We start from the raw sequence: 57,671 nt of genomic DNA on the forward strand, positions 1-57,671 counted from the left end.
ATGTCTTTATGGAATCGTTGTCTTGAAAGGCTTCAGCAAGATTTGCCGACTCAGCAATTTAGTATGTGGATAAGACCTTTGGTAGCGAATGAAGAGGCTGCTGCAGTGACTCTTTTTGCCCCTAATCGATTCGTTTTAGATTGGGTACGTGATAAATACATAGCTCAAATTGAAGCATTATTCGCTGAGTTTTGTGCCAATGATGCAGTACCTCAACTTAGAATAGAGGTAAAATCTGCTGCCAGCGTACAACAAAGTTATTCGCAAAATCCTGCTCCTGCCATTCATCAATCCTCAGCAGTAGAAAACAGCATTAAATCTTTACAAAAGCATCAAGCCGCTCGAAGTAACGTTAACGTCCAGGCAGATAATAGCCCGCCTAACGTTAAAATTGCGGCGTCTCATAAAAGCAATATCAATTTTAATTACAAGTTTGATAACTTCGTAGAAGGTAAATCAAACCAGTTAGCAAGAGCCGCTTCTAAGCAAGTTTCTGATAATCCAGGCAAGGCATACAATCCATTATTTATTTATGGTGGCACCGGTTTAGGTAAAACACATTTATTACACGCCGTCGGTAATGGGATTATCGATAACAAAAAAGACGCAACTGTCGTTTATATGCACTCCGAGCGATTTGTTCAAGATATGGTTAAAGCGTTGCAGAACAACGCGATTGAAGAGTTCAAACGTTATTATCGTTCGGTTGACGCATTACTGATCGATGATATTCAATTCTTTGCTAATAAAGAGCGGTCACAAGAAGAGTTTTTTCATACCTTCAATGCTTTGTTAGAGGGTAATCAGCAAATCATCCTGACTTCTGACCGTTACCCTAAAGAAATTGATGGGGTAGAGGACAGGCTTAAATCTCGGTTCGGGTGGGGACTTACAATTGCTATTGAACCCCCAGAATTGGAAACTCGGGTTGCCATTTTAATGCGTAAGGCGTTAGAGAATAAAATTGTGTTGCCAGATGAGGTGGCTTTCTTTATTGCTAAACGACTTCGATCTAATGTGAGAGAGCTTGAAGGGGCGCTTAACCGAGTCATCGCTAATGCTAATTTTACCGGCCGACCTATCACTATTGATTTTGTTCGTGAAGCGTTACGTGATTTGTTAGCGTTACAAGAAAAACTCGTCACGATAGATAATATTCAAAAAACGGTGGCTGAGTATTACAAAATCAAGATGGCGGATATTTTATCTAAGCGCAGAAGTAGAAGTGTGGCTCGGCCAAGGCAAATGGCCATGGCTTTGTCGAAAGAGTTAACCAACCACAGCTTGCCAGAAATAGGCGATGCTTTTGGCGGTAGGGACCACACAACTGTGTTGCATGCATGTAGGAAAATTGTGCAGCTTAGAGAAGAGAGTCATGATATAAAAGAAGACTATCAAAATTTAATTCGCACCTTATCTTCATAAAAAAAGTTACGAGAATTTAGATGAAATTCAGTATAAGCAGGGAAAATTTTCTACAACCGCTCCAATTAGTTTCTGGCGCTGTAGAACGCAGACACACATTACCTATTCTATCCAATGTATTGATCAAAGTAAGCGATAGTGCTTTGTGGCTAACAGGCACCGATTTGGAAGTTGAACTAATTTCAAATGTGACTTTGACGGGTGATTTTGAAGAAGGTGAAATCACAGTACCGGCCAAGAAACTGTTAGATATCATTCGTGGTTTGACTGAAGGTAGCGAGATTAGTTTTCATGTAGATGGCAACAAAGCTATCCTGCGATGTGGTCGTAGCAAATATAGTTTATCTACTCTCTCTGCGAACGATTATCCGAATCTTGAGGATTGGCAAGGGGAACTTGAATTTGAAATTTCTCAGGCAAACCTTAAGCGCCTGATTGACAGTGTTCATTTCTCAATGGCTCAACAAGATGTGCGTTATTATCTTAATGGGATGTCTTTGGAAACTGAAGACAATGTTATTCGCACAGTTGCCACAGACGGCCACAGGCTGGCTCTATGCCGCTTAAATTACACTGATGCTACATTGCCTAATCGTCAGGTAATTATCCCTCGTAAAGGGGTTATGGAGATTACTAGGCTTATTGAAGACAGCGACAAATCATTAAAGGTACAGGTGGGTTCAAACCATATACGTATTTTTTCTAATGACTTTATTTTTACCAGCAAATTGGTTGATGGACGTTTTCCAGATTATCGCCGAGTTTTACCAAAAGACGGTGACAAGAATATCATTGCTAGTAAGCTTGGCCTTAAAAATGCTTTTTCTCGTGCATCGATCCTTTCAAATGAAAAGTTCAAAGGTGTGCGCTTAAATTTATCATCTGGTGAAGTAAAAATTACTGCTAATAATCCAGAACAAGAAGAAGCCGTAGAGATTGTAGATGTAGATTATCAAGGTGGTGATCTAGAGATAGGGTTCAATGTTGCCTACCTAATTGATGTGCTCAATGCACTGAATGCTGAAGAAGTGAAATTTACCCTTGCGGATTCAAATAGTAGTGCATTAATTGAAGATGGGTCCGATGACTCTGCACTTTACGTTATAATGCCAATGAGGCTGTAGTCCTCTTTTTGTTGAATTTATTATGAAGCTGGACTCAGTCCAGATCCGCAATTTGCGAAATCTGCAGCATGTTACATTCAAACCTAGTCATGGTGTAAATTTCATCTTGGGAATCAATGGTAGTGGTAAGTCTTCAATTTTGGAGGCCATACACTACCTTGGGTTTGGCCGCTCCTTCCGTACCTCGAAACATAAAAATGTCATTCAAAACGAGCAAGAATCTTTTACTGTTTTTTGCGAGTGTCTAGAAGATAGTACGACTCAACGATTAGGCTTATCTCGCAGCATCAACGACACCGTTAGCGTCAGTATTAACGGCATAAAAGGTAATAAGGTTTCGGATTTAGCTAGTCTTTTACCCGTTCAAATATTTACTCCTCAAAGTTCCGATATTTTATTAGGGGCCCCAAAACTCCGGCGGAAATACATAGATTGGTGTTTGTTTCACGTGGAACATAGTTTCCTTACTTGCTCAAATGCTTACTCGAGATTGCTTAAACATAACAATGCACTATGTCGCAAACAACAAGTAGGGTATGCGAATCCGCAAAGAGTATATTGGACGGATTTACTTGCACAATATGGCTCGGAGCTAACAGAGTTTCGAAACGCGATGATGACGCGGCTTATCCCGTTAATTACTTCCAATCTTGCGCAATTTTTACCTGAGTTTTGTGTCGAAATCTCGTATTATAGGGGATGGGAAAAAGGTCTCGAATTAAACGAAGCCTTAACGAAGTCGGCGGACCGTGATTATAAAAATGGTTACATTAGCGTTGGTCCACATAAGGCTGACGTCAGATTTAAAATAAGTGGCAAACCTGCACATGAGGTGTTGTCTCGAGGGCAACTGAGGATGCTTGTAGCCGCTTTACAGTTAGCGACCACACAGTGTTTAATGTCCTACACACAAAAGACCTGTATTTTCTTATTAGATGATGTTGGTGCGGAATTAGACGCAGCAAAACGAGAAGTGTTTATTGATAAACTTCTTGAATCAAATACTCAACTTTTCGTTACGGCGATAGAAGAGCATCAACTAGAATTTATAGATAAATACCAAAATAAAAAAATGTTTCACGTGGAACATGGCCAGGTGAGAGAGGAGAGTTAATCAAATGGCAGAAGAGAATAAGTACGATTCGTCGAGTATTAAAGTATTAAAAGGACTGGATGCCGTACGTAAACGTCCTGGTATGTATATCGGTGATACTGACGATGGTACAGGCTTACATCACATGGTATTTGAGGTTGTAGATAACTCTATTGATGAAGCACTTGCCGGTCACTGTACTAACATCAATGTGAAAATTCATACTGATGGTTCCGTGTCAGTTAAAGATGATGGACGCGGCATACCAACTGAAATTCATGAAGAAGAGGGCGTTTCCGCAGCCGAAGTTATTATGACCGTTCTTCATGCCGGAGGTAAATTTGATGATAACTCCTATAAGGTTTCAGGTGGACTACACGGTGTTGGTGTATCAGTCGTAAACGCACTATCCCGTAAGCTTCAAATAATGATACGCCGCGCTGGTGAAGTACACGAGCAAGAGTATCAACATGGTGTACCTCAAAAGCCTCTAGAAGTTATTGGTGAGTCCGATACTACCGGCACAAGTATAAGATTTTGGCCAAGCGAAGAGACATTTACGGGGATAGAGTTTCACTACGATATTTTGGCTAAACGTCTACGTGAATTATCCTTCCTAAATTCAGGTGTTAGCATCATATTAGAAGATGAACGTGATGGTAAGAAAGATCACTTCATGTATGAAGGTGGTATTCGAGCATTCGTAGAATATTTGAATCAAAACAAAACGCCTGTTCACCAACAAGTATTCCATTTTAATAGCCAACGTGATGATGGTATTTCAGTAGAAGTTGCGCTGCAATGGAATGATTCATTCCAAGAAAATGTATTTTGTTTCACTAATAATATTCCTCAGCGCGATGGTGGGAGTCACTTAGCTGGGTTCCGTGGTGCGCTAACAAGAACACTTAATACCTTCATGGAGAAGGAAGGGCATAACAAGAAGAACAAAACCAGCGCTAGCGGTGATGATGCTAGAGAAGGATTAACTGCGGTCGTTTCAGTTAAAGTACCTGATCCAAAATTCTCGTCACAAACGAAAGATAAACTAGTATCGTCTGAAGTGCGTCCCGCCGTTGAAACGGTGATGGGCGAAAAGCTAAATGAATTCCTATTAGAAAACCCATCTGCGAGCAAAATTATTATCGGTAAGATTATCGATGCAGCACGCGCCAGAGAAGCGGCGCGAAAAGCACGTGATATGACACGCAGAAAAGGTGCGCTGGACCTCGCTGGTTTGCCAGGGAAGTTAGCAGATTGCCAAGAGAAAGACCCATCACTATCTGAATTATATATAGTGGAAGGGGACTCTGCTGGCGGTTCAGCCAAGCAGGGCAGAAACAGAAAGAACCAAGCAATCTTACCTCTTAAAGGTAAAATCCTTAACGTCGAAAAAGCACGTTTTGACAAAATGTTATCGTCTCAAGAAGTGGCAACGCTTATCACTGCATTGGGCTGCGGTATTGGGCGTGACGAATATGACCCAGAGAAGCTGCGCTATCATCGCATTATAATCATGACCGATGCTGATGTTGATGGTTCACATATTCGTACATTGTTATTGACCTTCTTTTATCGTCAAATGCCAGAAATTATTGAACGTGGCTATATTTACATCGCGCAGCCTCCTTTGTATAAAACAAAGAAAGGCAAACAGGAACAGTACCTGAAAGATGATGATTCACTCACTAAATATTTAACAGCTATTGCTTTAGACAATGCTTCAATTCACGTCAACGAAGAAGCACCTGGCTTGAGCGGTGCGTCTTTAGAGAAGCTTGTTAGCCAATATCAAAACGGTATGAAGATGATAAAACGCGTTAGTCGCGTTATGCCTGAGGTGATTCTAACCAGTCTTATTTATAGCAAAATAATTACGTTGCAAGACTTACAAGACGAAGCAAGCTTGGAAGTTGTTGCCAAGAGCTATACTGAAAGCTTAACAAGAAATGAAGTTGATGGTGCTACGTATCGTTACGAAGTTAGACTGAACAACGAGCGTAAGAACTACTATATTGCGTTGATTATTCGTCTACACGGAATCGATACTGAGTATAAAATAGATCAAGAGTTTATTGAATCAATTGAATATACACGTCTTCGCGAATTGAATGAGTCTATTAATGGGCTGATTGAAGAAGGTGGTTATGTTAAGCGAAATGATAAAGTAAAAGCAATTTCATCATTTGCCGAAGGCTTAGACTGGCTGATGGCAGAATCTAAGAAAGGTCAGTATATTCAACGCTACAAAGGATTGGGTGAGATGAACCCCGGCCAGCTTTGGGAAACGACTATGGATCCCGCATCTCGCCGTATGCTTCAAGTGAAAGTGGAAGATGCGATAGCTGCTGACCAACTGTTTACAACGCTTATGGGCGACCACGTAGAGCCAAGAAGAGCGTTCATTGAAGAAAATGCACTAAGAGTAGCGAACCTAGATGTATAGGTTTACTCTTTCATAAAGTGATATATCGATAAAAAGCCCGCTACCACTTGCGGGTTTTTTTATACTCAAAATAATATAGGCTGCAGTGGTTCAATAAAGCGAGGGATAAATCTTATGAAGAAAATTGGCATGTTAGGGGGAATGAGTTGGGAATCAACAGCTCAATATTATGAGTTAATCAATCGAGAATTAAATCGTCGCCTAGGCGGCCTACATAGCGCGAGGATAGTGTTAAATAGCGTAGACTTCAACGACATAGAACTATTACAGACAGCCGCTGAGTGGTGCAATTTGGCCGATATTCTTAGTGCAGACGCGTTGAGTCTGGAACACGCTGGAGCCGACTTTATTATTATTTGTACCAATACCATGCACAAAGTAGAGCCTGAGATTGCTGCTGCGACAAGCCTTCCAATTTTACATATTGCTGATGCTACGGGTCAGGTGCTTAAAACAGATAGGCTTAAGCGAGTGGGTTTATTAGGCACAGCATTCACAATGGAACAAGATTTCTATAAATCACGCTTAGCAACTAAATTTGGCATTGATGTGATTGTTCCTGATGATGACGATAGAGCATTTATTCATAACGTAATTTATGATGAATTATGTAAAGGCGTTATCAATGATAAGTCGAGACAAGGCTATTTAAGAATTATTGATAAACTCTACGCGAAAGGATGCGAAGGTGTTGTTTTGGGATGTACTGAAATACCGATGTTGGTAAATCAGTCGCATACACATGTTGCGCTATATGACACAACTAAAATTCACGCATTAGCAGCAGTCGATTTAGCGCTGACGAAGGAGTAGTTATATCAAGAAGTGTAAAATCATTCGTTAAATGAAAAATATTAAAGGAAGATATAGAGAGCTTGTGGCGTACGTACAATAAATATTTATCTTACAAAAATGATCAAAACGAGTTTATTTCCAACTGGGATCATAGATCTTAAAATGACCGCGGCCATTTTCTTTGACTTTATACATAGTCATATCAGCACAGGCGAGTAACTCTTTAATGTTATTGGCATGTTGTGGAGCGATAACAACACCAATACTGCCACCAATTTCACAACTTATTTCATCAGAAATTTCAATAGGGTGACTTAGACTACTCAGTGTCGATTGGGCTAACGCCCTTATTTCTTCAACATTGACACTGTTTACCACGTAAGCTGCTACAAACTCATCGCCACCCCAGCGGCTACAAAGTTCGTTTTTGCCATTAAAAACCGACTGTAAACGTTTACTCACTTCAATTAAAACCCTGTCGCCGGCGTCATGACCATAGATGTCGTTAACAGGCTTAAATTTGTCTAAATCAATCATAAAAATGACCAAACTTAAATCAAGTAAATTAACGGTTTGCAGTAGATTATCGATTTCAAATTCACCTGCGCGGCGATTCTTAAGGTGAGTTAACGCGTCATGATCAGCTTCAAAACGGGTTTTGAGCTCTTTCTCAGCCCGAGAGGTAACGTCATACATGATGACTTCAATAATAGGTCCATGATTACTAGAATCAATATCGCGCTGTTGAACTCGCTGACTAGTGATCCGTGAAAACAGACAATGAACCCATTTATTCACAGCGCCATTGTGAGACTTACATTTAAGGTCGATTGATAAGTGATTTACCGATTCTTCATTACGCATTCTAATTAGTAAACTTTCTAATTGGTTTGAGTTTTCGAAAAGATCAATGAAAGGGGTACTTTCCGAAGTGTTGGGTTGAATGTGATAGAACGCAGGATTAGCAGCTGTAACTAAGTTGTTGCTGTTAATTAAGCAAATACCAGCACTGGCTTGTTCAAATATAAGTCTAAATTTACTTTCTAACGCCTGAGTTTTTTTACGTAAATCAGTTTCGTTTTCAAGAGTGACTTTCAATTCACCCATTAGATCATTAATACCTTGAACTAATTGTCCAATTTCATCGTTATCGTGATGGATCAACGTACGCATCGTTTGCGTATTTCTCGGGTCAATCTTAAGAAAACTCGCGGTAAGGTTCTGAATAGGTTGGGTAAGTAGTTTATGTACTAAAATAGAAACGAAGAGTGCGACGATAGCTGAATAAAGTAGCAATAGTAAAGCGTCATTGGTGGCTTTTTGTCTTGCAATACTTTGAATGTAATGACGGTTTGGGTGAATTAGCAACTGCCCAATGGATTGCTCTGGAATAAAAGGATGCTGAACGTTGGTGTGAATTAAACCGTCGGTATCGGCTAGGTCACCGAAGCTTACCTTTAGACTAAGGGAATCTGTTAGTTGTGCACCAGCTATCAAGTCATTGATAACTAAGCCTTGCACTATCTCTTGCCCAAGCTCTTCGTCTTGAACATACAAAGCGATAGATGCGGTGCTACGGATAGTGGCCCCTATTTGCTCGATAAGGGCCTCAGCTTTGCTTTGTTCGCTGCTAACAGCGCTAAAATAAAGTAGCACCGATGTAATTAACGACGTACCTATAGCGCCAATAGCGATGGAAAGCGCTACTTTAATATAAATTTTGCCGCTAATATTTATCAATTTACAGAACCACCATTTATTACAATCAATATAAAATGTTGAAAAATAAGGAAAATTCTATCAAAAGGTCAGTCTATAACTTAGATACCATTACGATGGGTTTATCTATATTTGTAAAGTCTATTGAAAACTCATAGCGCCCAGTTTCCTTCGGAACAAACTTAAAATTTTCGTCCGTGGTATTACAATCTGCATTGACTGCTTCACCTAATGAAATATTTTGATCTCGATACTGGCTTTTGTAACCGCAGCTGGAGCCTGGCGTCCAATCCTTATCTGCGAATTTAAAGTCATAGGGCTGGCCATCAGCTATAAGCTCAATAGTGGTAGCATAAGTGCTACCACCTTGTTTTTTAAGTATATATTGCGGATCGGCTTCCCACCAAGTAAACACCCCTCTCAAATACAATTCAGGGAGTTGCTGAACATCTTTGTAGGGTTCTACTGTATAGCTGGCACAACCAGATAGTAGGCAAATCGCCATCAGGCTGTATAGCTGCTTGAGTTTGCTCATAGATGAGTACCTGAAACCATAATTTATCCTACTACCTTACTGTTGTTGATTCAAAATGGAAATATCGGCAACGAGTAAGAACAGCGTTCTCAACTTTGACAATAAGGCGAGGCGATTGTTTCTTACGTTCTCATCTTCTGCCATGACCATTACATTATCGAAAAACGCATCCACTTTGTTGTGTAGTGTGGCTAATTCTGTAAATACCCCTTGGTAATTAGCATCCACAACGAAAGCATTGACTGTTTCTTCTATGTCACTCATTGCGTCAGCTAATGCTGTTTCATGCTCACTTTCAAACAAACTCGAATTGATACTATTGGTATCAGTCACATTGTTCTTAGCGAGAATGTTTGCTACCCGTTTATTCGCGGAAGCAAGTGCTAACCCGGAGTCGAGACTCTTAAAAGCAGATACTGCTTCTATCCGTGCCGCGAAATCAGCAGGTTTAGTAGGGCGGCGAGCCGCTACAGCTTGAATCACATCGATATCAATATGTTGATCTTGGTACCAAGCTCTGAAGCGCCCCAAGATAAAATCAATTACTTGAGACTCTAAGTCTTCAACATGAGTTAACTTAGTGCCGAACGAGTTTATTGATGCTTGCACTAAGGCAGTGAGGTCCAGTGGTAGTTTCATTTCTACGCTAATTCGCAAAACACCAATGGCCGCACGTCTGAGCGCGAAAGGGTCTTTATCGCCTTTAGGGACCTGGCCAATACCAAATATACCTACCAGCGTATCAATTTTATCTGCTATTGCTACTGCACAACTGATGTTCGACGTGGGCAATTGGTCACCAGCGAAGCGAGGCATGTATTGTTCATTCAGTGCCAATGCGACTTTATCGTGCTCGCCATCATGTTTAGCGTAATGCATACCCATCACACCCTGAACATCAGGGAACTCCATGACCATATTGGTCATAAGATCTGTTTTTGATAGTAAACCGGCGCGTGAGGCCTGAGAGACGTCACTACTAAGCATGTTCGCGATGATGCCTGCGAGCTCAGATATGCGTTGTGACTTTTCGTATAAAGTCCCTAACTGTTTCTGAAACAACACTGTCTTCAGGCTTTCTAGACGTGATTCAAGCGTGGTCTTTTTATCGGTATTAAAGAAGAACTCCGCATCAGCCAAACGAGGTCGAATCACTTTCTCGTTGCCACTAATAATCTGCATTGGATCTTTGCTTTCAATGTTTGTCACAAACACGAATCGAGACTTTAGCTGGCCGTTTTGGTCGATAAGCGGGAAGTACTTTTGATCATCCTTCATCGTATAGATAAGGGCTTCTTTTGGAACTTCTAAGAAGGAATCGTCGAAACTCGCGGTCAATGCGACGGGCCATTCAACCAGCGCTGTAACTTCGTCCAGCAGGTCTTCATTCATATCAGCAACAGCATCTTCTTTTTGTGCTGCCGCATTAACTTGGTGACGTATTTTATCTTTACGAGCTGAAAAATCGGCTAATACGTAGTGCGCTTCAAGCTGTGCAAGGTAGTCATCGGCGTGAGATAGACTAAATTGCTTTTCGCCATGAAAGCGATGACCATTAATAACACGGTCTGAATCAATACCTAAAATATTGCCTTCAATAACATCCGCCCCAAAGAGCATAGTAACGGTATGAACAGGGCGAATAAACTGAATGGAACTGCTTCCCCAGCGCATCGCTTTAGGGATTGGCAGTTTTTTAAGGGCTCCATCAATCATGGCTGGCAACAACGAAGAGACTTGCTCGCCTTTTGCTTCGCCTTTGAACAAAAGCCACTCGCCTTTGTCGGTAGTTAACCGTTCCGCTTGCTCGACGGTAATGCCATTAGAACGAGCCCAACCTTGAGCGGCTTTCGTTGCCAGGCCTGATTCATCGAATGCCACTGACACGGCAGGACCTTTCTTTTCGATCAACTTGTCTTCTTGTTGCTCAGCCAGTCCAATGACATTGACAGCTAAGCGGCGAGGGGAGGCAAACCATTTAATCGAGGTATACTTGAGTTCAGCTGTGTCCAGCGCGCCTTGGAAGTTATCAGCGAAGGCCTGAGCCAATTTACCCAGTGCTTTAGGTGGTAATTCTTCGGTACCAATTTCAACCAATAGATTTTCGTAACGCATGAATTAAGCCTCCTTCTTACACATTGGAAATCCAAGCTTTTCTCGTGCTTGATAATAAGCCTCTGCACAGGCTTTTGAGAGCGTACGAACACGCAGTATGTAACGTTGACGCTCTGTTACTGAGATGGCGTGGCGGGCATCTAACAGGTTAAACGCGTGAGATGCTTTCATCACCTGCTCGTATGCAGGTAGAGGTAATCCAGCTTCAATCATCTTCTGACTTTCTTTTTCGCAGTGATCAAACATACCGAACAACGCATCTACGTCAGCATACTCAAAATTATAAGTAGACTGTTCAACTTCGTTTTGATGGAAAACATCACCATAGGTGACTTTGCCCATAGGGCCGTCAGTCCAAACGAGATCATAAATACTGTCTACACCTTGAATGTACATAGCAAGACGCTCTAAACCGTAGGTGATTTCGCCAGTAACAGGCGAACATTCAATCCCTCCAACCTGTTGGAAATAAGTAAATTGAGTGACTTCCATACCATTTAGCCAAACTTCCCAGCCAAGACCCCAAGCACCCAGGGTGGGGGATTCCCAATTATCTTCCACAAAGCGAATATCATGCACTAACGGATCGAAGCCTAGCTCTTTTAATGAGCCCAAATAGAGTTCTTGAATATTACTGGGTGATGGTTTCAACATGACCTGAAATTGGTAGTAATGTTGTAATCTGTTTGGGTTCTCACCATATCGGCCATCTGTGGGTCGACGACATGGTTGAACATAAGCACTGCTAATTGGTTCAGGACCAATAGAGCGTAAAAATGTCATGGGATGGAAAGTACCTGCGCCAACTTCCATATCGAGAGGTTGAATTATTACGCACCCTTGTCTTGCCCAGTAGTCTTGGAGTGATAAGATCAGTCCTTGGAAGGTTTTACTATCAAACTTATTCATTAATTGCTGCCACAAAATAATCCGAAAAAACGCCGGATAGTATACCTGCTGCGCATCGATGAATGTAGGTTAAATAACCATATTAATACGCTATTGAGCGTTTAAAGGCCGAAAAATGCAACATATACGCTGTGCATGGGTTTCACAGGATCCCATATATCAAGAATATCACGACAAAGTTTGGGGTCGCCCAGTAAGAAACAAATATGAGCTTTTCGCTAAATTATGCCTAGACGGCCAACAAGCTGGTTTAAGCTGGATAACTATTCTAAAAAAACAGCAAAACTATTATCAAGCCTTTCATCAATTTGACCCGCAACGCATCAGTGAAATGACAGAAGATGATGTTGAGCGCTTAATGCAAGATAAAGGGATCGTTAGAAACAGACTTAAGATAAATTCAATTATTAAGAATGCTAAGGGGTTTCTCGAAATAGAACGTGAAGGCACTGACTTTTCAGAATTCATTTGGTCTTTTGTCGCAAACGAACCGATCATAAACGCTTGGGCTGAGAAAAGTCAGGTTCCTAATACTTCTAACGAATCTGATGCGATGGCCAAGGCCTTGAAAAAGCGCGGCTTTTCATTCGTGGGAAGCACTATTTGTTACGCATTTATGCAAGCCGTTGGGTTGGTTAATGACCACACCCAAGACTGCTTTTGTTACCCAGTTAATGAAAAGAGATAAAAAGAAAACGGTTAAGAGCGTTTAAGGTGTAAACGCTCTTAACTTGGTTACGTCTTCCAAGATCTGGCTTTCTAATTCCCTTTCTAATGCTTCGCGAGCAATATCCTGAGTTTTACGTTCAAGCGCAGAAAGCTTATCTCTTGCTTCATGCGTAGGTAAGTCACTCACTTTCACATATAGCGCGTACAAACCAGGGTAGCGGGTCTCGTAATCTGGTTTATCGTCAATGGGTAAGCTCTCATGCAAATGATATAAGCGAATGCTTCCCTCTGATAGATTGCATTGTTGCTGCTCAACAGCCATGGAAATGGTATGGATACTTTCCATAAGCCGCTCTACTCGTTGTTGTTTCGTTCGAGCCATTTTTTTGTTTTGCTTGTTGAGCATAAACAATAACTTGCCAGCATAGAATGCTAATGACGCAATAATAACGAAGGCAACAAGGATCAGTAAAATAGTGATAGAACTCATATAAGAACTTACTTGAATTTGTTTATATCAATAGATTCAAATTGATCATAAAGATCATCGTCAGTTGAGTTTTCGCTGTTGCCTGCATTGGCCGTACTGTCATCATCATTGGATATGCCCAGTAAATCACACAGCTCTTGATGTCGAGTCGTTAATTTATTGACAAATGCTCGCTCTTCGCGGCTTAACGCCGTATCAGAATCGAGTTTTTCTAGCAGCATACCGAAACGTTCGTTCTGTTCAATGCTTTCTAACTCTTGAGCAGGTGAGAAGAACTTAGGTTTGGTAATTTTGGCTTTAGGCTTGTCATCAACAATTAAGGGTATCGGCTTCTTGCTGCCAACCCTTGGGTCTTTTTGCACTTTGCTTGGTTTGCTTTGTGAGCTTGTTTGCTCAGGGTTGTTACGGGTTCCAGAGGGCTTACCTAAGGTTTTTTTATTACGTTTTGGGCTTGCCGGCGCTGGTTTACGATTAGCTTTCGGTGCTAACGGGGTACCGATTTGACCGATTTTGCGTGACTTCTTTTTTCTAGGCATTTTAACCTCCACAATATTTGTGCGGATTTTACCTTAAATTAGACTGGTTAAATATGGCTCGGTATCGATGGAGCGAAATTTAGATAAGAAAAAGGGCGATAGCATAGCTATCGCCCTTCGTATCATAGATGTGTCTTGCGACACGAATCCCGACATTTGTTCTTCCTGAACAGTGAATGGTGGTCCTTCATGTTTTCACTTTTTATTTATTTTAACGAAAACAGAATATAGTTTTAGGTCTTCCTGACACTTTATTATTATCGTCCTTGCCTTTTCACCAAAGGCACTAAGTTTTAGCACTGCTTGCTAATTATCTTCCGTGAGCAAACGTTCGTTTGCAGTCCATGTTGTTTTTCTGGGAACAGAGAATACATGATAACCAATATTTTACAACTCATTTACATAGTATTCTGTTATTACTTTTGTATTTTATGTCTTCAATACAAAAAAAACGACCCAGAAGGGTCGTTTTGATTACCTAATAAAGGCCTGAAATATATTTAGACAACACGTCAATATCTTGGTCGGTTAAGCGTTTCGCTATGTCCTCCATCATGCCGTTATGTGAGTTAGCACGTTGACCTGATCTAAAAGCTTCTAATTGGGCTTTAAGGTACGTTGTGTGTTGTCCACTAATATCAGGGAACCCTGATAAGCTGGTACCATTACCTCTAGGACCATGACACGCTGTGCATGCAGTAATACCACGATCTAAATCACCACCGCGATAAAGTTTACTGCCTGCGGCAATCGCATCTTCAGGCGTTTCGCCTTCAGAAGGTGTTTGGCTTTCAAAATAAGCGGCAATATCTAACATGTCCTGCTCAGACAGCACACCAGCCATGCCATTCATCACGGCATTATTGCGTCCTTCTTTACCACCTGTTTGTGAAGCAAGTTTAAATTCTTTTAACTGTTTAACAAGATAACCAGCATGTTGACCGGCTAATTTGGGGTTCATATCAATCATGCTGTTTCCGTCAGCACCATGACAAGCACCACAAGATGCAGACTTCGTTTTACCTGCTTCAACATCACCGGCTGCCATTGCACTAGCAGATAAACCTAAAAAAACGCTAACTAACAAACCCATCATTTTCATATTCTTTCTCATTAAGCTGCTGATTAATTGACCATTATCAGAATAGTAACTGCGTATTTTACACATTTACAGCGTCAGTAAAATATATTCCACAGGATTAGCGCAATATTATACGACATAACAACCACTTTCGATTCGTATTTACCTGATATAATGAGCTTATCAATAAAGGTAATGATCAAAAATCGTTTTATTACTAGGAGCAAGTGTGAGTCATTATAGTCAAGCCAAGTTTAATTTAAGCGCGCCAGATATTAGCCACCTAAGTGCAGACCAAGGGATTGAAGTCGCTTTTGCTGGACGTTCAAATGCGGGTAAGTCTAGTGCGCTTAATCGTTTGACACGGCAAAAGAGCTTAGCCCGCACCAGTAAAACGCCGGGACGCACGCAATTAATTAACGTTTTCGATTTAGACGAAGATCGACGCTTAATTGATTTGCCGGGTTACGGTTATGCAAAAGTACCAATGGCCATCAAACTGAAGTGGCAGAAATCTTTAGGGGAATACCTACAAAAACGCGAAAGCCTAAAAGGACTTGTTGTATTAATGGACATTCGTCACCCTTTCAAAGATTTAGACCAAGAGTTGATTCAATGGGCTGTCGCAGCAGATTTGCCAGTGTTAGGTTTACTTACTAAAGCGGATAAACTCAAATCAGGTAAGCGTAAAGCACAGCTGCTGATGGCGAGAGAAGCCTCTCTTGCTTTTTGTGGTGATGTGACGATCCATCTGTTTTCGTCATTAAACGGATTAGGCTTAGATAACTGTGAACGAGTGCTAGATAAGTGGTTTGGATATGCTCAAGATGAAGAGCTAGAGCAAGAATAAAGACCAAAAAAAAACCTTGTCAATTGACAAGGTTTTTCACATCTAGAACACACACGATAATAAGAGCGCAATTGTTGACATAAGTTCAATGTTTTACGATTTAATTCAGTTTTATCTTAGCGGAGTGAAAATAGTCAGATTTTCAGAGATGTTTGCGCTGTACATGAGGCGGATTTTCATGCGCCCATAAAAAAACCCCAGCAAATTGCTGGGGTCGAAGCAAAGGTCTGAAAATACATACCTCTGTACCCTACATCACAGATATTAGCAAAGTTCATTAAAATGCCAACCGCTTTATGTAATTAAATTACATAAAGCGCTTATTTTTTGTGTTTCTGGAGTGCTGACTAGTGAGCTTGGTCCCAATTTTCGCCAACTCCTGCTTCGACAATAAGCGGTACGTCTAATGAAACTGCTTTTTCCATAAGGTCAACGATAGTATTTTTATCATTTTCTACGTTTTGTTCTTTTATTTCAAAAATAAGCTCATCGTGAACTTGCATTATCATACGCGTTTGATCGCTTGGTAACGTGTCAATCCAGGCATCCACTTTCAACATAGCTTTTTTAATAATGTCGGCAGCTGTGCCTTGCATTGGGGCGTTAATCGCGGCTCTTTCTGCGCCTTTGCGGCGCAACCCATTACTCGCATTAATATCAGGTAGGTAGAGGCGACGACCAAATACAGTAGACACATAACCATTTTCTTTCGCGACAATACGGGAGTCTTCCATGTACTTAAGCACGCCAGGATAACGTTCAAAGTAAAGATCCATATAATGTTGGGCATCATGGCGAGATACATTGAGTTGCTTCGACAGACCGAAAGCTGACATTCCGTAAATCAACCCAAAATTAATAGCCTTGGCGTTGCGTCTCTGTTCTGTGGTCACTTCCGTTAGCGAAACGTTAAACACTTCTGCCGCTGTGGCAGTATGTATATCTTTACCTTGAGAAAAGGCCTTCAATAACCCTTCATCTTGGGAAAGGTGCGCCATAATTCTAAGTTCTATTTGGGAGTAATCTGCAGCAACTATTTTGTACCCAGGACGAGCAATAAACGCTTGCCTTACTCTGCGTCCTTGTTCCGTTCTAATTGGAATATTCTGCAAATTGGGTTCGGTAGAAGACAGGCGCCCCGTAGCAGTGATGGCTTGATGATATGAAGTATGCACACGGCCACTACGCGGGTTTATCATCTTAGGAAGCTTATCTGTATAGGTGTTCTTCAACTTACTTAACACTCTAAATTCCATTAATAATTTAGGTAGCGGGTATGTAAGTGCTAACTCCTGTAAAACTTCCTCAGAAGTAGAGGGGGCGCCTTTAGGCGTTTTCTTCAACACCGGAAGACTTAGTTTATTAAACAGAATTTCTTGCAATTGCTTCGTTGAACCCAAGTTGAACTCTTCACCTGCTAATTCGTAAACTTCGCGCTCTAGCTGCATGATCCTTGTAGCAAGATCTTGACTTTGTTGACTGAGTTTTTGACTATCAATTAATACGCCAAACTGCTCCATTTTAGCCAGCACGGTCGCTAAAGGTACTTCTATTTCGGTCAGGACCGACGCTAGCTCGGGCGTTTGATGTAGCTTTTGCCAAATATGGTTGTGCAATCTCAAGGTGATATCGGCATCTTCGGCTGCATAATGCGCAGCCTGATCTAATGGAATCTGATTAAAGGTCAGCTGTTTCGCCCCTTTGCCGGCAATATCCTCAAAATGAACTGTTGATAAACCTAAGTAGTATTGCGCTAAGCTGTCCATATCATGGCGTGTTGCGACACTGTTTAGCACATATGACTCAAGCATGGTGTCGTAAGCAATACCTTGCAGATTAATGTCATAGTTCGCGAGTACATTTTTGTCGTATTTTAAATGTTGTCCAACTTTGGCTTTGCTTTTGTCTTCTAGTAAAGGTTTGAACAAAGCTAAAACTGCACTGCGATCTAGCTGCTGTGGGGCATCTACATAATCATGTGCTAAAGGAAGGTAAGCCGCGTCGCCCTCTTCAATACAAAATGACATACCGACCAACTCAGCCTGCATATAATTCAAACTTGTGGTTTCTGTATCAAAAGCAAATAGGTCAGCCTGTTGTAACTTAGCGAACCATTTTTCAAGTGCGTCTTGCGTGAGTATTGTTTGGTAAGTGACTTGAACCTCTGATTTAGTGGATTGCTCGTCACTGGCTGACATTGCTTGTTCTGTTTCAGCTCCATTATTCAAAGCATCAGTTGCATCTTTAAGCCAACGTTTAAATTCAAGTTCTGCGAATAGCTCCTTCAATACACTATAGTCAGCCGCGACGGGTGATAGGCTCGTGGGGTTACAATCCATTTCCACATCTAACTTGATTGTCGCCAATGTATAAGACAAGCGCGCTTGCTCTTCATATTCGCGCATCTTGTCTGCCATTTTCTTAGCCCCACGAAAATCTAACGAGGCAATTTTATCAAGGTTTTCGTATATGTCGTTGATGCTGCCAATACCTTGGAGTAGGCCCAATGCACTTTTATCGCCTACACCTGGTACGCCAGGAATATTGTCTACTTTGTCGCCTTTTAGAGCGAGAAAATCGATGACTAATTCTGGAGGAATGCCAAATTTCTCGACCACGCCTTGTGGATCCATCACATGATTGTTCATCGTATTAATCAGGGTTACGTGCTCATTAACCAACTGCGCCATGTCTTTATCACCCGTACTAATAAGCGTAGGGATCCCCAGTTTGCTGGCTTGATCAGCTAATGTGCCGATCACGTCATCAGCTTCAACACCTGACTCCACAATAATAGGTAGGCCCATCGCCCTAATGATCTTATGCAAAGGTTCAATTTGGCTGCGCAGTTCTTCAGGCATGGAGGGACGATTAGCCTTATATTCCTTATAAATATCATCCCTAAATGTTTTACCTTTAGCATCAAATACAACTGCCATATGCGTAGGGCTAAACTGCTTGATCAAGCTACGCAACATATTAATCACGCCGTAGATCGCGCCGGTATCTTGACCTTTAGAATTAGTCAAAGGGGGCATGCCGTGAAAAGCACGAAATAAATAAGATGATCCGTCGACTAATATAAACGGGTTATTGGGAATGACGGGCGTAGTAGCAGGATCAGTATTGCTCATATGGTATTTTTCTCAGGAATTAAGTAAACGCGTAAAGGATGCCACACACAGCACTATTCATCCATGCAGAGATCCGATCAATTTGTGGATAACTCTGTTGAATAAATTTTTCGATGAAGAGTAAACGGATCGTTAGGGATCAAGTTAACGATCCACAGCCCTTGAATTTATTGGGGTGAAATTAATTACTTCAGGCAAAATGTAACTACTTAAGAGAATTTACCGATGTGGATAACATTATTAATAAATATTCGGTGCTATCCAAAGGGGATGAAGACTTTACACGTAATTTAATGGAGAGGAAAGGTTAAATGTTAAACTATTTTTGTCTGAAAATAATACAGTTTTGATGTCGATAAGTATAAGGCAGGAATAGTAAGGGATAGCGGTTTGTTTGATTACAATTTATTAACATTATGGTCCGTACACTTAGCTGATAACCTACAACAAAGTTATTTCGGTCTCTTTGTTTATGTGGACTGGGAAAATTTGTTACTAAATTGTTGGTTTTCCTGCTGCGGACTTGTAGAGCCCTAATCTTATTGAGGAGTGTTTAAGTCAATACATAGAATAAGTAGTTGCCCTGTATTCTCCATATCAGTTCAGAAATACCTGTGTTGCCTAAGTCTTTGCTAATGCTCATAAAAGGCAGTTTGTACTATTATTCGGCTTTGTGTATTGCTTTTGAATTTATTGGGGCGGACAATCACCTCATATCCCTTGGTAAATAAAAAGATTAAGAAAGACTACTAATGCTGGTATTTTTTAAGCGCACTGGCGTGCGTATTTTAGTTGGTAAAAGTTAAGCGATGCAATACCGAACGATAATTCGGATCTTAGGCCTACTTGTTGCGTTGTTTAGTGTGACTATGATCCCACCTGCCATCATTTCATTGTACTTTAAAGATGGCAGTGGACTTCCGTTTTTCCTTGCCTTTCTGCTGTGCTTAGGCACAGGGCTGATGTTTTGGTATCCAAACCGGCTTCATCGCAGAGATTTGCGCGCTAAGGAAGGATTTTTAATAGTTGTACTTTTTTGGACCGTTCTAGCAAGTTTCGGTGCGTTACCGTTGCTTCTACTGGAACAACCTGAAATGTCGGTTTCAGACGCGTTCTTTGAGGCGTTTTCAGGTCTAACGACGACTGGGGCGACGGTGATCCAAGGGATCGACTATTTACCTAAAGCGGTGCAGTTTTACAGACAACAACTCCAATGGTTAGGTGGGATGGGGATCATCGTACTGGCAGTTGCTATTCTTCCTATTCTTGGCGTCGGTGGGATGCAGCTGTACCGAGCTGAAACGCCCGGGCCAGTGAAAGATTCAAAAATGACACCTCGCATCGCAGATACTGCCAAGCACTTGTGGTACATCTATCTAACGTTAACGATTTGTTGTGGTGTGGCCTATTGGTTTGCTGGTATGAATTGGTTTGACGCCCTTTGTCATGCATTTTCAACCGTGGCGATAGGTGGCTTCTCAAATTATGACGCAAGTATTGGTTATTTTGATAGTCCTTGGATTAACATCGTCTGCGTTATATTTCTGTGGATAGCAGCGCTAAATTTCGCCCTGCATTATGCTGCTGCCAGTGGCAGAACCTTAATGGGTTATTTTTATGATCCTGAGCTACGTGCGTTCTTTTTAATTCAGTTTGTACTGGTCGCTGTGTATTTTTTCGTACTAATGAAATTCAGTTGGTTTGATGGTGCAGGGATCGCCTTTGACCAAGCATTAATTCAATCTGTCTCATTCAGTACTACCGCAGGTTTCGCCACTACCGACTTTTCACATTGGCCGGCTTTTTTACCAATTATGTTAATTTTTTCAAGCTTCATAGGTGGGTGTGCAGGTTCAACTGGAGGCGGCCTAAAGGTCGTACGCGTATTGCTACTTTTCTTACAAGGTAAACGAGAGGTTGACCGCTTGATTCATCCTAAGGCCGTTTATACCGTAAAACTAGGAGATCGAGCCTTGCCTGATAGGGTAGTAGAAGCGGTATGGGGATTCTTTTCTGCATATGCGATGATTTTCGTTATCATTATGGTCTGTCTTATTGCTACTGGGATGGATGATGTATCCGCTTTTACTGCGACCGCTGCAACCTTGAATAACTTAGGCCCTGGTTTAGGTACTGTGTCCGGTTCATTTGCTGATGTGTCTGATACAGGAAAATGGCTACTTATTTTAGCCATGCTATTTGGGCGGTTAGAGGTATTTTCGCTTCTTGTACTGTTCTCGCCAACTTTTTGGCGCAGTTAATCTTTACTCCAATAGATAATTCACCGGTGCACTTTCAAGTTTTAGCTACACAGAGTCAGTCCTTTTAAAATTGGTCCGAAGGCAAAGCCCTAGCGTGTTTTGTACTACGTTCTCAGTATTGGAATGGGAAATAAAGCGCTTACTTGCACCCCATGCATAAAAAAAGCTACTCGCCGTTAAGTCGAGTAGCCGTTGAATGCTAAAAAGGGCAGCTTCACGCTGCCATATTTCGTTTTAATTTAGAAGAAAGATGCCATAGCGTAAGCCGTTTTTTCGAACATAAGAGGCTGTGCTTCTTCTAGTTCAAGATTCGCTTTATTAGCGGTGGTCACAACACGTGTACGATATTCTTTTTGATTTGTCGCTTCAGAATAGGTTTGCGTTGTAGCGCCGTCATCAGAGATTTTGCTGTTGACCTTAGAGTCACGACGTACGATGACTCCTTTCTTAGCGCGCTCACGAATTTGAATATCAGCAACAAGTAAATAGGTAACGTCTTTAACGAATGCGTTTGCTGCCGTTGATGCTAAACCACCAATTAGGCCCGCTGCTGCAGCACCTCGGTAGCTCCCCCCGGTTGCGTAGCCAATAGCTGAACCAGCTGCTACACCTTGAAAACCACTAGAAAGATAGTTTTCAGCGGCGCTAGGTGATGCTTTCTCAAGGTTGCGCACAAAAACACTCATTGTGTACTGGGCCTTATCTGGGCTATCCACAAAAGAGTAGCCATTACCGCTACCAGAAATTTGTTCGTTGAGCGCTTGTCTAAATGCATTTCGGTCAAATTCCATCACGGCAGAGCGTACTTCTAAATACACTTTGCGTTTTTCAGGTGGAACGGCATCAACAAAGATTGAAGTGCTGAGTTTAGTTTGAACATCTAAGTCCTTTTTGGCTATTGATGTGTGAACCGCAGCGCAACTTGTTAAAGCTAAAATAGCGAGTCCGACGAATGCGATTTTGGCGGAACGAACATAATTTTTCATAGTAATTACCTTTACTTATGTTATTGATTAAATTGTGGTTTTAGTAGTAATACCGACCATGATACCTATGGTAGTAACGACAGTTTCGGTACTGCGTCCAGTTGTAACGTAACAAGTCACGGCATGTATATCCTCGGCGCCAATAAGTGCCTTGGTATTCTGGTGGCTTAACGTTCTTTTTAAGCATACTCTCAATATAGTTATCTACTTCTTTTGGGCGTTCAGCCAAAAATGGGCGTGACATTACCTCACCATTGAGTTGTGCTTGCATTCTTGCTAGCGCTTCTTCTTCTGTTTCTTCCTGTGCGAAAGTAAAAAGCGATAGCAACATACAGCAAAGGCTTAAAAGCACTTGCGGTAATGTGGGGGATTTTCTAAGAGATGAATTGATATTTAGCATAATATTCCTCCATAAATTCATCATGGCAATCGAGCTGACACGACCTCTTCCTGAGCAGCGTCTAAAAACCTTAACGCTAAACTCACGTAATGCAAAGTGCATTTATGTGAATTTTTAGCTTTTTCGCTGAAAGTCTTGATTAACGGTAAATTTTTGAATCTAAACGAAGCTATCTGAAATGAAAAAAGCCACGAAGTGGCTTTTTAATTATTCATTTTGTCTGCCATATAAGCGTTGGCATATTCACTTTAGGACTTAACCGAGTAATTTACCTAAACCTTGAGTCAGCAATTGCTTAGCTTGCTGGCCTTCTGGGGTATCCAAGTAAGCCTGAGCTTTGCTAACAAATTGCGTAATCATTTCAGGTTTCAAGCCCAATGCTTCAAATTGCTTTTTCACATCATTAATAGCTTTTAGTGATTCATTATAGCTTGCAGCTTTATCTAAAATGCCTCCTAAACCGCCTTCACTCGTCATATTGCTAATATCAGGTACTGATTCCAATAAACCGCTTACACCAGGTAGAGCATCGGTCAGTTGGCCGTATTGATCTGAAGAGATATTTTCTTTGGCATAATTAAATATTGCGCCTAAACCGCCAGAGGCTTGAGTTTGTGTAACGCCAAGAGAATCAGTTACAGAGGAGACCATGCCAGAGATAGAAGGCGTGGCAGCTTCTTGCTGTGTTTCCATACCTAGCATGCTTTTAATTGAATCTAACCAGCCTTCTGCGTGTGCCTGTGGCTGAATACTGAGTGCTGCGACTGTAAGTACGATACTTAGTTTTTTCATTATCATTCCTTTAATTAACCAAAGTGGTGAGCCGGATTTTAGGTTACTTCGGTCCATTCGCCAATCTAGTCTTTAGGCTAAGGGAGTTAAGTTTATATGCTTGCTTACCCAAAGAAGAAAGCACTGGGTTGAAACAGTTTCTCAACATGGCTAATAAATTTTTTGTCGACCAAAAATAAGATCACGTGATCGTTAGCTTCAATTTTCGTATTACTGTGGGCAATAATTACTTCGTCAGCTCTGACTATGGCGCCAATTGTCGTGCCTGGCGGTAATTTGATGTCGCGAATTTCACGCCCCACAACTTTAGACGTGTTTTGATCGCCATGCGCTATCGCTTCAATTGCTTCCGCGGCACCACGTCTAAGTGAGTAAACATTGACAATATCCCCGCGGCGTATATGGGTCAGTAGAGCTGAGATGGTGGCTTGTTGAGGCGAGAAAGCGATGTCTATTTCCCCTCCTTGCACTAAATCTACATAAGCACTGCGCTGAATTAATACCATGGCCTTCTGTGCACCTAAGCGTTTAGCGAGCATGGCAGACATGATATTTGCTTCATCGTCATTAGTCACAGCGATAAAGGCATCTACTTGTTCAACGTTTTCCTCAGTGAGCAATTCATGATCAGAGGCATCACCGCAAAATACGATGGTTTTGTCTAAGTGAGCAGATAGGTATTTAGCCCGTTCTTGACTGTATTCGATTAACTTTACGTTGTGATTATGTTCCAGCAATTTAGCCAAACCAGCGCCAATCAGACCGCCGCCAGCAATCATAATGCGTTTATAACTAGACTCTAATTTTTGTAGTTCACTCATGACAGCACGAATATGCTTAGTCGCTGCGATGAAGAAAACCTCGTCGTCTGCTTCTATCACCGTCGTGCCAAGTGGGCGGATAGGGCGGCCACGTCGATATATTGCAGCTACACGAGTCTCCACGTTCGGCATGTGCTGCTTTAACGTTGACAGGGCATGGCCAACTAGTAGGCCCCCGTAATAGGCTTTTACCGCCACTAGGCTGGCTTTGCCGTCAGCGAACTCAACTACTTGCAACGCACCGGGATAGTCAATTAAACGTTTAATCGCCTTAGTAACTAATTGCTCGGGAGCAATTAAGTGATCTACAGGGACATCCTGATGCTTAAAGAGTTGCTCTTGATAAATAATGTATTGCTCTGAACGAACACGGGCGATTTTGGTAGGGGTTTTAAATAAACTATAAGCTACCTGACAGGCCATCATGTTGCTTTCATCGCTGCTCGTAACAGCGATGAGCATATCAGCATCTTCAGCACCGGCCTTTTTTAACACATCAGGGTGCGAGCCAACGCCATTAATAACACGTAAATCTAATCGGTCTTGCAACTGTCTAAGGGTGTCTTGATGAGAATCTATAACAGTGATTTCGTTCATTTCACCCACGAGGTTTTCAGCGAGGGTTGCGCCGACCTGGCCCGCACCAATAATTATTATTTTCATTGTAGATTCATTCTAACGTGTTGCTCAGTTTAGACAATATACGGTTTTTAGGCTTTTAGCAGTCGAGCGTAATAGAAACCGTCCATTTGTTTTTCACCAGGTAAAATCTGTTTTCCTGGCTTTTGTGCTGCGTCGTTATCAAATTTATCGTCTAACAGCGCATCAGGCGTACGATTTAAAAAAGCATTAATTTGCAACTGGTTCTCCGCTGGAAGAATTGAACACGTTGCGTAAAGCATAGTTCCACCAGGCTTTAACAACGCCCACATTGCATCAATTATTTTGCTTTGTAACGCGACAAGTACGTCAATGTCGCTGGATTTACGCAACCACTTTATATCTGGGTGGCGGCGAATAATACCCGTGGCTGAGCAAGGCGCATCTAGCAATATGCGGTCGAATAACTGGCCGTCCCACCATGATGCTGGCTCGCTGGCGTCACCGCAAATGAGTGTCGCTTGATGCCCTAAGCGAGTTAAGTTTTCTTCGATGCGTTTAAGGCGGCTGCTTTCTATATCTATTGCTACGCATGCGGCTAAATCGGGCTGTAGCTCAACTATGTGACACGTTTTGCCTCCCGGCGCTGCACAACAATCTAATACGCGATCATTAGGTTGTGAGCCTAGCAGCCCAGCGGCTAATTGTGCTGCGCCATCTTGCACCGCAAACCAACCTTCGTCATAACCTGGCAGAGTGGTGATGTCGCACCCTTTTGATAAAATAATACCTTGAGGCTGGGTTGCTTGACGCTCATAGGCCACTTCTCTGTCGTCTAAAAGTCGACAATATTCATCAGTACTCTTGTGCTTATTATTAACGCGCAACCAAATTGGTGCTTTTACTTGCATTGCGTCTAGTATGGTCTTGTAATTATCGGGGTAAGCATCAACGAGCTTTTTATAGAACCATTTTGGCTGTCCGCTCAAAACTTGTTCATTATCAGGTAAATTATGCGCCGTATCTTGGCGTATGAAATTACGCAAAACAGCATTTACTAAACCCTTGGTTGCTATCGCATTTAATGGCACGCAGGCATTCACACATTCAGAAACAGCGGCATGAGTTGACACTCGAGAAAAGGCAAGTTGATAAAACCCAAGCATAATTAGGTGCTCTACCACTTTCACATTTTTCTTTAACGGCTTATCGAGCAACAATCTTAGCCAGTGCTGTAGTAAGGGCAGCTGGCGAAGTACGCCGTAAGTCATTTCTTGCAACCATGCTTTGTCTTTTTCATTATGATCTTGTTGTGCTGCAGGTAAGCATTCTCTAGCTGACATACCTTGCTCTAATATTTGAAAAAGCACACGGGCGGCATCGGCGCGCAAGTTTTGCTGGTATCTACCTTTTGATTGGCTCATGAAAGTATTGTACCGACGCTAAACCAATCACTGTGACCATTGAGTATGTCTTGAGTCGCCAGCGGCTTCTTACCCGGTAACTGTAATGTTTTAATCAACAAAACGCCGTCACCTGTTTGTACACCAATTGCATGCTTATCTGCTTGAATAATTTGGCCTGGCTTAGCGTTATCGCAAATTGGCGTCTGTTGCACTTCAGCGCTACGCACTTTAATAGCGGCGCCGTGTGCTTCGAAATATGCAACAGGCCAAGGGTCAAATGCACGAACATTACGCTCAAGCTGAGCTGCTGTCATGGTCCAATCAATTTTAGCTTCTTGTTTGGATAGCTTTTCAGCGTAAGTAGCCAATGTGTTGTCTTGTGCCTGAGGCGTAAGGTCTGCTAAAGAGGCTAAAGTCTCTAATAATCCCTTAGGACCAAGTTCCGCTAACTTTGTATATAAGGTTGTGCTGGTATCTATAGGGGTAATCGCAAGACGTAATTCGCTTAGCACCGCGCCTGTATCCAAACCTTTATCCATTTGCATGATGGTGACCCCTGTTTCTGCATCACCTGCCCATATTGCTCTTTGAATAGGAGCCGCACCACGCCACTTGGGTAACAGTGAACCATGTACATTCAAGCAACCGTACTTGGGCGTATCAAGAATAATCTGCGGTAAAATCAAGCCATAGGCGACGACAACCATGACATCAGCATTTAATGCAGCAAGTTGCTGTTGGGCTTCTTCTGATTTAAGTGATGCTGGTTGGTAAACCGGTATATCGTGCTGCTGAGCAAGCTGCTTCACCGCGCTAGCGTGCAGTTTTTTCCCTCGACCAGCAGGTCTATCAGGTTGAGTGTAAGCCGCGATTACCTGATGTTCAGATTCTATTAGCGCGGATAAATGATTGGCGGCGAACTCTGGCGTACCAGCAAAAACAATTTTAAGACCTGATTTCAATGTAACCTCTTAAGCCTTGGCTGCTAAGCGGGCTTCTTTTTCTAATTTGGTTCGGATACGCTGGCGCTTAAGTGGCGACAAGTAATCTACAAAAAGTTTACCTTTTAAATGATCCAACTCATGTTGAATACAAATAGCCAGTAAGCCATCTGCATCCAACGTAAATGCATCGCCATTTTCGTCTAACGCTTTTACGGTTACTTTCTCTGCTCGCTCAACTTTGGCGTAGTTATTAGGAACAGACAAGCAGCCTTCTTCACTGATCGTTGTGCCATCCATGTGCGTAATCTCAGGATTAATAAACACTTGTGGTTTATCTTGCTCTTCAGAAACGTCAATGACCACTACGCGCTTGTGCACGTTTATTTGTGTTGCTGCTAACCCAATACCATTTTCATCCTTCATGGTTTCAAGCATGTCGCTCACCAGTGTCTTTATGGAGCTGTCTATTTTATCAACAAGCGTGGCAACTGTGCGCAAGCGCTCATCAGGAAATCTCAATACATCTAATATAGCCATGTTCACATTTAACTCATTTTGCTCCCACCAAATAAATAAAAAATGGCAAGGAGGTATTCAAAAAATAGCGCACTCGGTTCCTCAATTCTATGGTTGTCAATCAAGGAGGTATCGGTGCTCTTGGTATCAATTATCATACTAACCTGATCTTCAGGCTATTTAATCTTTGCAATAACAGGCTATTCTAACCGATATGGAATAAAAACATAATAGCCCTAGATACAAGGTGCCATGCCACATGTTGAATAATCTACTTCGCTTGAGCCTTGTGCTTCTACTTTCGCCATTTTGGGCGCATGCGGACGTGATAAAACTAAAAGAGAACGCCCCACGTACTTATGTCGTAAAACATGGCGACACATTGTGGGATATCTCTAACCTTTTTCTGCACAAACCTTGGTATTGGCCGCAAATTTGGCGAACGAATACGCAAATTATCAATCCGCATCTCATTTTTCCGGGGGACCAATTACGCCTAACGGTTAGTGCCGCGGGAAAGCCGTTCGTCGATTTAATTCGTGGCGAAAGAAAACCGTATCTAGTGCGCTCACCCTCAGCCACACAAATCAATAAATCGAATCAACCTATTGCTGTACTCCCTTGGCATGAGATAGAACCTTATTTTAATCAAGAGCTTGTGCTGAGTGAAAAGCTCTATGCTGAATTACCATCTATTGTCGGTAGCACGAAAGGAACTGAATACTTTTCAAACAATGATCTGGTGTTGGTTAATCATGAAAAATTGCCATTGGGTCATTATCAGGTTGTGCGTAAGCAGCAGTCTCTATTCAGTGCCAAAGGTGAATTTTTGGGTGTGCAAGTTCGCCATGTGGCCGACGGGCAGGCATTAGCTCCAGCTTTACCTAAGCAATCCTTAGTGACGTTGTCATCCGCTAATTTGGAAGTAAAGCGAGGTGATAAACTCTTAAAAGAAACCCCTAATAATAATGTTGAAGCGTTGCTCAATATAACAGCAGCGATAGAGCAAAGAGGAAATATTATTGCTGATGTATCCCAATACCAATTATCAGGCAAATTTAGCGTTGTGGTTATCGATGTTGGCAGCAGTAATATTAAACGCGGCACGGTAATGGGCATTTATCAACAAGGTGCAGCAGTGATCGATGGAGAGCCGCCAAAGTATCTCGCTGAGGCTCAAACGATTGAGAAACTGTTTGCAGAAAATGATGTATTGCCCCAGCCTTGGATGAAGGTGGGAGAACTTTTGGTCTTTAGCGTCTTTGACAAGGTAAGTTATGCACTCGTCACGCGTTCGTCTACAGTTATTCGAAAAGGCGCTATCGTTGCAAAACCGTAGGGCTGCCAGTTTGAGTGGAGCCTTATGTATCAAGAAAACGAACATGCCTATCGTGAAACATCTGAGAGTGAGCAGCGCCAGTGGCTAATACTAGCCCAGCTACCACGATTTTCTGTTGCTAAACTGGCAACAATATTGCGCAAGAACGCTATACAAATAGCGGATTTATTTAACGCTAATCCAAAGCAACTAGCTGCCTACGGCTTCACCGATGGGCAAATACAGCAATTACAGCATCCTGATGAGCGGCGATTGGACAAAAGCTTACAGTGGTCTGAGCAAACAAGCAGCTCATTGCTTAACATAACCTCGAAGCATTACCCTAAAGTGCTATTGCAAACGGCCAGACCACCCATATTATTATATTGTCTTGGAAATAAAGATTTATTAAATACTCATCAGATAGCAATAGTAGGAAGTCGCAACCCTTCTATCGCTGGTAAGCAAAACGCTCAGTATTTTGCCCAAGGTTTATCTCAATGCGGATGGACAGTAACCAGCGGGTTGGCATTGGGCATTGATGGCCTTGCTCATGATGGAGTACTTAACGTTCAGGGCAATACTGTTGCGGTGCTGGGGACAGGTCTAAATAATATTTATCCCAAGCGGCACGTTAAAATGGCTGACAGTATACTTGAACAAGGGGGCGCACTTGTTTCTGAATTTGTCCCTGACATGCCTGCAAAGCCTGAAAATTTTCCCCGGCGGAATCGAATTATCAGCGGCATGTCGTTGGGTACATTAATCATCGAAGCTGCGATAAAAAGCGGGTCTCTAATCACCGCACGTTATGCGCTTGAGCAAAACAGGGACGTGTTTGCGGTGCCTGGTAATATAAACAACGTATTATCTAAAGGATGCCACTATTTAATAAAACAGGGTGCAAAGCTGGTGGAAGGTGTGGGTGATATTAACGATGAATATCAGCATCTGGCACTTAATTTCTTGAATATCCAGCAGAGTGAATTGCAAAAAAGCGCGAGACAAAGCTTGGCTTCTGACAAATTGTTAGATAGTGTAGATTTTGAAACCACACCGTTGGATATAGTTGTAGAGCGATGTGGCATGCCAGTTGCTGAAGTTATGTCTCAATTATTAGAATACGAATTGCGTGGGTTAGTTGCAGCAGTCCCAGGCGGTTACCTTAAATTGGGGGAAAAATAACATGTTTGATATCCTCATGTATCTTTTTGAAAATTTCATTCACAGTGAAACAGAAATTCGCGTCGATCAAGATGAATTGACCGACGAACTGGTGCGCGCCGGTTTTCATCAAGATGAAATATACAAAGCATTATCTTGGCTCGAAAAACTAGCGGCTTTACAAGAAACTGACATAAACCCTTATTTAGTGAAAGGGCCTACTTCTTTTGTTACGCGTATTTATACGCATGAAGAAGAGATGCGCCTCGATATCGAGTGCCGTGGCTTTCTCATGTTTTTAGAGCAAATTAATGTACTGGACTCTACAACGCGTGAGATGGTTATTGATCGCGTCATGGAAATCGACTCTAAAGAATTCTGTTTAGAGGACATGAAGTGGGTTGTGCTTATGGTGCTGTTCAACGTGCCGGGTAAAGAAAATGCTTATGCACAAATGGAAGATTTATTATTTGAAGAGCCAGAAGGGCCGTTGCATTAATCACTCTGACACGGGTTTAGAGCGTAAACCCGTGGTTGCTAAGGCACACCTGTCACATGTCTAAAATTGATCATTCTCTTTTCAGCACTCATGAATCCGCGTTTGACCCCGGACCCTGTCCGGATTGCAATGCGCCATTGCAACTTCGACATAGTAAAAATGGTGCGTTTATCGGCTGTAGTGACTATCCAAAATGTGAATACAGCAAACCACTTCATGATAGCGACAATACTGAATTAACCGTTATTGAAGGCTCCCACTGTCCTGAATGCGAGTCCGAGTTGGTGATTAGAAAAGGGCGCTACGGTATGTATATCGCTTGCAGCAATTTTCCTGAATGCCACTACGTAAAATCAAATAAAACTCAAGACACAGATAAGGTCGAATGCCCCTCTTGCCATAAAGGGCACCTAACAAAGAGGGCCAATAAATATGGGAAGAACTTCTATCCCTGTGACCAGTATCCTCAATGTCACTACGCACTGAATTTTACACCAGTCGCCCATTCGTGCCCCAAATGCGCTTGGCCTGTTATGCAGGAGAAAAAAGCAGCGGCAGGACTTATTTGGCAGTGCCCCGAACGTAAATGTGGGTACAAGCAGCCTGCGCAGGAATGACCTTTAGGTTTATCCTTGTTACGTCCTGTTTTACACTCTGTGCCATATAAACTCTAAGCAATATAAAAATGACAGCAAACCACACTGACGACCCTTTTTTACTCGACTATTTAGCTGGGAAGGTTTTTGCCTATCCGACGGAAGCCGTCTTTGGCCTAGGATGCGATCCTGATAACGAACAGGCGGTCACCAAACTACTTGCTTTAAAGCAACGCGATGTCAGCAAGGGATTGATTCTGGTCGGGGATAACTATTCACAGTTATTGCCATATGTAGATGACAGCGCCATCAAAATGACTAAGCGCACCGAGATATTTTCAAGTTGGCCTGGACCGATAACCTGGCTGCTTCCTAAATCGAAAACAGCACCGAGTTGGGTGACAGGGGAGTCTGAATTCATTGCTGTAAGAGTCAGTGCTCACCCACTCATAAAGGATCTTTGTCAGCGAGCAAATAAGCCGCTAGTTTCTACAAGTGCAAACACTGCTGGTCATCCGCCAGCGCTGAGTGCCGATGAGGTTACATCTTATTTTTCTGACCAAGTGATCTTAATCGACGGCTCGCTTGGTGGATCCCGCAGCCCCAGTAAAATTCGTCACGGCCATAGTGGCCAAACTATTAGAGATAATTAAACCATGCCCCAACCACACGTGACCGATATCGAATCGGTAAAGCAGTTTTTGCTTGATCTGCAAGACAATATTTGCCAAACGCTAGAAATGGCTGACGGTAAGGGTAGTTTCATCGAAGACAACTGGCAGAGAGAATTAGGTGGGGGCGGGCGTACGCGCGTGCTGACGAATGGCCAGGTGATTGAGCAGGGCGGAGTTAACTTTTCTCATGTATACGGTGGGCAACTTCCGGCATCTGCAACGGCGTCTCGACCAGAGCTAGCAGGTCGGAGCTTTCAAGCGATGGGCGTTTCACTCGTTATTCATCCTAAAAATCCTCACGTACCGACCTCCCATGCGAATGTGCGCATATTCATTGCTGAAAAAGAAGGTGAAGAGCCTATCTGGTGGTTTGGCGGTGGTTTCGACTTAACACCTTTCTACCCGGTGCATGAAGATGTACTCCATTGGCATCAAACTGCCAAGGATTTATGTGAGCCCTTTGGTAAAGATGTATACAGCAAATATAAAAAATGGTGTGACGACTACTTTTACTTAAAACATCGCGATGAAACGCGGGGAGTAGGGGGGCTTTTCTTTGATGATTTAAATGAATGGGGCTTTGAACGTAGTTTTGCATTCATGCAAGCTGTCGGTAATGGTTTTTTAGATGCCTATGTACCTATTTTAGAAAAACGTAAAGATACGTCTTTTTCAGAGCAGGAAAGAAGCTTCCAGCTATATAGAAGAGGCCGGTATGTAGAGTTTAATTTGGTTTGGGACAGAGGAACCTTATTCGGCTTGCAAACGGGAGGGCGAACAGAGTCAATATTGATGTCTATGCCGCCTCTTGCTCGTTGGGAGTACGACTTCCACCCAATACCAGGCAGTAAAGAAGATGCTTTGTATGCAGATTATCTGCATCCTCGGGACTGGTTAAACGAGTAGCCCTTTACTAAACATGTATAAGTATTAGCACTTGGCACCATCAATTGGTGTCGGTGCGAATCTATTGTTTTCTTGATCCAGCTCAAATTTAATCATCCCTCGAATTCTCTCACTTATAACCTGATAAAAATATTGATATAGATCAATAATGACTGGCGATTGCTCATTACACTGCCGTTAAAATTTATACGCAGAGGTAATAATGAAAGTCTTCAAAATAGTGTTATCCAGTTTAGCTTTAACGGCCACCATAATGGGCACAGCCAATGCCTACGAACCAGGTGACATCATAGTACGAGCAGGTTTAACGACAGTCGCTCCAGATGAATCAAGTTCAAATGTAACGGTGCAAAGCGTTGGAAATGTGGGCATGGGAGCATCAGTAAACAACAACACTCAGTTGGGTCTGAATGCGGTCTATATGTTTACCAGCAACATTGGCTTAGAATTATTAGCAGCCAGCCCATTCACACATGATATTACGTTGAATAACACACTCGATAATGAGCTAGGTTTAGGTGACGGTAAATTAGCTGAAAGTAAACAATTACCTCCGACACTTAGTGCTCTTTATTACTTCCCCGTTTCTGAAACCATACAGCCGTATGTGGGGATTGGACTAAACTACACAGTTTTCTTCGATGAGCAATTTGTGGGCAATAGAGAAGCTCAGTCTTTTAATAATTTAAGCCTTGATGAGTCGTTTGGTATTGCCGCGCAAATAGGTATGGATTACAAGTTAGATGAACACTGGTTAATAAACGCGTCGGTGCGCTATATCGATATTGATACAGAAGCAAAGTTTGACGTTTTGGATTTGCCTGCTCAGGTATCAGTCGATATCGACCCATGGGTATATTCGCTCATGCTAGGCTACAAGTTCTAATACAAATGGAAGCGACGTAAGCGCGTCGCTTCCAGTTACTTATCGCTAATTCAGCCTTTCTTATCTTTATTCAGCACCTTCGCTATTCAGTCGAACATAATTTTACGCTAGTCTTGTGATACAAATTGATTACGACCTTTGAGACTATGGACCGATACGCCGTTTTTGGTAATCCCATTGAGCACAGTAAATCCCCTTTGATCCACACGCTGTTCGCTAAACAGACCCAACAAGTCATTGAATACGGGCGTCAACAACCCGATGCTAACGGGTTCAATGATGCAATCAATGCATTCTTTACCGAGGGCTTCATTGGAGCAAACGTTACTTCCCCATTCAAACTTGACGCATTTCGCTTTGCCGATGAACTAACACCACGCGCTAGAGCTGCTGAAGCGGTCAATACGCTATATAAGCGCCAAGATGGTTCAATTTTGGGTGACAACACCGACGGGGCTGGCTTAGTTCAGGATCTTCAGCGCTTATGGGGGGAGTTAAACGGAAAGCGTTTATTGTTGATTGGCGCTGGTGGGGCGACTCGTGGAGTCATTCTTCCTCTACTCACTGCCAAAGTACAAAATATTCATATTGCTAATCGTACGGCGAGCAAAGCCCAGCAGCTAGCTGATAGGTTTAAAAAAGAAGGGGTTATTACTGCTTCAGGCTTTAACGACTTACCCGAAATACAGTTCGACCTGATTGTTAACTGTACCTCTTCGAGCTTGGATGGAGGGTTACCCGAAATCACTCCGAGTATTTTTATCAATGCATCATATGCTTATGACATGACGTATAAAGCACAGGCAACATCTTTTATGGTCTGGGCTCAAGAATGTACCCCTAGTATTAGAACGGCCGATGGACTGGGCATGTTAGTGGGTCAAGCAGCCGAAAGCTTCTATGTTTGGCGAAAAGTTCGACCCAAAATAGAACCTATTATTGAAATTGTGCGAGAAATGCTGTGAATCAGGCTGTTCAAATTCAAGATGGCTTCGAAATACTAGACGACATTATGGTTATAAAACTAATCGTGTCTGGGCTCATTATGCATTGCCATGTGTGTGGAATAGCAATAGGTGATATGGATGAATTTTACCAAGCGAATCAGTTCGACTTGGAAGAAACAATCTCCAAACTTGTAGAGAATGAGCAATGGGATGAAAATGGCGTTATTCACATTAACGCCAAATCGATGGAAGCCTAGAGTAAAACTTGTCAGAAAGCTCTTTCTTGAGCTTTCTAAGATACGCCTATACTTCTTCTAGATACTCATTTTTAAGTCTGACGTAGTTATCAGCCGATACTTTCAAAAAAGCACGTTCAGAATCTTTCAGTGGCCTAGCTTGCTTAATTGGGCTACCTACATAAAGATAACCGCTCTCTAAACGCTTATTTGGTGGAACTAAACTGCCTGCTCCAATAAATACGTCGTCTTCAACGATAGCACCATCCATTACGATCGCCCCCATACCAACGAGAATGCGGTTACCTAACACGCAGCCATGCAACATACATTTATGACCGACAGTAACATCCTCCCCAATAATAAGCGGATGGCCTTTAGGGTTTTCTTTAGTCACTCGGCTCACATGCAGCACTGAACCATCTTGAACATTACTTCTAGCACCTATCTTTATGTAGTTAACATCACCACGTGCTGCAACCAATGGCCAAATACTCACGTCATCGCCGCATTCGATATCACCCACCACCACACTTGATTCATCTATATAACAACTCTCTGCCAGAGTTGGCTTTATGCCCTTATACATTCTAATACTCATTGTCAGTCCATTCTGCTGTGTTATAGCGCGATGATAACAAACTGAATATGTCTTGGAATCACTATTACTGTCGTAAAAATCATCGGTTTGCTTTTACTTTGAACGAACTGTTTATTAAATCGGCAGTTGAACGATTTTTTCAAATAAAGGGTTGCGCTCTAAGTTTGGATCTCTATAATGCGCATCTCGCTTCGGGGAGGCCACTTAAAACGGCTTACCGAGACAGGATTTTTTAACTATAAATCATGTCATTGCGATGCTCTAAGAGTGTTGTGGTTAGCGGGATTCAGCAAGTTACTTAGTTTGAAATTAAATTAAAAAATTTGTTGACATCGAAACTTGAGAGCGTATTATACGCCTCCCGCTTAAGAGGGTCCGCGGACAGCATCTTAAGCCGCTTCCAAGGAAGCACGCTACTTCGGTAGCACTGTTCTTTAACAATTAATAACAAGACAATCTGTGTGGGCACTCACTTGATGAGTGTCTACCAAAAAAAATTCATGTTCGATAAATATTTAATTGAAGAGTTTGATCATGGCTCAGATTGAACGCTGGCGGCAGGCCTAACACATGCAAGTCGAACGGTAACATTTCTAGCTTGCTAGAAGATGACGAGTGGCGGACGGGTGAGTAATACTTAGGAATATGCCTTTGTGTGGGGGATAACTATTGGAAACGATAGCTAATACCGCATAACGTCTTCGGACCAAAGGGGGCTTCGGCTCCCGCGCAAAGAGTAGCCTAAGCGAGATTAGCTTGTTGGTGAGGTAAAGGCTCACCAAGGCGACGATCTCTAGCTGTTCTGAGAGGAAGATCAGCCACACTGGAACTGAGACACGGTCCAGACTCCTACGGGAGGCAGCAGTGGGGAATATTGCACAATGGGGGAAACCCTGATGCAGCCATGCCGCGTGTGTGAAGAAGGCCTTCGGGTTGTAAAGCACTTTCAGTTGTGAGGAAAGGTTAACGGTTAATACCCGTTAGCTGTGACGTTAGCAACAGAAGAAGGACCGGCTAACTCCGTGCCAGCAGCCGCGGTAATACGGAGGGTCCGAGCGTTAATCGGAATTACTGGGCGTAAAGCGCACGCAGGCGGTTTGTTAAGCTAGATGTGAAAGCCCTGGGCTCAACCTGGGAATTGCATTTAGAACTGGCAGGCTAGAGTTTTGGAGAGGGGAGTGGAATTCCAGGTGTAGCGGTGAAATGCGTAGATATCTGGAGGAACATCAGTGGCGAAGGCGACTCCCTGGTCAGTAACTGACGCTCATGTGCGAAAGTGTGGGTAGCGAACAGGATTAGATACCCTGGTAGTCCACACCGTAAACGCTGTCTACTAGCTGTTTGTGGATTTAATCCGTGAGTAGCGAAGCTAACGCGATAAGTAGACCGCCTGGGGAGTACGGCCGCAAGGTTAAAACTCAAATGAATTGACGGGGGCCCGCACAAGCGGTGGAGCATGTGGTTTAATTCGATGCAACGCGAAGAACCTTACCTACTCTTGACATACTAGAAACTTTTCAGAGATGAATTGGTGCCTTCGGGAATCTAGATACAGGTGCTGCATGGCTGTCGTCAGCTCGTGTCGTGAGATGTTGGGTTAAGTCCCGCAACGAGCGCAACCCCTGTCCTTAGTTGCCAGCCTTAAGTTGGGCACTCTAAGGAGACTGCCGGTGACAAACCGGAGGAAGGTGGGGACGACGTCAAGTCATCATGGCCCTTACGAGTAGGGCTACACACGTGCTACAATGGCGAGTACAGAGGGAAGCAAACTTGCGAGAGTAAGCGGATCCCTTAAAGCTCGTCGTAGTCCGGATTGGAGTCTGCAACTCGACTCCATGAAGTCGGAATCGCTAGTAATCGCAAATCAGAATGTTGCGGTGAATACGTTCCCGGGCCTTGTACACACCGCCCGTCACACCATGGGAGTGGGTTGCAAAAGAAGTAGCTAGTTTAACCTTCGGGAGGACGGTTACCACTTTGTGATTCATGACTGGGGTGAAGTCGTAACAAGGTAACCCTAGGGGAACCTGGGGTTGGATCACCTCCTTACTATTAGGTCGGCCTCATCAGGCTGAGTGTTCACACAGATTGTTTTGTTGTTAGTAAAGAAGAACCGAGAGACTCTTTAAAAAGACTGATGTCGATTTAAGAGGGGCTATAGCTCAGCTGGGAGAGCGCCTGCCTTGCACGCAGGAGGTCAGCAGTTCGATCCTGCTTAGCTCCACCAAATTGCTTGCGCAATAATAGGCTTGTAGCTCAGCTGGTTAGAGCGCACCCCTGATAAGGGTGAGGTCGGCAGTTCAAGTCTGCCCAAGCCTACCAAATCTTTCCTACTCTGCGTTATGTAGTTCGTCATTTAGCAGGCTAAACGTCCTCACTACATGCCTTGATTAGAAAAGATTGCAGTGGATGTGCAAACTCGGTTTTAGTAGAAAAGATTAGCCTTAATCAATGTGTACTGATTCAGTATTTATTGATTAGGGTTTTTTAAACCCTACGTGAATGCGTGTAAACGCAAACACCTGTTCTTTAACAATATGGAAAGCTGATAAAAGTAATCAAAACTAAGAGAACTCTTTAAGAGCTTACTCTATCTGATTTGAAAATGAATACTTGTCACGCATACAGAGTAGACCTTGAGTCTATACGTCAAATATTGAAGGTTATTTGGGGTTGTATGGTTAAGTGACTAAGCGTATACGGTGGATGCCTAGGCAGTTAGAGGCGATGAAGGACGTGTAAGTCTGCGAAAAGTTGTGGGGAGCCGACAAAATGCTTTGATCCACAAATGTCCGAATGGGGAAACCCACCGCTTCGGCGGTATCATGCAGTGAATACATAGCTGTATGAGGCAAACGAGGGGAACTGAAACATCTAAGTACCCTTAGGAAAAGAAATCAACCGAGATTCCCCTAGTAGCGGCGAGCGAACGGGGATTAGCCCTTAAGCTAATTATGAGCGAGTGGAAGGTGTTGGAAAGCACAGCGATACAAGGTGATAGCCCTGTACACGAACGCGAATTTTAAGTGAAATCGAGTAGGTCGGGACACGTGTTATCTTGACTGAACATGGGGGGACCATCCTCCAAGGCTAAATACTCCTAACTGACCGATAGTGAACTAGTACCGTGAGGGAAAGGCGAAAAGAACCCCTGTGAGGGGAGTGAAATAGAACCTGAAACCGTATACGTACAAGCAGTGGGAGCAGACTTGTTCTGTGACTGCGTACCTTTTGTATAATGGGTCAGCGACTTATATTTTGTAGCAAGGTTAACCGAATAGGGGAGCCGTAGCGAAAGCGAGTGTTAACTGCGCGTTTTAGTTGCAAGGTATAGACCCGAAACCCGGTGATCTAGCCATGGGCAGGTTGAAGGTTGAGTAACATCAACTGGAGGACCGAACCGACTAACGTTGAAAAGTTAGCGGATGACTTGTGGCTGGGGGTGAAAGGCCAATCAAACCGGGAGATAGCTGGTTCTCCCCGAAAGCTATTTAGGTAGCGCCTCGGACGAATACCACTGGGGGTAGAGCACTGTTAAGGCTAGGGGGTCATCCCGACTTACCAACCCTTTGCAAACTCCGAATACCAGTGAGTACTATCCGGGAGACACACGGCGGGTGCTAACGTCCGTCGTGAAGAGGGAAACAACCCAGACCGCCAGCTAAGGTCCCAAAATTATTGCTAAGTGGGAAACGATGTGGGAAGGCTAAGACAGCTAGGAGGTTGGCTTAGAAGCAGCCACCCTTTAAAGAAAGCGTAATAGCTCACTAGTCGAGTCGGCCTGCGCGGAAGATGTAACGGGGCTAAGCAATATACCGAAGCTGCGGACGCAAAGTTTACTTTGCGTGGTAGGGGAGCGTTGTGTAAGTGGCTGAAGGTGAACTGAGAGGTTTGCTGGACATATCACAAGTGCGAATGCTGACATGAGTAACGATAATGCGGGTGAAAAACCCGCACGCCGGAAGACCAAGGTTTCCTGTCCCATGCTAATCAGGGCAGGGTAAGTCGGCCCCTAAGGCGAGGCAGAAATGCGTAGTCGATGGGAAACGGATTAATATTTCCGTACTTGGTATATCAGTGATGGGGGGACGGAGAAGGTTATGCAAGCATAGCGTTGGTTGTCTATGTGAAAGTGTGTAGGGTTGAATCTTAGGTAAATCCGGGATTCTACATGCCTGAGACACGAGACGAGATTCTACGGAATTGAAGTTGCAAATACCCTGCTTCCAGGAAAAGCCTCTAAACTTATGATATATCGAACCGTACCCCAAACCGACACAGGTGGTCAGGTAGAGAATACTAAGGCGCTTGAGAGAACTCGGGTGAAGGAACTCGGCAAAATCGTACCGTAACTTCGGGAGAAGGTACGCCCCTGTTTGTGATTGAACTTGCTTCATGAGCGAATGGGGGCCGCAGTGAAAAGGTGGCTGGGACTGTTTATTAAAAACACAGCACTGTGCTAAATCGAAAGATGACGTATACGGTGTGACACCTGCCCGGTGCCGGAAGGTTAATTGATGGGGTTAGCGCAAGCGAAGCTCTTGATCGAAGCCCCGGTAAACGGCGGCCGTAACTATAACGGTCCTAAGGTAGCGAAATTCCTTGTCGGGTAAGTTCCGACCTGCACGAATGGTGTAACCATGGCCACGCTGTCTCCACCCGAGACTCAGTGAAATTGAAATCGCAGTGAAGATGCTGTGTACCCGCACCTAGACGGAAAGACCCCGTGAACCTTTACTATAGCTTGGCACTGAACATTGACCCTACATGTGTAGGATAGGTGGGAGACTTTGAAGCGTGAACGCCAGTTTGCGTGGAGTCAACCTTGAAATACCACCCTTGTACGTTTGATGTTCTAACGTTGTTCCCTTATCGGGAATGCGGACAGTGCCTGGTGGGTAGTTTGACTGGGGCGGTCTCCTCCCAAAGAGTAACGGAGGAGCACGAAGGTTGGCTAATCCTGGTCGGACATCAGGAGGTTAGTGCAATGGCATAAGCCAGCTTAACTGCGAGACAGACACGTCGAGCAGGTACGAAAGTAGGTCATAGTGATCCGGTGGTTCTGTATGGAAGGGCCATCGCTCAACGGATAAAAGGTACTCCGGGGATAACAGGCTGATACCGCCCAAGAGTTCATATCGACGGCGGTGTTTGGCACCTCGATGTCGGCTCATCACATCCTGGGGCTGAAGTCGGTCCCAAGGGTATGGCTGTTCGCCATTTAAAGTGGTACGCGAGCTGGGTTTAGAACGTCGTGAGACAGTTCGGTCCCTATCTGGTGTGGGCGTTGGATGATTGAGGGGAGCTGCTCCTAGTACGAGAGGACCGGAGTGGACGAACCGCTGGTGTTCGGGTTGTTTTGCCAAAAGCATTGCCCGGTAGCTACGTTCGGAATCGATAACCGCTGAAAGCATCTAAGCGGGAAGCGAGCCCCAAGATGAGTCATCCCTGGCAGTTTAACTGTCCTAAAGGGTTGTTGAAGACTACGACGTTGATAGGCAGGATGTGGAAGCGTTGCAAGGCGTTAAGCTAACCTGTACTAATTGCCCGTGAGGCTTAACCATACAACGCCCAAATGACTTTGGATGTTGTTTGTATGACAAGTATTAAAATCAAGAGTAAGACTAAAGAGATTTAGCGATGATTACAGCCAGACCTGCAAGGGAACGGCATCAGCTTTTACATATTAATTTATTGAGCTAAGGCTTGATAGATAACAGTTTATGTCTGGCGGCCATAGCGATGCGGCCCCACCTGATCCCATCTCGAACTCAGAAGTGAAACGCATTAGCGGCGATGGTAGTATGGGGTTTCCCCATGCGAGAGTAGCACACTGCCAGACTCCCATTTAGAATGAAGCCACCTATATCGGGTGGCTTTTTTCGTTTCTGCGACACAGAAAATACCAAAGACAATCGATATTGGCGGAAGACACTGCCAGACTCCCAATAAAGAAATGACTATCCTCAATCGCGCGGCGACCGAGGTAGCCCTTTTTTGCATGTGCAGGATAAAGTAATGCAAGGTTGATACGGCATCAACGGATAGCCCTTTCCCTTAAGCGCTGTCGCGCAAAACTACCTACACACAAAGAAACCAAATCCCTCGAGTGTCATGCGGGCATCCGATGCGACGGTTGCGTTGCAATAGCGCTGTGAAAAGTTAGTGGTTTAAAACCATGCGTGTTTTTAGCGGATCAATACTAATGAAAATCTCTTGAGTGGATGGCTAGTTCGTCTACTAAATGGCTTAGGTCTTCTAACCTTCCGGCGATGATATGAGTTACGCCGCCATCTCCTCTTTCTAATATACCGCTGACCTTTAGTATTTGAGCTTTTAAGTAGGCTTGCTTTTGGGCGCGAGCGGTTGCTTGCCATACGATCACGTTGCTATTGCCTGTATCATCTTCAAGAGTGATGAAGGTAACACCCGATGCTGTGCCTGGGCTTTGCCTTCCTTTTACTAAGCCAACGACCTTGACCACAGATTTATGTGCGATGGTGTCTAGTTGAGCCGCCGGCGTATAATGGCCCAATAATCGGGCGTGATTGAGTAAACGTACTGGGTGAGAGTCTAAGCTTAGCCCTGTAGTTCGGTAATCTTCTAACAGGGCGTTAAGGTCACTAGGCCGCTCAGGGTTAAATGCATTATCCATAGTCAGTTGTTTAAACAGCGGTAATTCACTTTCTGAATCCATAAGTAACCATTTGGCTGTGTAGCGGTTATCGCTAATACTGCTAAATGCATTGGCACTAGCCAATGCTTCTAAGGATGTTTTAGTTAAGCCTGATTCTTTAAGTTGAGCTAATGCACGAAAGCCTTTATTTGGGCGCAAATTCACAAAGTTTTCCATTTCCTTTTGGGATAAGCCTTTAATTAGTCGATAACCTAAACGAAGAGAAAGGTTTCCTTTAGTCTGCTCTAGGATGTGGTCATAGTGAGAGGCATTAATGCATACAGGTAGCACTTTAATACGATGGCGCTTAGCGTCTTGTATAAGTTGATCTGGGGTATAGAAACCCATGGGCCAACTATTGAGTAGGCCACAATAAAAGCTTTCTGGATAATAGTATTTCAACCAAGAAGACACATAAGCCAATACGGAAAAAGAGGCTGAATGTGATTCGGGGAAACCATATTCACCAAAGCCGCAAATCTGTTTGTATAACTGTTCGGCAAATTGACTTTTATAACCTCTAGCAAGCATGCCTTTAATCAGCTTGTGCTTAAATTTAATTAATTCACCGGTTTTCTTCCAACTGGCCATTGCTCTACGAAGCTGGTCTGCCTCGCCTCCACTAAAGCCAGCAGCGACCATCGCTATCTTAATGACCTGTTCTTGGAAGATAGGAACGCCCATAGTGCGTGACAATACAGACTCTACTTCTTTAGACGGATAATCAACGGGTTCAAGACCGTCGCGCCGTTTAAGGAAGGGATGGACCATATCGCCCTGAATAGGCCCAGGTCTAACAATGGCAATCTGAATCACAAGATCATAGAAACACTTAGGGCGTAGACGAGGTAGCATGGTCATCTGGGCTCGGGACTCTATCTGAAATACACCTACTGTATCGGCGCGCTGTATCATAGCGTAAACATCAGGGTCGCTAGGCAGTCGGGTGATATCGGCAATTGAAATGGTTTTACCCTGATGTTTCTCAATTAAATCAAAACTCTTGCGAATAGCAGTCAACATGCCGAGAGCGAGTACATCGACCTTGAGTAGCCCTAAGTTCTCTAAATCGTCTTTGTCCCACTGAATAACACTACGATCGGGCATCGAGGCATTTTCAACAGGAACAAGTTGATATAAAGGGGTAGCTGATATGACGAACCCGCCTACATGTTGAGACAAGTGACGAGGGAAGCCTTTTATCTCATTAACGAGCTTAATGAAGTGTTTACCTTTGCCTGAGCTTGGATCCAAACCCAGTTCTGAAATTTGTGCTTGCCAGTTAAGCCCTTTGTCACGTCGGTTAATATTTTTAATAAAAAAATCCAACTGTGATTCGTGAATACCCAGCGCTTTTCCCACGTCTCGAATCGCACTTTTTTGCCGATATGAGATCACGGTTGCTGCGATAGCTGTTCGTTCGCGACCATATTTTTTATAAATATACTGAATGATCTCTTCACGTCTTTCGTGCTCAAAATCAACATCAATATCTGGTGGTTCGTTGCGCTCTTTTGAGATAAATCGCTCGAATAAAACTGATATTTGTCTTGGATCAACAGCGGTAATTTCTAAGCAATAGCAGACCACAGAATTCGCTGCAGAGCCTCGACCTTGATATAAAATATGCTGGGATTTTGCATATTGCACGATGTCTGAAATAGTTAAAAAAAAGAACTCGTATTTGAGTTCCTCGATCAGCTTTAACTCTTTTGCAATGATGCGTTTTATTGCGAAATTTACTCCTTCAGGGAATCGTAAAGACATACCTTGCTTAACCAACTTACGTAAATAAAGTGTTGGTGTTGAACCCTCAGGAATGAGTTCCGCAGGGTATTGATAACTTAATTCGCTCAAATCGAAAGTACATAAATTAGCAATACTGACACTTTCGGCCAACCATAGAGCAGGATATAGGCGAGATAGATTTTGGACTGGTCTCAAGGAGCGTTCAGCGTTTTGTGGGATGTCTTGCACTGAATGTTCAATATTTTTTACTTTTCGTATTGAATTTATAACGCAGAGTAAGTCACATCGTTCAATTTCGTGCATTAATACCCCACCGCAAGCGGTAATAGGGATATTAAAGCGACTGCTTAAATGCTCGCAATGTGCTTGATGAATATGCTCTTCAGCAAGTAAATGTCGTTGATATCCTATCCATAAACGAGCGTCATAATGATTGGTTAGCCATGTTGCCCAATAATGATTTTGCTCGGGGTTGCCACTTGGGATCCAAATAGCCAAGCAATGCTTGGTCGTTCTAAGATCCCATAAATCGAGCTTATATTCCCCCTTATCTGCACGGCGTCGCGCGTTGGTAATAATGCGGCACAGCTCGGCGTATGCTTTATGGTTAGGGCATAATAGAATAAGTTGAAGTTCAGCATTGTAGTAGAACATGCTACCGACAATTAACTTAATGGATAAGCCTTTTCTTTTTATTTCGGAGTGAGCGCGTACTATCCCTGCTACACTACATTCATCGGTAATAGCAAGTGCTTGGTAACCTAAAAATTCTGCTTGGTTAATGAGTTCACTTGGATGCGATGCGGCTTGTAAAAAACTGAAATTACTCTGACAAAATAACTCAGCATATTGATCCTTTCTGAATGCCATAATTAACTAAAAATGCCTTGCAAGAACCACGTGTTTTCTGGTGTTTTGAACACCCAAAACCATTGCCCCTCTTTACTCACCGCAATGAAGTAATCTCGTAGCACAGGTTGTTGGTCCCACCAACCTGTGCTAATGCGTTCAGGTCCATGCACGATTGAAACGTGTTGAGTAAGCAAACTAGGTTCAGCTAACAAAAAACTTGGTCTTAGCGGAGAGCGGTAAATTGGGTTTCGCTCATTCACTGTTAATACGGAACAATATTGGGATGCTCGCTCAGGTCGATAGTCGTTAATGGTTTGCGGGCTAAAAAGTACATCATCGCCAAGCTTAGCTTGTAATGCTGATATAAGTTGTAAGCGGGATACAACCCCTTGTTTCCCAAGGAACAAATCTTGTTTATCAGGATGACGAACAAAAGTTTTACCCGTGGAAAGTTGCAGTGCGATAATTGGAGCATTCAGCAGCACATTTTCGAGTTTTAATGCGAGCAACCCTAACCAGTCTTTGGCACGATATTCTCCTTGCTGCGCCCCTACCGTAAATTCGATTTTGCTTTTATCTCGCTGATATAAAATTATGCGCAGCTCTTGGGTTAACTCGTCTCTTAGCAGCAAAAAATTCTCTAAGTTTGAAAGCAATTTTTGTATGGGTTTGAGAAGTAAATCGGTGCGCTCTATTTCATACAGCAGTTCAATGTATTGCTTGAAGTTTGCTTGGGGATGAAAAAAAATTACCGGATGTTTGAAATCGCCTCTTAGCTGCCCTAAGTAAGTAATCATTTGAGTATCGAAGCGTTTGTGTAAATCACTAAACGGAATGATGAGAAGTTGCTCAACAGATTTTACGCCAATGCTGTTAAGCTTAGTTACATCCTTTGAAGAAAGTTCAGTAAGGCTTAAATCGACTTTTTTTAAGGCGTGCTGTATGGCCGCGGGTTCATCCGTGATTTGGTTCCATCCTTTGACGGCGAGTAATTTGGCCGCTAAAGGTGAATGGCCAGTGGCGAATGAGAAACTTACGTTCAATGGTACAAGCTGGCTTTTAATCATGCTCCACAGTTCGTTTAAACTCGAATATAAACGCAACATATTGTGCACTCGAAGTAACAGCCCTTGCTCACTGAAAAAGCAAATATCTGAAACAACCATGTATAAGCGTTGCGCAATTATACTCAGCTGCTGTTTTTCGATTTCCGGGTTAAACGGCATAACCTGCAAGCCACCATGTAAAGCCGCAGCTGTGCCTAAGCTCATGAAGGGTTGAATGCCTGCTTGCCTGGCGCATTTATTAAGCTGCACGATACCATGAGCTGTATCGAGTATTACAATAGGGATCGACGATGTACTTTTATGATTGCCTGTGCCGTCAATGTATCCTTTGCTCTCGGCACCCTCATGCACGTGATAAGAGTCGAGCTGCAAATTTGGGAAATGTAGGTAGAGCCATAGAGGTTGCATGGTGGCTAATTAGCCGGTAAGGCTATGTAAGCCAGTGAGAGGAAGAACATTATTTGCTGGTATAGGTCGCGTTAATGATGGCCACATCTTGCTCATATTGACGGTGAAGGGCTGGCTATGACAACCGCCTTTGCGTTTAGTAATGGTTACCTCGATACCCTGAGAAGATGAGGATAACTGCATTGCTAAAGCCACCGGCAATGAAAATACCTGTTCTTGTTGCTGGCGTAGCACAATATTTAATGCCCCGCCTGCCTCTGCCGCGAATTGTAGTCGCTTTGCTTGGTGTACTTCTAGGCCCTGATGCCACAACAATACTCCATCACAGCAGCCACTTTTTAAGCATTGCTCAGTTGACCATAAAGCATCCTTGGCATTCTTGGGTTCAATAATCAGAATACGCGATAACTCAAAGCCCATTTTCGCCAGCATGGGTGCATTCAACCGAGCGGGGGCACCAATAAAGACTAAAAGTTTGTCGCTGTTTTGTTGGCGCAATACGAAGCTAGGTAAGAGTAAGCGCAGTTCACCAATGCCAATTGGGCTACTAATATCAACTACACCTTGCTCAGGTAAACCACCTTCTAGGTGAGCATCGAGAGCATCAAAACCGCTGGGCAAAACCTTATGAGCACCACTTGCTTGGCTGGCTCGCCAAACTAGACGCTTGTTTTTGAGCTGATCGATTGTTGAGTTCATACATCACCATGGGTTGTATATTTTAACTGTATATTTATACAGTATATAAAACATAACATGATTAGCAAGTTTTAGGTGCAGGGCACTTTTGTCAAACTATGGATCTGATTGATTCCACGCAGGTTTATTGTTGGCATAATTACTTTTTGATTGATAAGTTGTCTTTTTAAGAGATGAGAACCCAAATGCAATATTGGTTATTTAAAACAGAACCTGATGCCTTTAGCATCGATGACTTAGCTGCAAAGCCTGAGCAGACGGAGCACTGGGACGGTATCCGCAATTACCAAGCGCGTAATTTTTTGCGTGACCAAGTAAAGCAGGGCGATAAGGTCTTTATTTATCATTCTAGCTGTAAAGACGTTGGCATCGCGGGGCTTGCAGAAGTCGTCAAAGAAGCCTACCCAGATCACACACAGTTTGACCCTGAAAGCCATTACTATGACCCTAAATCAAGCCCTGACAATCCCAGATGGGTGATGGTCGATGTAAAGTTTGTCGAGAAATTTCCCGCTATTTTGTCGCTTAAAAAAATAAAAAGCATGCCCGAGATAAACGAAATCGGCTTAATCAAAAAAGGCCATCGATTGTCTATCATGCCAGTGAATGAGCATGAGTTTTCAGTATTGTTGGCGGTGGCAAAAGGATAGTGCATCCGCCTAAAAATCAGATATTAGCTTGTCTTTATAACTAAAAGATTATTGACTAACAAACGATTAAAAGTGTAAGAGGTCATAGTTAGAATTGTGAAGAACTTATTATTGGCAGTGCTACATTTGCTTTTCAGCCGAGTTGCGTTTGGTCGATTAGTTGGACGAACAATGGACTACGAGGATAATAGAAGAGATCGAGAATAGACTAATTTTCGAAAGCAATTATTTTTAACATTCCTCATTACCATATGTATTGGTTTTTTATGTGTTATCTATGGTTTTTATGCTGATGTTTTAAATCTTTTTTGGGCTGTTGATTTCAAAAAAACACTCAATTTTACGGGAACGTTGCTAACTGCATGGGCAACTCTGCTCGCACTTGGGAACAAACATGCAACATGGGGTGGAGATGCAATTATAGATAATCTCACTCCGTTCTTATTTAAAATTATTTTTGTTTCTGGTTTTACATTGATGTTGGCTACATCGATAAAATGACTATCTATCAAGAACCAAATGTATTTGTGCCAGCAGTCATTTTTGGTATCAAACCTATATTTATCGAAAGGCACTATTTAATATTTAACAGCAAGCCGGCATATTAAAACTCTATGTCAACGACTCTCCTCAATAAACATATCTATATTCTGTTCTAAAATCGACAAGGGCACTGAGCCGTAGGCGAGCACTGCATCGTGAAAGGCGCGTAAGTCGAACTTGTCGCCCAATGCGTCTTCGGCTTTTTTACGTAGGCGTTTAATGGTTAATTCACCAATTTTGTAGGACAAAGCCTGGGCTGGCCATGATATGTAGCGGTCCACTTCTGTGGTGACATTATGTTCAGATAAAGCAGTGTTTTCCAGCATGTAGTCAATGGCTTGTTGGCGCGACCAACCTTGCATATGCATACCCGTATCGACCACTAAACGACACGCGCGCCACATTTCATAGCTTAAGCGGCCAAATTCTTCATAGGGTGTGGTGTAAATCCCCACTTCTTTACCCAAGAATTCAGAATATAAACCCCAGCCCTCACCAAACGCTGAAATATAGGTGTAACGGCGAACAGGAGGTAAGTCTTGCATTTCACTTGCCAGCGATATTTGCAAATGATGACCGGGTACTGCTTCGTGCAAGGTAAGCGCGGGCAGGGCATACAAGGGGCGCTTATCCAGCGCATAAGTGTTCACCCAATAGTAACCCGGCTGGTCGTCTCTTGTTGGGGCGATATAACGCCCAGTGGTATATTTAGGGGCGATATTATCAGGCACCGGCGCCACACCGTAAGGCACGCGGGGCAAAGTGTAAAATAACTGAGGGAGCGTGGCATCAATGCGTTTGGCTATATATGAAGCACGCATTAAAAGCTCGTCTGCACTGGTGGCATAAAACTCGGGGGAGGTGCGTAAGTACCGAATAAACTGATTAATATCACCTTCAAAGTTAAGGGTGTCTAATACGCTCTGCATTTCACTGCGAATGCGTTTTACCTCTTGCAAACCGGTTTGATGAATATCGGCTACATCTAGATTGGTACTGGTGTAGTAATCGCTACGATTTTGATAAAACGCGGCGCCGTTTTGCCATGTGTTGGCGGCAATATCTTGTTTTGCGTTGGGGATGTATTCACTCACTAAAAAGTCATAAAAGCTCTGATAGGCAGGCAACACACTCTGGTTAATGGCGGTTTCACCTTGCGTATATAAGCTAGCCTGAACGGCTGAACTAAAACTTGATTCGGCAAGGCGTTTAAACGGGGCGAAAAATTGACTGTCGTGTAGGTCTTCGGTAATGAATTTTTTAATAGTGTCGTCAAACCCAACAAGCACCGATTTTGGCTGCACGCGGCCAGTTTCAATACCTTTTTTCATCCAAGCAATTTGTTGGGCGAAATAGCGAGGAAATTGGTTTAAGCGAGCTAGGTAGTTTTGATAATCTTGCTGAGTTTTAAACGGGGCTGAGGCTGGTAAAAATGCCAACGAGCTGTAAAAACCCGACTCTGACGTAATCGGCATGTAATGGGCGTTGAAGCGATATAAGTCAATGTCGTTTTGCAGCTCGCGCATCTGCATCAATTTGTTGATCTTTTGCTGATGGTTTAAGCCGCTATCGTCCACGCCCTTTAAGCGAGCTAAAAACTGCTGGTTTCGCTGTTCATGGGTCTGTAAGGCCTCGGGGGAGAGATCTTTCAGTTTGTCGTTGTAGCGGTTGTTTCGATAACGGGTGGCCTTTATTGGGTCAACTGACAACTGGTACTGCCAAATTTGCTCTAGCAAAGCACTTAATTTACGTGACTGTGAAGGCTCGCTTGCTCCGAAGGCGTGAAAGCAAAAACTCAACATTACTGCCGCTAGCATCAAACTGCGCTTGTACATAAAGATCCCTCGTTGTCATTTCGATTATTATTTCGCGTTCAAGGTATTTACTTTTTCGGAGTATAAATTGGGCTTGGGAAAGCCGTTACCTTATCAGATAGCTCGCTGATTTTAGCCGTACCTTGTTTTTTTACCTCATCGATGCGTAAAACATTGTGCATTGGTATGTACGTGGTGGTGACATCAGCGAACTCATCTTTGAGTTTTTCATGGCTTGGGTCAACTACCACGCTGGTGTGGTTGTCCCACACAAAATCGCCAATTTCGATAAAACCAAATAAGCTGCCCTGACACAATTCGCGCACATATAGTTCGTAGCGTACGCCATTGGCGATAAATTGAATTCTAAAGAGTGAAGTATTTTTCGACATAGTTTGGGTTATTACTGCGTAAAGTGTAGATAATTTAAAAAGTGCTGCAGTCTACCCAGTCCTTGGCTTTTCGCCAAGTACTAGAAATTACAGTGAAAACCAATATAGCCAAGAAAAGCACAAGTGGGCTGATAAAACCCGTCATTGGCCGTACTTGATTTTGTTTGCCCTAGGCTTTGCCGTACAATTTAGCGAACAACAGAATGACAGCAATTTTAGCCACAAGTCTTGCGAACACCGACTTTGCTCGTCAAGCTGTTGATAAAATAATATAAACGCACCGATAGAAAGGAACAACAATGCGCCAAATCATGTATTTAGGCATGCTTTCAGCTGGGCTTATGCTTGCTGGTTGCCAATCAATAAATCAAAATGCAACCCAGGAAGCCCCTGTCAAACAAAGTGTTCATGCTGATGCAGAACGAATTAAATCTCACTTACGTTTTTTATCTGATGATTTATTAGAAGGCCGTGATACTGGCTCTCGTGGTCATGAAATTGCTTCTTTGTACATTGCCTCAGAATTAGAAGGCTATGGCCTTAAACCTGCTGGCGATGATGGCAGTTTTCTACAACGCGCGCCTTTTCGCCAAGCATCACTTGATCAAGCTTCGCCTTCGTTCGTACTTGAAACTGCCAAAGGCAGTGTCGAATTAGCTTATCCCAAACAATACATCACCAGTGCAAGCCCAGTGAGCGAAATGGCCAGTGTCAAAGGGCAATTGGTCTTTGCAGGTTATGGGATTATTGCCCCAGAACTTGAACACGATGATTACGCTGACTTAGACGTAAAAGGCAAAGTTGTAGTGGTGCTTTCTGGTAAGCCGGCTTCTTTCCCAAGTGAAGAAGGCGCGCATTTTGGTTCAACCAATGAGAAGAAACGCCACGCTGCAGAGCACGGCGCCATTGGTTATGTGACTATTACCACGCCTACTGCTGAGAAAGTGCGACCTTATCAAAACCTTCTTAATTATATTCACACGCCGACGGTACGCTGGTTAGATCAAAACGGCCAGCCAGCCAATGTTTATCCTGCACTGAAAAACAGTGCTTATTTAAGCAAAGAAGCGGCTGAATTATTGTTTGCCAATGCGGATATGAATTTAGAGCAGATTTACCAACTACTTGAAGAAGACGAGTCACCTAAAGGTTTCTCTTTACCGGTAAGTATTGATTTCAGTAAGCGTAGCGTGCACAAGACCATCAGTAGCCCTAATGTTGCGGCTATATTGGAAGGCTCAGACCCGACACTGAAGAATGAGTATATTGTGTATTCAGCCCACTCTGATCACATCGGGATCGCCAAAACAGTCAAGAAAGACAAGATCAACAATGGCGCCATGGACAACGCAACAGGTACTTCGGTGTTACTTGAAACCGCCCGCTTGTTCAGCCAACTGGCTGAGCGCCCTAAGCGTTCAATATTATTTGTTGCGGTCACGGCAGAAGAAAAGGGTTTACTTGGCTCAGATTACTTCGCACAAAACCCCACCGTGGCAAAAGACGCCATGGTGGCGAACGTTAATTTAGACATGCCGATTTTAACTTACGAGTTCAACGACGTCATCGCCTTTGGTGCAGATCATAGTGATTTGAAAGAGTCGGTGAGTCTTGCAGCACAAAAAATTGGTTTAACCCTAAGCCCAGATCCGTGGCCTGAGCAGGCGTTGTTTACCCGTTCTGATCACTACAGTTTTGTTAAACAGGGGGTACCGTCAGTATTTTTAGTGCCTGGTCTGCAATCAGCCGACCCAGCAGTTGATGGCAGCAAAAAATTCGGTGAATTTTTAGCAACTAATTACCACAAGCCAGGGGATGATTTTAATCAGCCCTTTAACTGGAAGGCGGCAACTAAATTCGCCGAAGTGAATTATTACATCGGTCTCACCTTGGCTAACCAAGCTAAGCGTTCTAGTTGGAATGAAGGTGACTTCTTTGGTGATACGTTTTCTAAGTAGTAGCGTGTAAGGCGCGTTATTGCGTTATTCATCATGGACCAGTGAGTGCAAGCTTACTAACTTGCACTCATTTTGTTTTGTGCCGTCATGCAGTTACCTACCTTTGCAATTGCATGACTCACAGAGGCTTAAAATACATAATAAAAAAATCAGGGAGCTAACATGAAACTATCTATCATCGCCCTTTCGCTTGCGGCTGCGTCTTTGTCGTTTGCGGCATTGAACGTACAAGCCCGCCAGGATAATGAATCCACCACCCATACAGTCGACACCGCGCAAACGGAATCACAACGATTAGCCGACTTTTTTGCTAATAACTTTAAACAGCGACTGCATCGTTCACCGCAGTTTCAAAGCTATTTAGGTTACAAGTGGGATTACGATAAGTGGAACAACATCAGTGAAACATTCATTGAACAAAGCAGCGAACTCGCCAAGAAGCAGTTAAATACGTTAAAAGGTTTTGATGAAAGTCAGTTAAGCGCCGCAGAGAAAATCAGTTTAGCGCTCAATAAAGTGTCCTTAGAGCGCCAACTAGCTAATGATGAGTTTCGTCATCACACTTATATCATGGATCAGTTTAGTGCTTACCACACTATGGTCCCCAGCTTCTTGATTAATGTGCACAGAGTCACCAACACGGAAGACGCTCAAGCCTACATCAGTCGTCTGCAAGGGGTAAAAACCTTGTTTTCACAAGTCATTGACCAGCTACGTATTCGACAAAAAATAGGCGTATTTCCACCAAAATGGTCTTACGATCAGATGCTACAAGCATCAAAAAACGTGATTACCGGAGCCCCCTTTGATAGCAGCGACAGTACATCAAGCATCTGGCAGGACTTCCAAGACAAAGTCAGCAAGTTAGAGTTAACCGACAGCGAGCGTAAGACCTTACTTGATGATGCTAGCAACGCCCTTCTGACGTCGGTTCAACCTGCGTATCAAGCACTCATTCGCGAGTTGAAAGTGCAGCGAGATTTAACCCCAGAAGGTGATGGTGTATGGCGCTTGCCTGACGGCGACAAGTGGTACGAAAATCGTCTTGCATGGTTTACTACTACTGATTTAAGCGCCGATGAAGTGCACAACATTGGCTTACAAAACGTTGAGCGTATTCATCAAGATATGCGCAGCATCATGAAAAAAGTGAAGTTTGACGGCAGTTTGAATGAATTTTTCGAATTTATGCGAACTGACAAACAATTCTACTACGCCAATACGGACGAAGGGCGTGATGCTTACTTGCTTGAAGCGAAAGCGCTTATTGACACCATGCGTGACAAACTACCTGAATATTTTAGCTTAATTCCACAGGCTGAGATGGTGGTTAAACGTGTTGAGCCGTTTCGTGAAAAGTCAGCCGGCAAAGCGTTTTATCAAAGCCCTGCGAAAGATGGCTCTCGACCAGGCATATACTACGCAAACCTTTACGACATGAACGACATGCCTACCTATCAAATGGAAGCCTTGGCCTATCATGAAGGCATACCTGGGCATCATATGCAGCGAGCGATCGCTCAAGAGCTTGAGGGTATTCCTGAGTTTCAAAAATACAGTTCATTTACTGCCTATACCGAAGGGTGGGGCCTGTATACTGAAGAACTAGCCAAAGATATGGGTTTTTACCAAGACCCATACTCTGACTTTGGTCGCTTGGCGATGGAGCTATGGCGTGCTTGTCGATTAGTGGTTGATACCGGTATTCACAGTAAAAAGTGGAGTCGTGAGCAAGCTATTAATTATCTCATCGAAAATACACCAAACCCGAAGAATGACTCGGTTAAAGCGATTGAGCGTTACATTGCTATGCCGGGCCAAGCGACGGCATATATGATTGGTAAGTTGAAGATCATGGAATTGCGTGCATGGTCGCAAGCAGAACTCGGTGAGCAATTCGATATTCGTGGCTTTCATGCCCAAGTGCTAAAAGATGGCCCTGTGCCACTGAATATTCTTGAGCAGAAAGTCAAAGCTTGGGTAGCGGATGTGCAGCAATCTGCGAATAAAGCGGGTTAATTCATTGCAGATATAAATAAAAGTAAAAAGCCCGTTGAGTTGTGACTCAACGGGCTTTTTTATGTGCAAATTCTAACGTGGCTAGTTCAAAAAGAACTGAGTGCTAATTAACTGCCATTGGTCGTTGAAACCCTCTGTTGGGCGGCGGGTAAATTTACTGCGAATAAACAGATTAATTCGCCCGTCTACATAGCAAATAAGGAAATTCGCGATTATGGCCTCTTCAGCGGGAAGTGATTTACCTTCGCGTAATTTTCTTTCTCTGAGAACTTGTTTTAACTGGGTTTCTAAACGTTCAAATAATTGGGCTATTCGGTCACGCAATCGGTCTTGCTCGCCCATTAAAGCGTCACCGTTTAAGATGCGTGTGATCCCCGGGTTTTTCTCCGCAAAGCCAAGTATAAGGCGCAGAATCAGTTGGCAGCGAGTCGTGGAATCTTTTTCTTCATTAATAATTTTATTAATACGCGAAAAAAGAGTCTCTTCAATAAACTCTATTAAGCCCTCAAACATGCGGGCCTTGCTGGGAAAGTGACGGTACAGCGCGGCTTCTGACACACCAACATGAGCCGCTAATTTAGCGGTAGTGATCCGCTGGCCTGGGTTGGTTTGCAGCATACTGGCAAGTGCTTGTAATATTTGCGCACGGCGATTTATCTTTTTTGCTATTGCCATTTTCTATCCTAAAGTGACCTCTGTGTGCGTTATTACCTAACGAGTTTTATCCCTAGTGTGGTTTATGTTGTTTTTAATGCGTGACGCTGAGCAACTAAGGTCAATAGCGAAATCGCCAACTGACTCTTATCGGCAACGCCAAGGTTTTTTCCACCATTATTCCAATAAACATTGAGTGCGTTTTGCTCGCTATTGAAGCCTAAACCGGCTTGGGATACGTCGTTTGCGGCAATCATATCGAGCTTTTTGCGTTTCAGTTTGTCTTGTGCGTAATGAGCCACGTCTTGCGTTTCAGCGGCGAAGCCAACCGTGAAAGGGGGTTGAGCTAAATGGGCAACATCACTAAGGATATCAGGGTTTCTAGTAAAAGTAAGTGTTAACTCCGTATCGGACTTCTTAATCTTTTGCTCGGTTTTTTGCTGTGGCTTGTAATCTGCTACGGCTGCACAACCGATGAATATGTCGCAATTAAGCTGCATGCTATCTGACTGCGCGTCATTAACTTGGGACTTGCTCACGGCAGTCATAACGGCATTGTGCATTTGCTCTGCACTGACTACATCAATGACATCAACACCTATTGGGCGCGTCAAATTCACCGGCCCTGATACCAATGTGACCCTTGCACCTAAAGCAACAGCCGCTTTCGCTAATGCGTAGCCCATCTTTCCTGAGCTGTGATTGCTAATGAAGCGCACGGGATCGATTTCTTCCCGTGTTGGCCCTGCCGTAATCACAATATGCCTGTTAGCGAGCAAGGGCTCCATTGAACTTTGGGCTAACATATTGGCGATATCAATCGGCTCTATCATTCGCCCTAGGCCGATATCACCACAGGCTTGCTCGCCGGGAGCTGGCCCTAAAATGGTGACGCCTCTTTGTTGTAAAATATTGAGGTTTGCTTGTGTTGCCTGCGCATGCCACATCTGCTGATTCATCGCAGGGGCAATATACATCGGTGCGCTGGTGGCTAGGCATAACGTGGATAACAAATCATCGGCTAAGCCATGGGTGAGTTTGGCCATGAAATTTGCCGTAGCAGGGGCAATAAGCACTTTATCAGCCCATTTTGCCAGCTCTATGTGGCCCATAGCGGCTTCCGCGGTACGATCCAGTAGGTCATCACCAACAGGGTTGCCTGAGACCGCCTGTAAAGCCAGTGGGCTCACGAATTCTGCTGCTGAAGCACTCATCACGCAACGTACCTGTGCGCCAAGCGCAGTGAGTTTTCTGACTAAATCTGGGGTTTTGTAGGCTGCTATACCGCCTGTTATACCAAGTAGGATCTTCTGTTGGGCTAATTGCATAGGGATCATTTTGCTATCTTACTCATTTTATACGGCCATTATTGGCTGGAATAGACCGCTTTTGCTAGGCTTAATTTCCACTTAATTTCTATTTCGTACCGGTAGTAGGCGCAAAAAAGAAACGTTTAATAAGACAGGGACGCATGAAAATAACCCAATGGCCTGCCCATGAAAGACCAAGAGAAAAGCTGCTCACCCAAGGGCCCGATGCCTTGTCTGATGCGGAGCTATTGGCCATATTTTTGCGAACGGGCATCAAAGGATTAAGTGCCGTTGATTTGGCGCGCAACCTTCTAAATACCTTTGGCTCACTGCGGGGGCTAATCAGTGCGAGTCAGCAGGATTTCTGCTTAGCCAAAGGGTTAGGGGAAGCGAAATTTGTGCAACTGCAAGCATCCATCGAGTTAAGTCAGCGCTTTTTTGCCGAACAGTTACAGCGTGAAACCGTGTTTAACAGCGCTCAACAAACCAAGCACTTTTTGATCGCCCAATTGCGTGACGAGCCCAATGAGGTGTTTGGCATGCTACTGCTAGACAGTCAGCACCAATTGATCAAATTTCGCAAAATGTTCTTCGGCACCATTGATAGCGCATCGGTCTATCCTCGAGTTCTAGTGAAACAGGCGCTAGAAGATAACGCTGCTGCTGTGATATTGACCCACAATCATCCGTCAGGCGTGGCTGAGCCGAGTCAGGCCGATGAGCACATCACCGCGAGGATTATCAGCGCGATGAGCTTACTGGACATCAAAGTGCTTGATCATCTTGTGGTTGGGGATGGTGTTGCCGTATCGTTTGCCGAGCGAGGTTTGATTTAGCCGTAGCTGGACGACGTGACCTTAAGGCTCGTCGGCTACCATAAAAGTGTCATGCGTTGGTCATGTCATTGTCAAAGAAACGAAATTAGATAACACGATTGCTTCTAAAGTCAAAATCGGTTTCATTATGAAAATATCTGTTATTTTTACTACCTACAACTCTCCCGTATGGCTCGAAAAGGTCCTGTGGGGCTTTCATTATCAAACGGATAAAAATTTTGAGCTGATCATCGCAGATGATGGTTCAACGTCGGATACGAAAGCCTGTATTGACCGTTTTATTCAGGGCTCAGGTTTGGACATCAAACACGTGTGGCAAGAAGATGATGGTTTTCAAAAGTCACGTATTATGAACAAAGCACTGCTCACCAGTACCTGTGATTATGTGCTGTTTACCGATGGTGACTGTATACCCAGACGTGATTTTGTTGCTGTGCATAAAGCGCATGCCAGACCGGGAAAATTTCTCTCCGGAGGTTATTTCAAACTTCCTATGCCCACTAGTGATTTGATTAACCAGCAACACATTGCCTCGGGTCAGGCGTTTGAGCGAACTTGGCTGGTAGAAAA

At 43.4% G+C, this 57,671-nt stretch carries 45 protein-coding genes, 2 tRNA genes and 3 rRNA genes (1 of these 50 running past the window's edge); 27 read left to right on the forward strand and 23 right to left on the reverse strand.

What is annotated here, in order from left to right:
• From dnaA to AC0VYA_RS00025, 5 genes are all read left to right on the forward strand, one after another.
• Positions 1 to 1,425 carry a chromosomal replication initiator protein DnaA gene (dnaA, locus tag AC0VYA_RS00005; RefSeq protein ID WP_011572953.1) on the forward strand — a complete coding sequence of 475 codons (1,425 nt, stop codon included), beginning with the start codon at positions 1 to 3 and terminating at the stop codon, positions 1,423 to 1,425.
• 20 nt (positions 1,426 to 1,445) lie between these two features.
• Positions 1,446 to 2,549 carry a DNA polymerase III subunit beta gene (gene dnaN / locus AC0VYA_RS00010; protein WP_011572954.1) on the forward strand — a complete coding sequence of 368 codons (1,104 nt, stop codon included), beginning with the start codon at positions 1,446 to 1,448 and terminating at the stop codon, positions 2,547 to 2,549.
• Between the two features lie 22 nt (positions 2,550 to 2,571).
• Complete coding sequence (recF, locus tag AC0VYA_RS00015) at positions 2,572 to 3,663, forward strand: DNA replication/repair protein RecF (protein WP_475489668.1); 1,092 nt, start codon at positions 2,572 to 2,574, stop codon at positions 3,661 to 3,663.
• 4 nt (positions 3,664 to 3,667) lie between these two features.
• Positions 3,668 to 6,088: a DNA topoisomerase (ATP-hydrolyzing) subunit B gene (gene gyrB / locus AC0VYA_RS00020; RefSeq protein WP_011572956.1), complete on the forward strand. Its 2,421-nt coding sequence runs from the start codon at positions 3,668 to 3,670 to the stop codon at positions 6,086 to 6,088.
• A gap of 114 nt (positions 6,089 to 6,202) precedes the next feature.
• Positions 6,203 to 6,901, forward strand: coding sequence for an aspartate/glutamate racemase family protein (locus AC0VYA_RS00025; protein ID WP_475489669.1), 699 nt, complete (start codon positions 6,203 to 6,205; stop codon positions 6,899 to 6,901).
• A gap of 114 nt (positions 6,902 to 7,015) precedes the next feature.
• Here AC0VYA_RS00025 and AC0VYA_RS00030 read toward each other — a convergent pair whose 3' ends face one another.
• From AC0VYA_RS00030 to glyQ, 4 genes are all read right to left on the reverse strand, one after another.
• On the reverse strand, positions 7,016 to 8,623 hold the full coding sequence (locus tag AC0VYA_RS00030) for a diguanylate cyclase domain-containing protein (RefSeq protein WP_473477205.1): 1,608 nt from the start codon (positions 8,621 to 8,623) through the stop codon (positions 7,016 to 7,018).
• Positions 8,624 to 8,696: 73 nt separating this feature from the next.
• Positions 8,697 to 9,137, reverse strand: a complete 441-nt coding sequence (locus AC0VYA_RS00035) for an early set domain-containing protein (RefSeq protein ID WP_011572959.1) — start codon at positions 9,135 to 9,137, stop codon at positions 8,697 to 8,699.
• Between the two features lie 36 nt (positions 9,138 to 9,173).
• Positions 9,174 to 11,252: a glycine--tRNA ligase subunit beta gene (gene glyS / locus AC0VYA_RS00040; protein WP_475489670.1), complete on the reverse strand. Its 2,079-nt coding sequence runs from the start codon at positions 11,250 to 11,252 to the stop codon at positions 9,174 to 9,176.
• Positions 11,253 to 11,255: 3 nt separating this feature from the next.
• A complete protein-coding gene (glyQ, locus tag AC0VYA_RS00045; protein ID WP_008305116.1) occupies positions 11,256 to 12,161 on the reverse strand; it encodes a glycine--tRNA ligase subunit alpha in 906 nt (301 codons plus the stop codon).
• Between the two features lie 115 nt (positions 12,162 to 12,276).
• On the opposite strand from glyQ, the gene AC0VYA_RS00050 reads away from it, so the two are divergent.
• Positions 12,277 to 12,849 carry a DNA-3-methyladenine glycosylase I gene (locus AC0VYA_RS00050; protein ID WP_475489671.1) on the forward strand — a complete coding sequence of 191 codons (573 nt, stop codon included), beginning with the start codon at positions 12,277 to 12,279 and terminating at the stop codon, positions 12,847 to 12,849.
• 21 nt (positions 12,850 to 12,870) lie between these two features.
• Here AC0VYA_RS00050 and AC0VYA_RS00055 read toward each other — a convergent pair whose 3' ends face one another.
• From AC0VYA_RS00055 to AC0VYA_RS00065, 3 genes are all read right to left on the reverse strand, one after another.
• Positions 12,871 to 13,320 (reverse strand): DUF2489 domain-containing protein, encoded by a 450-nt coding sequence (locus AC0VYA_RS00055; RefSeq protein ID WP_475489672.1) that lies wholly within the window; start codon positions 13,318 to 13,320, stop codon positions 12,871 to 12,873.
• An 8-nt stretch (positions 13,321 to 13,328) separates the two neighbouring features.
• Positions 13,329 to 13,856, reverse strand: coding sequence for a Der GTPase-activating protein YihI (gene yihI / locus AC0VYA_RS00060; protein WP_475489673.1), 528 nt, complete (start codon positions 13,854 to 13,856; stop codon positions 13,329 to 13,331).
• Between the two features lie 478 nt (positions 13,857 to 14,334).
• The gene (locus AC0VYA_RS00065) at positions 14,335 to 14,958 is read right to left on the reverse strand and encodes a c-type cytochrome (protein WP_475489674.1); all 624 of its coding nucleotides are present in this window, start codon (positions 14,956 to 14,958) and stop codon (positions 14,335 to 14,337) included.
• A 208-nt stretch (positions 14,959 to 15,166) separates the two neighbouring features.
• Here AC0VYA_RS00065 and yihA point away from each other — a divergent pair, with 208 nt between their 5' ends.
• A complete protein-coding gene (gene yihA, locus AC0VYA_RS00070; RefSeq protein ID WP_011572965.1) occupies positions 15,167 to 15,787 on the forward strand; it encodes a ribosome biogenesis GTP-binding protein YihA/YsxC in 621 nt (206 codons plus the stop codon).
• 347 nt (positions 15,788 to 16,134) lie between these two features.
• Here the strand turns inward: yihA and polA are convergent, their stop codons facing one another.
• Positions 16,135 to 18,921 (reverse strand): DNA polymerase I, encoded by a 2,787-nt coding sequence (gene polA / locus AC0VYA_RS00075; protein ID WP_475489675.1) that lies wholly within the window; start codon positions 18,919 to 18,921, stop codon positions 16,135 to 16,137.
• An 809-nt stretch (positions 18,922 to 19,730) separates the two neighbouring features.
• Between polA and AC0VYA_RS00080 the strand changes: the two genes are divergently transcribed.
• On the forward strand, positions 19,731 to 21,182 hold the full coding sequence (locus tag AC0VYA_RS00080) for a TrkH family potassium uptake protein (RefSeq protein ID WP_011572967.1): 1,452 nt from the start codon (positions 19,731 to 19,733) through the stop codon (positions 21,180 to 21,182).
• A gap of 239 nt (positions 21,183 to 21,421) precedes the next feature.
• On the opposite strand, the gene AC0VYA_RS00085 is transcribed toward AC0VYA_RS00080, so the two are convergent.
• The 7 genes from AC0VYA_RS00085 to def form a co-directional block, all read right to left on the reverse strand.
• Positions 21,422 to 22,168 carry a complement resistance protein TraT gene (locus tag AC0VYA_RS00085; protein WP_006994883.1) on the reverse strand — a complete coding sequence of 249 codons (747 nt, stop codon included), beginning with the start codon at positions 22,166 to 22,168 and terminating at the stop codon, positions 21,422 to 21,424.
• Positions 22,169 to 22,208: 40 nt separating this feature from the next.
• Positions 22,209 to 22,568: a hypothetical protein gene (locus AC0VYA_RS00090; RefSeq protein ID WP_011572968.1), complete on the reverse strand. Its 360-nt coding sequence runs from the start codon at positions 22,566 to 22,568 to the stop codon at positions 22,209 to 22,211.
• Positions 22,569 to 22,823: 255 nt separating this feature from the next.
• Positions 22,824 to 23,360, reverse strand: a complete 537-nt coding sequence (locus tag AC0VYA_RS00095) for a DUF2780 domain-containing protein (protein ID WP_006994881.1) — start codon at positions 23,358 to 23,360, stop codon at positions 22,824 to 22,826.
• Between the two features lie 104 nt (positions 23,361 to 23,464).
• Positions 23,465 to 24,844, reverse strand: coding sequence for a Trk system potassium transporter TrkA (gene trkA / locus AC0VYA_RS00100; RefSeq protein WP_006994880.1), 1,380 nt, complete (start codon positions 24,842 to 24,844; stop codon positions 23,465 to 23,467).
• Positions 24,845 to 24,891: 47 nt separating this feature from the next.
• Positions 24,892 to 26,205 (reverse strand): 16S rRNA (cytosine(967)-C(5))-methyltransferase RsmB, encoded by a 1,314-nt coding sequence (gene rsmB, locus AC0VYA_RS00105; RefSeq protein ID WP_475489676.1) that lies wholly within the window; start codon positions 26,203 to 26,205, stop codon positions 24,892 to 24,894.
• Positions 26,202 to 27,149, reverse strand: a complete 948-nt coding sequence (fmt, locus tag AC0VYA_RS00110; protein WP_475489677.1) for a methionyl-tRNA formyltransferase — start codon at positions 27,147 to 27,149, stop codon at positions 26,202 to 26,204. Before fmt ends, rsmB begins: the two co-directional genes overlap by 4 nt.
• Positions 27,150 to 27,158: 9 nt before the next feature.
• Complete coding sequence (gene def / locus AC0VYA_RS00115) at positions 27,159 to 27,668, reverse strand: peptide deformylase (RefSeq protein WP_475491110.1); 510 nt, start codon at positions 27,666 to 27,668, stop codon at positions 27,159 to 27,161.
• A 238-nt stretch (positions 27,669 to 27,906) separates the two neighbouring features.
• On the opposite strand from def, the gene AC0VYA_RS00120 reads away from it, so the two are divergent.
• The 9 genes from AC0VYA_RS00120 to AC0VYA_RS00160 all read left to right on the forward strand — a co-directional run bounded on the left by AC0VYA_RS00120 (position 27,907) and on the right by AC0VYA_RS00160 (position 34,894).
• Complete coding sequence (locus tag AC0VYA_RS00120) at positions 27,907 to 28,986, forward strand: LysM peptidoglycan-binding domain-containing protein (RefSeq protein WP_475489678.1); 1,080 nt, start codon at positions 27,907 to 27,909, stop codon at positions 28,984 to 28,986.
• Between the two features lie 24 nt (positions 28,987 to 29,010).
• Complete coding sequence (dprA, locus tag AC0VYA_RS00125) at positions 29,011 to 30,150, forward strand: DNA-processing protein DprA (RefSeq protein ID WP_475489679.1); 1,140 nt, start codon at positions 29,011 to 29,013, stop codon at positions 30,148 to 30,150.
• Between the two features lies 1 nt (position 30,151).
• Positions 30,152 to 30,628: a DUF494 family protein gene (locus tag AC0VYA_RS00130; RefSeq protein ID WP_006994873.1), complete on the forward strand. Its 477-nt coding sequence runs from the start codon at positions 30,152 to 30,154 to the stop codon at positions 30,626 to 30,628.
• Between the two features lie 56 nt (positions 30,629 to 30,684).
• Positions 30,685 to 31,245, forward strand: coding sequence for a DNA topoisomerase family protein (locus AC0VYA_RS00135; RefSeq protein ID WP_475489680.1), 561 nt, complete (start codon positions 30,685 to 30,687; stop codon positions 31,243 to 31,245).
• A gap of 68 nt (positions 31,246 to 31,313) precedes the next feature.
• Positions 31,314 to 31,877 (forward strand): L-threonylcarbamoyladenylate synthase type 1 TsaC, encoded by a 564-nt coding sequence (gene tsaC / locus AC0VYA_RS00140; protein WP_473477232.1) that lies wholly within the window; start codon positions 31,314 to 31,316, stop codon positions 31,875 to 31,877.
• Between the two features lie 3 nt (positions 31,878 to 31,880).
• Positions 31,881 to 32,804, forward strand: a complete 924-nt coding sequence (hemF, locus tag AC0VYA_RS00145) for an oxygen-dependent coproporphyrinogen oxidase (protein ID WP_011572976.1) — start codon at positions 31,881 to 31,883, stop codon at positions 32,802 to 32,804.
• A gap of 202 nt (positions 32,805 to 33,006) precedes the next feature.
• Positions 33,007 to 33,690 carry an OmpW/AlkL family protein gene (locus tag AC0VYA_RS00150; RefSeq protein WP_011572977.1) on the forward strand — a complete coding sequence of 228 codons (684 nt, stop codon included), beginning with the start codon at positions 33,007 to 33,009 and terminating at the stop codon, positions 33,688 to 33,690.
• Positions 33,691 to 33,836: 146 nt separating this feature from the next.
• Complete coding sequence (gene aroE, locus AC0VYA_RS00155) at positions 33,837 to 34,655, forward strand: shikimate dehydrogenase (RefSeq protein WP_473481395.1); 819 nt, start codon at positions 33,837 to 33,839, stop codon at positions 34,653 to 34,655.
• On the forward strand, positions 34,652 to 34,894 hold the full coding sequence (locus AC0VYA_RS00160) for a hypothetical protein (RefSeq protein WP_475489681.1): 243 nt from the start codon (positions 34,652 to 34,654) through the stop codon (positions 34,892 to 34,894). The genes aroE and AC0VYA_RS00160 overlap by 4 nt, the downstream gene beginning before the upstream one ends.
• 46 nt (positions 34,895 to 34,940) lie before the next feature.
• Here AC0VYA_RS00160 and AC0VYA_RS00165 read toward each other — a convergent pair whose 3' ends face one another.
• Positions 34,941 to 35,474 (reverse strand): gamma carbonic anhydrase family protein, encoded by a 534-nt coding sequence (locus tag AC0VYA_RS00165; protein WP_475489682.1) that lies wholly within the window; start codon positions 35,472 to 35,474, stop codon positions 34,941 to 34,943.
• A gap of 516 nt (positions 35,475 to 35,990) precedes the next feature.
• On the opposite strand from AC0VYA_RS00165, the gene AC0VYA_RS00170 reads away from it, so the two are divergent.
• From AC0VYA_RS00170 to rrf, 5 genes are all read left to right on the forward strand, one after another.
• A 16S ribosomal RNA gene (locus AC0VYA_RS00170) occupies positions 35,991 to 37,523 on the forward strand.
• A gap of 102 nt (positions 37,524 to 37,625) precedes the next feature.
• Positions 37,626 to 37,701, forward strand: a tRNA-Ala gene (locus AC0VYA_RS00175).
• Positions 37,702 to 37,719: 18 nt separating this feature from the next.
• Positions 37,720 to 37,796 (forward strand) — tRNA-Ile (locus AC0VYA_RS00180).
• Positions 37,797 to 38,153: 357 nt separating this feature from the next.
• Positions 38,154 to 41,038 (forward strand): 23S ribosomal RNA (locus tag AC0VYA_RS00185).
• A gap of 162 nt (positions 41,039 to 41,200) precedes the next feature.
• Positions 41,201 to 41,316: ribosomal RNA gene (gene rrf, locus AC0VYA_RS00190) — 5S ribosomal RNA — on the forward strand.
• Together the 16S, 23S and 5S rRNA genes with 2 tRNA genes alongside form the textbook arrangement of a ribosomal RNA operon.
• Positions 41,317 to 41,676: 360 nt before the next feature.
• Here rrf and AC0VYA_RS00195 read toward each other — a convergent pair.
• Genes AC0VYA_RS00195 through imuA form a run of 3 tightly spaced genes read right to left on the reverse strand, consistent with a single transcriptional unit; the run spans position 41,677 to position 46,925 of the window.
• Complete coding sequence (locus AC0VYA_RS00195) at positions 41,677 to 44,769, reverse strand: error-prone DNA polymerase (protein WP_475489683.1); 3,093 nt, start codon at positions 44,767 to 44,769, stop codon at positions 41,677 to 41,679.
• 2 nt (positions 44,770 to 44,771) lie between these two features.
• A complete protein-coding gene (locus tag AC0VYA_RS00200; RefSeq protein WP_475489684.1) occupies positions 44,772 to 46,226 on the reverse strand; it encodes a Y-family DNA polymerase in 1,455 nt (484 codons plus the stop codon).
• A gap of 9 nt (positions 46,227 to 46,235) precedes the next feature.
• Positions 46,236 to 46,925 (reverse strand): translesion DNA synthesis-associated protein ImuA, encoded by a 690-nt coding sequence (gene imuA / locus AC0VYA_RS00205; RefSeq protein ID WP_475489685.1) that lies wholly within the window; start codon positions 46,923 to 46,925, stop codon positions 46,236 to 46,238.
• Between the two features lie 185 nt (positions 46,926 to 47,110).
• Here imuA and AC0VYA_RS00210 point away from each other — a divergent pair, with 185 nt between their 5' ends.
• Positions 47,111 to 47,575 carry an EVE domain-containing protein gene (locus AC0VYA_RS00210; protein WP_475489686.1) on the forward strand — a complete coding sequence of 155 codons (465 nt, stop codon included), beginning with the start codon at positions 47,111 to 47,113 and terminating at the stop codon, positions 47,573 to 47,575.
• 617 nt (positions 47,576 to 48,192) lie between these two features.
• Here AC0VYA_RS00210 and AC0VYA_RS00215 read toward each other — a convergent pair.
• Together AC0VYA_RS00215 and AC0VYA_RS00220 are read right to left on the reverse strand one after the other, a co-directional pair.
• Positions 48,193 to 49,953, reverse strand: coding sequence for a DUF885 domain-containing protein (locus AC0VYA_RS00215; RefSeq protein ID WP_475489687.1), 1,761 nt, complete (start codon positions 49,951 to 49,953; stop codon positions 48,193 to 48,195).
• Between the two features lie 47 nt (positions 49,954 to 50,000).
• Positions 50,001 to 50,324, reverse strand: a complete 324-nt coding sequence (locus AC0VYA_RS00220; RefSeq protein ID WP_011572987.1) for a DUF1820 family protein — start codon at positions 50,322 to 50,324, stop codon at positions 50,001 to 50,003.
• Positions 50,325 to 50,623: 299 nt separating this feature from the next.
• On the opposite strand from AC0VYA_RS00220, the gene AC0VYA_RS00225 reads away from it, so the two are divergent.
• Entirely contained in the window at positions 50,624 to 52,282 is a 1,659-nt protein-coding gene (locus AC0VYA_RS00225; protein ID WP_475489688.1) for a M28 family metallopeptidase, read from the forward strand.
• A gap of 162 nt (positions 52,283 to 52,444) precedes the next feature.
• Positions 52,445 to 54,301, forward strand: a complete 1,857-nt coding sequence (locus AC0VYA_RS00230; RefSeq protein WP_011572989.1) for a DUF885 domain-containing protein — start codon at positions 52,445 to 52,447, stop codon at positions 54,299 to 54,301.
• An 81-nt stretch (positions 54,302 to 54,382) separates the two neighbouring features.
• Here the strand turns inward: AC0VYA_RS00230 and slmA are convergent, their stop codons facing one another.
• Positions 54,383 to 54,976 (reverse strand): nucleoid occlusion factor SlmA, encoded by a 594-nt coding sequence (gene slmA / locus AC0VYA_RS00235; protein WP_011572990.1) that lies wholly within the window; start codon positions 54,974 to 54,976, stop codon positions 54,383 to 54,385.
• Between the two features lie 62 nt (positions 54,977 to 55,038).
• The gene (gene coaBC, locus AC0VYA_RS00240; protein ID WP_475491007.1) at positions 55,039 to 56,283 is read right to left on the reverse strand and encodes a bifunctional phosphopantothenoylcysteine decarboxylase/phosphopantothenate--cysteine ligase CoaBC; all 1,245 of its coding nucleotides are present in this window, start codon (positions 56,281 to 56,283) and stop codon (positions 55,039 to 55,041) included.
• Positions 56,284 to 56,426: 143 nt separating this feature from the next.
• Between coaBC and radC the strand changes: the two genes are divergently transcribed.
• Both radC and AC0VYA_RS00250 read left to right on the forward strand, forming a co-directional pair.
• Positions 56,427 to 57,101: a RadC family protein gene (gene radC / locus AC0VYA_RS00245; protein ID WP_011572992.1), complete on the forward strand. Its 675-nt coding sequence runs from the start codon at positions 56,427 to 56,429 to the stop codon at positions 57,099 to 57,101.
• Positions 57,102 to 57,228: 127 nt separating this feature from the next.
• Positions 57,229 to 57,671 carry the 5' portion of a glycosyltransferase family 2 protein gene (locus AC0VYA_RS00250; RefSeq protein WP_011572993.1) on the forward strand. It continues 370 nt past the right edge of the window, so 443 of the gene's 813 nt are visible here — the first part of the coding sequence; its start codon is at positions 57,229 to 57,231; the stop codon falls past the right edge of the window.

The sequence above is a fragment of the Paraglaciecola sp. QJM3NY_14 genome (assembly GCF_056173245.1).

Coding starts and splice junctions, on each gene's coding strand:
- recF (WP_475489668.1), top strand. CDS start 2,572: ATGAAGCTGGACTCAGTCCAGATCCGCAATTTGCGAAATCTGCAGCAT.
- AC0VYA_RS00150 (WP_011572977.1), top strand. CDS start 33,007: ATGAAAGTCTTCAAAATAGTGTTATCCAGTTTAGCTTTAACGGCCACC.
- aroE (WP_473481395.1), top strand. CDS start 33,837: ATGGACCGATACGCCGTTTTTGGTAATCCCATTGAGCACAGTAAATCC.
- AC0VYA_RS00195 (WP_475489683.1), bottom strand. CDS start 44,769: ATGGCATTCAGAAAGGATCAATATGCTGAGTTATTTTGTCAGAGTAAT.
- AC0VYA_RS00080 (WP_011572967.1), top strand. CDS start 19,731: ATGCAATACCGAACGATAATTCGGATCTTAGGCCTACTTGTTGCGTTG.
- gyrB (WP_011572956.1), top strand. CDS start 3,668: ATGGCAGAAGAGAATAAGTACGATTCGTCGAGTATTAAAGTATTAAAA.
- AC0VYA_RS00225 (WP_475489688.1), top strand. CDS start 50,624: ATGCGCCAAATCATGTATTTAGGCATGCTTTCAGCTGGGCTTATGCTT.
- AC0VYA_RS00210 (WP_475489686.1), top strand. CDS start 47,111: ATGCAATATTGGTTATTTAAAACAGAACCTGATGCCTTTAGCATCGAT.
- AC0VYA_RS00215 (WP_475489687.1), bottom strand. CDS start 49,953: ATGTACAAGCGCAGTTTGATGCTAGCGGCAGTAATGTTGAGTTTTTGC.
- AC0VYA_RS00230 (WP_011572989.1), top strand. CDS start 52,445: ATGAAACTATCTATCATCGCCCTTTCGCTTGCGGCTGCGTCTTTGTCG.
- AC0VYA_RS00025 (WP_475489669.1), top strand. CDS start 6,203: ATGAAGAAAATTGGCATGTTAGGGGGAATGAGTTGGGAATCAACAGCT.
- AC0VYA_RS00165 (WP_475489682.1), bottom strand. CDS start 35,474: ATGAGTATTAGAATGTATAAGGGCATAAAGCCAACTCTGGCAGAGAGT.
- slmA (WP_011572990.1), bottom strand. CDS start 54,976: ATGGCAATAGCAAAAAAGATAAATCGCCGTGCGCAAATATTACAAGCA.
- tsaC (WP_473477232.1), top strand. CDS start 31,314: ATGACAGCAAACCACACTGACGACCCTTTTTTACTCGACTATTTAGCT.
- AC0VYA_RS00135 (WP_475489680.1), top strand. CDS start 30,685: ATGTCTAAAATTGATCATTCTCTTTTCAGCACTCATGAATCCGCGTTT.
- glyS (WP_475489670.1), bottom strand. CDS start 11,252: ATGCGTTACGAAAATCTATTGGTTGAAATTGGTACCGAAGAATTACCA.
- dprA (WP_475489679.1), top strand. CDS start 29,011: ATGTATCAAGAAAACGAACATGCCTATCGTGAAACATCTGAGAGTGAG.
- polA (WP_475489675.1), bottom strand. CDS start 18,921: ATGAGCAATACTGATCCTGCTACTACGCCCGTCATTCCCAATAACCCG.
- AC0VYA_RS00050 (WP_475489671.1), top strand. CDS start 12,277: ATGCAACATATACGCTGTGCATGGGTTTCACAGGATCCCATATATCAA.
- AC0VYA_RS00095 (WP_006994881.1), bottom strand. CDS start 23,360: ATGAAAAAACTAAGTATCGTACTTACAGTCGCAGCACTCAGTATTCAG.
- def (WP_475491110.1), bottom strand. CDS start 27,668: ATGGCTATATTAGATGTATTGAGATTTCCTGATGAGCGCTTGCGCACA.
- dnaN (WP_011572954.1), top strand. CDS start 1,446: ATGAAATTCAGTATAAGCAGGGAAAATTTTCTACAACCGCTCCAATTA.
- AC0VYA_RS00120 (WP_475489678.1), top strand. CDS start 27,907: ATGTTGAATAATCTACTTCGCTTGAGCCTTGTGCTTCTACTTTCGCCA.
- trkA (WP_006994880.1), bottom strand. CDS start 24,844: ATGAAAATAATAATTATTGGTGCGGGCCAGGTCGGCGCAACCCTCGCT.
- AC0VYA_RS00220 (WP_011572987.1), bottom strand. CDS start 50,324: ATGTCGAAAAATACTTCACTCTTTAGAATTCAATTTATCGCCAATGGC.
- dnaA (WP_011572953.1), top strand. CDS start 1: ATGTCTTTATGGAATCGTTGTCTTGAAAGGCTTCAGCAAGATTTGCCG.
- imuA (WP_475489685.1), bottom strand. CDS start 46,925: ATGAACTCAACAATCGATCAGCTCAAAAACAAGCGTCTAGTTTGGCGA.
- AC0VYA_RS00055 (WP_475489672.1), bottom strand. CDS start 13,320: ATGAGTTCTATCACTATTTTACTGATCCTTGTTGCCTTCGTTATTATT.
- AC0VYA_RS00200 (WP_475489684.1), bottom strand. CDS start 46,226: ATGCAACCTCTATGGCTCTACCTACATTTCCCAAATTTGCAGCTCGAC.
- AC0VYA_RS00065 (WP_475489674.1), bottom strand. CDS start 14,958: ATGAAAATGATGGGTTTGTTAGTTAGCGTTTTTTTAGGTTTATCTGCT.
- AC0VYA_RS00130 (WP_006994873.1), top strand. CDS start 30,152: ATGTTTGATATCCTCATGTATCTTTTTGAAAATTTCATTCACAGTGAA.
- AC0VYA_RS00090 (WP_011572968.1), bottom strand. CDS start 22,568: ATGCTAAATATCAATTCATCTCTTAGAAAATCCCCCACATTACCGCAA.
- AC0VYA_RS00035 (WP_011572959.1), bottom strand. CDS start 9,137: ATGAGCAAACTCAAGCAGCTATACAGCCTGATGGCGATTTGCCTACTA.
- coaBC (WP_475491007.1), bottom strand. CDS start 56,283: ATGCAATTAGCCCAACAGAAGATCCTACTTGGTATAACAGGCGGTATA.
- rsmB (WP_475489676.1), bottom strand. CDS start 26,205: ATGAGCCAATCAAAAGGTAGATACCAGCAAAACTTGCGCGCCGATGCC.
- radC (WP_011572992.1), top strand. CDS start 56,427: ATGAAAATAACCCAATGGCCTGCCCATGAAAGACCAAGAGAAAAGCTG.
- glyQ (WP_008305116.1), bottom strand. CDS start 12,161: ATGAATAAGTTTGATAGTAAAACCTTCCAAGGACTGATCTTATCACTC.
- yihI (WP_475489673.1), bottom strand. CDS start 13,856: ATGCCTAGAAAAAAGAAGTCACGCAAAATCGGTCAAATCGGTACCCCG.
- AC0VYA_RS00085 (WP_006994883.1), bottom strand. CDS start 22,168: ATGAAAAATTATGTTCGTTCCGCCAAAATCGCATTCGTCGGACTCGCT.
- hemF (WP_011572976.1), top strand. CDS start 31,881: ATGCCCCAACCACACGTGACCGATATCGAATCGGTAAAGCAGTTTTTG.